Genomic DNA, 57671 nt, shown 5'->3' on the forward strand with positions numbered 1-57671 from the left:
ATCGGTGTAGCGCGGGTACTCGTGGCCGACCTCATCGAGGCCGGTCATGTCCGGGTCTCGGCGACATTGAAAGACGATTCCAGCGACGATGAACGTCGCGAGCTGATCGAAAGGGTTCTCAGTGGACTCCGGCGTATTTGATTCGACGGCGCAGGTCGACACCCGCACGAGCAAGCCGACTTCGGCGAAGATCGTTGTCGCCGGTGGCTTCGGTGTCGGTAAGACCACGTTGGTCGGTGCGGTGTCGGAGATCGTTCCGCTGCGCACCGAGGCGCTGGTCACCAACGCCAGTACCGGAATCGACAACCTGACCGGTATTCCGATGAAGTCGACCACCACGGTGGCGATGGACTTCGGCCGTATCAGCCTCGCCGACGACCTGGTCCTGTACCTGTTCGGTACCCCTGGCCAGTACCGGTTCTGGTTCATGTGGGACGACCTGATCCGCGGCGCCATCGGTGCCGTGGTGCTGGTCGACACCCGCAGGCTGGAAGACAGCTTCGCCGCTGTCGACTACTTCGAAGCGCGCGGCCTGCCGTTCCTGGTCGCGCTCAACGAGTTCGACGACGCGCCGAAGTACCCGCTCGAGGACATCCGTCAGGCGCTTGCCGTCCCCGCCGACGTGCCGATCATGTCGATCGACGCCCGCCGCAGGGAGCCTGCCAAGCAGGCCCTGGTCTCGCTCACCGAGTACGCGCTGCGCAAGGTGATGCAGGGCTACTGACCCGCGACGGGGCTGCCGCGATGAAGGCCGCAGCCCCGGCCGGGAACGTCGCCGGAGCACGCCCCTCCGGCGATGACCGCTGCCGTCAGGAAGCCGGACTTCGCTCTCGCGGCGGTGCGCTGTCCGAACGGACTGCCCGTTACGCTCGGTGGGTGCGGATATCGGCGGAGGATCTGATCGGGCAACTGCTCGACGCCGGGACGTTCCTGAGCTGGGACCTGCCCCCGGTCGAGCCCGCGGTCTCGCCGCACTACCGCCGGGAACTCGACGCGGCGGCGGAGCGAGCGGGTACCGATGAGTCGGTGCTGACCGGCGAAGGGCTGTTGCGCGGCCGCCGGATCGCCGTGATCGCCTGTGAATTCGCCTTTCTCGCCGGGTCGATCGGCGTTGCCGCCGCCGAGCGGATCGTCACCGCGGTCGAGCGCGCCACCGAACTCGGGCTGCCGCTGATCGCCTCGCCCACCTCCGGCGGCACCAGGATGCAGGAGGGCACAGTCGCTTTCGTGCAGATGGTGAAGATCGCAGGCGCGGTCGCGGTGCACAAGGCGGCGGGTCATCCGTATCTGGTGTACCTTCGCGACCCCACCATGGGAGGGGTGTTCGCGTCGTGGGGCTCGCTCGGTCACATCACCTTCGCGGCGCCAGGCGCACTGATCGGGTTCCTCGGCCCTCGGGTGTATGAGGCCCTGTACGGCAAGCCTTTTCCGTCCGGTGTGCAGACCGCCGAGAACCTGTACCGCAACGGTGTGATCGACGGTGTTGTCCCGGTGGAGGTGTTCCGCCGGATCGCGCATCGCGCGTTGAGTGTGGCCGGCGGGAAGGTGCTTCCGGTCTCGGCGGAGCCGGGTTGGGCTGCGCCGGTCCGTAATCCGGCGGGCGGTCGCGGCGCGGAACCGAGTGCGTGGGACTCGGTGCTGAGCACACGGCGGCCCGGCAGGCCCGGCATCCGCGACCTGTTGCGCCATGTCACCCAACGGGTTCCGCTCAGCGGCACCGGCCAGGGCGAATCCGATCGCACGGTGGTGCTCGCGCTGGCGCGCTTCGGTGGGCAGCCGTGTGTGGTCTTCGGGCATGATCGCTCCGGGCAGGAGGGCGAACACACCATGGGCCCCGCGGCGCTGCGCGAGGCGAGGCGGGCGATGGCACTGGCGCAGGAGCTGCGGCTGCCGCTGGTGCTGGTGATCGACACCGTCGGCGCGGCGCTGTCGAAGGAGGCCGAGGAACGCGGCCTCGCCCCGGAGATCGCCCGCTGCCTCGCCGACCTGGTCACCCTCGACACCCCGACCGTCTCGATCCTGCTCGGCCAGGGCACCGGCGGTGGCGCGCTCGCGCTGCTGCCCGCCGACCGGGTACTCGCCGCCAGGCACGGCTGGCTGGCGCCGCTGCCGCCGGAAGGCGCGAGCGCCATCGTCTTCCGCGATATCGACCATGCGCCGGAACTGGCTGCCGCGCAAGGCATCAAGGCCGGGGACCTGCTGGCTGACGGGGTGGTCGACCGGATCGTCGACGAGTTCCCCGACGCCGCCGACGAGCCGGTCGCGTTCGCCCGCCGGATGGTGCTCGCGGTCACCGAGGAGCTGGCCGTGCTGCGGGACCGGCCGCTGCCCGATTTGCGCGCCCGCAGACACACCCGCTACCGCCGGATCGGGCTCACCGGGGGCGCCGGCTGACCTGTGCCCCGCTTACCACCCGAATCCGCAGGTGGGGAAACACGCGAGGTGCCGTCGTTGACGCTGCGGCGAAGCACTTCTACCGTCGGAAGGGTGACCTTCCGTAGCGCAAGCAGCCAAGTTCCCACCATCGTGCTCAACAACGGGAACGTGATCCCGCAGCTCGGCTTCGGTGTCTTCCAGGTACCGGAGGACGATGTCACGCCCGTGGTGGCCGAGGCACTGAAGGTCGGCTACCGCAGCATCGACACGGCCGCGATCTACGGCAACGAGGAGGGCGTCGGCCGCGCCATCCGGGCCTCGGGCATCCCGCGCGACGAGATCTTTGTCACCACCAAGCTGTGGAATTCCGAGCAGGGCTACGACAGCACGCTGCGCGCCTTCGACGCCAGCATGCAGCGGCTCGGCCTGGACTATCTCGATCTGTATCTGATCCACTGGCCGGTGCCGACGGCCGGTCGTTTCGTCGACACCTTCCGGGCGTTTCAGGCGCTCGAGGCGCAGGGCCGGGTCGGCTCGATCGGCGTCTCCAACTTCCGGGTGATCGATCTGGAGACGGTGATCGCCGAGACCGGCCAGATCCCGGTGGTGAACCAGATCGAGCTGCATCCCACGCTGGCCCAGCACGACCTGCGCCAGTACGACGCCAACCACGCGATCGCGACCGAGGCGTGGAGCCCGCTCGGTCAGGGCACCCTGCTGGACAATCCCACCATCGTCACGCTGGCCAAGGAACTCGACCGCACGCCCGCGCAGGTGATCATCCGCTGGCACCTGCAGCTGGGCAATATCGTCATCCCCAAGTCGGTCACGCCGTCGCGGATCGCGGAGAACTTCGACGTGTTCTCCTTCGAGCTGGATTCGCAGGCCATGGCGGTGATCAACCGGCTGGATGCGGGCAAGCGGGTCGGCCCCGATCCGGCAACCTTCAGCGCCGGTCTGGGCTGATCCCCAGGTAGCTCGTCAGTTCGGCGGCCGCGGCGCGGCCCGCCCGGTTCGCGCCGATGGTGCTGGCCGAGGGCCCGTAGCCGATCAGATGGATCCGCGGGTCGACCGCCACCTGGGTGGCCAGCCTGCCGGTCATGGTGATGCCACCGCCCTGCCCGCGCAGCCGCAGTGGCGCCAGGTGGTCGAGTGAGCTGCGGAACCCGGTGGCCCACAGGATCACCTCGGCGGCCTGGAAGTGCCCGTCGGCCCAGCGCACGCCGGTGGGTTCGATCCGCTCGAACATGGGGTGCCTGGTCAGTGCCCCGCGGTCGCGGGCGGCGCGCAGCCGGGCGTCGAGCGGCAGCCCGGTCACCGAGACGACCGAACCGGGCGGCAATCCGCGCCGTACCCGGTCCTCGACCACGGCTACCGCGGCGCGCCCGTCCTCCTCCCGGAACGGCTCGGACCGGAATACCGGCTCACGCCTGGTGACCCATGTGGTGGAGGTCACCTGGGAGATCTCGTCGAGCAATTGCACCGCCGAGATGCCGCCGCCGACGATCACCACGTGTTTGCCCGCGAACTCCGCCGCGCTCCGGTAGTCGCGGGTGTGCAGCTGGCGCCCGGCGAAGGTGTCGGCACCGGGATACCGGGGAACGAACGGGTGCTCCCAGGTGCCGGTGCCGTTGATCAGGCCACGGGTGCGCAGCGTGCCCGCGCCCTCGGTTTCGACCTGCAGCACCTCGCCCCGCCCGGCGCAGGTCTGGCCGTCGGCGGTGCGGTCGCAGACCACTCGCACCGTCACCTGCCGGTGGACCCGCAGGTCGAAGCGCTTCTCGTAGAGCTCGTAGTAGTGCGGGACCGCCGTCGCCGCCGGTGCGGACTCCGAGCCGGGCGGCAGGGTCTCGGCGAACGACATCCCCGGCAGATCGTGCACCCGGTTGACCGTGGTCAGGGTGAGCGAGGGCCAGCGGAACTGCCAGGCACCGCCGGGGCCGGGCGCGTGGTCGACGATCAGGAAGTCGCGTTCGGGGACGAGTCCGCGGCGGCGCAGGTGGTAACCGGCCGAGAGCCCCGCCTGGCCCGCGCCGATCACCAGGATGTCGAAGTCGGTCGCCACAGCCGCCGATGGTATCGCCTTACCCGGTGTTGTCAGTTCGCTGTGGCAGAGTGATGACATCCATGGTGTCGGAGTTCTCCTGGGGAGGATGCATGCTCGGCGTGACCCGCGATGGTGATGTGATCACCATCGAAATGCGGCGCGAGGAACGGCGCAACGCGCTCAACGAGGAGCTGGTCGGCCAGTTGCGCGCGGCCATGCTCGACGCCGTCGACCAGGGCGCGCGGGTGGTGGTGCTCACCGGCCGTGGCCCGATCTTCAGTGCCGGAGCCGACCTGTCCGGGGTGTACTCGGAGTCGTTCCTCGACGGCCTGCTCGACATGCTGCACACCATCGAATCCCTGCCGGTGCCGGTGATCTCCGCGATCAACGGCGGCGCGCTCGGCGCCGGGGTGCAGCTGGCGCTCGCCTCGGATCTGCGGGTGCTCGAGGCCGATGCGTTCATCGCGGTCCCGGCCGCCAAGCTGGGTATCTCGGTCGACCGCTGGACGGTCTCACGACTGGTGTCGCTGATCGGTGGCGGTCCGGCCCGCACCATCCTGCTCGCCGCGGATCAGGTCTCGGCGTCCGACGCCTACACCTTCGGCTTCGCCAACAAGATCGGCACCCTGGCCGACGCGCAGGACTGGGCCAAGGCCATCGCCGCGCTCGCCCCGCTGTCGCTGCGGGCGATGAAACTCATGCTCAACGACGACGGCACTCGCGACCCGGCGAGCGCACAGCAGCGTGCCGCCCTCGAAGCGGCTTGGGCCAGCGACGACGCGAAGGAGGGCCGCCAGGCCCGGCAGGAGAAGCGCCCGGCGAAATTCCAGGGGCGCTGATGGGGATCGCACGCGTCGCGGGAACGGTGGCGAGCACGCTCGGCCTGGCCTGGGTGGCGCGTGCGGCGTGGGGCCTGCCCGCGGCGCTCGGTGCCGGACAGGCCGAGATCGCGCCGACCGCTCTCGGCAAGTCGTCGTATCGCGACGGCCGCTTCCACAACACCGAACCGAGCAACACGATGGCGCCCGGCGCCGCGCCGTCGCTGCTGTGGTCGGGACTGACCAAGCGCGGGGTCGGCAAGCCCGCCCGGCCGGTGCCGCTGGTCACCCCGGCGCCGCCGGAGCGGGCCGCCGAGCTGGCGGTCACCTGGTATGGGCACGCGAGCGCGCTGGTGGAGATCGACGGGTACCGGGTCCTGGCCGATCCGGTATGGAGCGAGCGGGTCTCGCCGTCGCCGGTGATCGGCCCGGCCAGACTGCATCCGGTGCCGGGCGACCCGTCGGCGCTGCCCGCGGTCGACGCGGTGATCATCTCCCACGATCACTACGACCACCTGGACAAGCCGACCGTCGAGCAGTTGGTCCGCGAACAGCGCGCGCCGTTCGTCGTGCCTACCGGCATCGGTGCCCACCTGCGGCGCTGGGGTGTGCCGGCGGACCGGATCGTCGAACTCGACTGGGGTGGTTCGGTCGAGCTCGGCACCGGCGATCTCACCATCACCTGCGCCGAGGCGCGGCATTTCTCCGGCCGCGGACTGGTCCGCAACACCACGCTGTGGGCTTCCTGGGCGCTGACCGGTCCGACCAGGCGGGTGTACTTCGGCGGCGATACCGGCTACACGAAGGCGTTCGCCCAGTCGGGCGCGGTGCTCGGTCCGTTCGATCTCACCCTGCTGCCGATCGGTGCCTACGACGAGCGCTGGACCGATATCCACATGAATCCCGAGGAGGCGGTGCGCGCGCACGCCGATCTGTGCCTCGGCGACCCCGGTCACGGTCTGCTCGTCCCGATCCACTGGGCCACCTTCGACCTGGCCTTCCACGGCTGGTCCGAACCGGTCCACCGGCTGGTGGCGGCCGCCGATGTGGCCGGTACCCGCGCAGTTGTCCCCAAGCCGGGTGAGCGGGTGGTTCCGAATGACCTCCCACCGCGGGTTTCGTGGTGGAAAGATGTGGAGTGATGCGACCCAGTTCGGGAAAGGACATCGGCAGATGAGTATCGTGGACACCTTGAAGGGCCTGCTCGGTAAGGGCAAGGAAACGGTCGAACAGAACGCCGACAAGATCAACGAAGCGGTCGACAAGGCCGGCACGTTCATCGACGAGAAAACCGGCGGCAAGTACAGCGACAAGATCGAGAAGGGCAAGGACGCCGCCAAGAAGGTCGTGCCGCCGCAGGCAGACACCGGCGACGCGGCGCCCAAGACCGATCCCGGCACCACGCCGGGTGGCACGGCTCCGACCGATCCGGGACCGCAGGCCTGATTCGGTGCGCGGGGGCCGGGAGCGATCGGTCCCCGCCGCCGAACCGCGTCGATGGTCTACCGGGAGTTCCGGGGCCGACCGGGTGAGCCGGAGATCGAGGTTGAGCTCAGCAACCTCGACAAGGTGCTGTACCCGGAAACCGGGACGACCAAGGGCGAGGTGATCGCCTACTATTCGGCGATCGCCGAGGCGATGCTGCCCCATATCGTGGGGCGCCCGGTCACCAGGAAACGGTGGCCCAACGGGGTGGACCACCCCGATTTCTTCGAGAAGAACCTGCCGGAGCACGCGCCGGCGTGGATCCAGCGCCGCGCGATCGAGCATGCCAGCCGCAGGGTGGTCTACCCGCTGATCGACTGCGAGGCGGGAATGGCCTGGCTCGGTCAGCAGGCGGCGCTGGAAGTCCATGTGCCGCAGTGGCGTTTCGACGGTGCCGAGCGTGGGCCTGCCACCAGGATCGTGTTCGATCTGGATCCCGGCCCCGGCGCCGGGCTGGCCGAATGCGCGCGGGTGGCGCTTGCGGTGCGTGCGCTGGTCGCCGAGATCGGGATGCGCGCCTACCCGGTAACCAGCGGTAGCAAGGGAATTCACGTCTACGTGCCGCTGGAACGGGCGGTGAGTTCGCCGGGCGCGTCGACCGTCGCCAAGCAGGTGGCCACGAATCTCGAAGCGCTGCACCCGGATCTGGTGACCGCCACCATGGCGAAGAGGGCCCGCACCGGCAAGGTGTTCCTGGACTGGAGCCAGAACAACGCGGCCAAGACCACGATCGCCCCGTACTCGATGCGCGGCCGGGCCGAGCCGAATGCCGTCGCACCCCGCAGCTGGGCCGAGATCGAGGACGCGGAGTCGTTGCGCCAGTTGCGCTTCGACGAGGTGCTCGCGCGCTGGCATGCCGACGGCGATCTGCTGGCCGATCTCGATCCGCCGCTGCCGAGCGGCCCCGACGCCCTGACCAGATATCGCAGTATGCGCGACCCGGCGCGCACCCCCGAACCGGTGCCCGCCGCGGCACCACGGCCCGGCTCCGGCGACCGGTACGTGGTGCAGGAACATCACGCCCGCAGGCTGCACTGGGATGTGCGGCTCGAGCGCGACGGGGTGCTGGCCTCCTGGGCGGTGCCCAAGGGTCCACCGACCGAGCCGAAACAGAATCGGCTCGCCGTCCGCACCGAGGATCATCCCGTCGAGTACCTGGAGTTCCGCGGCACCATTCCCAAGGGCGAATACGGCGCGGGCGAGATGACCATCTGGGATTCGGGGACCTACCTCACCGAGAAATGGCGTGACGACGAGGTGATCGTCGAGCTCGACGGCGAACGCCTGCACGGGCGCTACGCGTTCATCCGCACCAGCGGCGACCAGTGGCTGATGCACTACATGCGCGATCAAACCCGACGGGAACCGCTGGTGGACAACGGTTCCGGTGATCTGCCGCACGGCGTGTCACCCATGCTGGCGACGGCGGGTGAAGTGGACGCACTGCCCGCGGGGGAGTGGGCCTTCGAGACCAAATGGGACGGGTTCCGGGTGATCGTCGAGGTCGACGACGGCACCGTCGCCGTTCGCAGCAGGGCGGGCAATACGGTGACCGAGCGGTATCCCCGGTTGGCCGCGCTGGGCGCGGAGCTGGCCGGGCATCGGGTGGTCCTCGACGGCGAGGCCGTCGTGCTCGACGAGCGTGGTCTGTCGGATATCTCGGCGCTGCAGGCGGATCCGGCGCGCGCGGTCTTCGTCGCCTTCGATGTGCTGTTCCTGGACGGCACGTCCCTGCTGCGCAAGAAGTACCGCGACCGCAGGGCCGTCCTCGAGGCGCTGGGCAGACTTGCGCCGTCGCTGAATGTCGCCGCACTGCAAGAAGTTTCGGGTGCCGAGGCGATGCGGGTGAGCCGAGAGCAGGGGCAGGAGGGGGTCGTAGCCAAGCGGGTCGACTCGGTGTATCTGCCGGGAAAGCGGGCCAAGACCTGGCTCAAGCAGCGCAATTGGCGGTCACGTGCGGTGGTGATCGGCGGGTGGCGGCGCAGCGACAAGCGGGAGTTCAAATCGCTGCTCGTCGGTATTCCGCACGAGAGTGGGCTGGTCTATATCGGCCGGGTCGGTACCGGTTTCGATGCCGAGCAGGCCCGCAGGCTCGCTGCGGAGCTGCGCCCGCTGCACCGGGTGAGTTCGCCGTTCGTCAACGAGATGACCGCCGAGGAGTGCCACGACGCGCAGTGGGTCACCCCGAAGCTCGCGGGCACGGTGCGTTTCCAGGCCTGGACCGATACCGGGCGGCTGTGGCATCCGGTGTGGGACGGCCGCTCCGAGTGAGTTCCCCGCGAAAGCTGTGATGTTGCTAGGGTGATCGCGTTGGTCTGGAGTTCGAATCAGCAAGGAGTGCACGGTGGATTTCAAGAACCTGGCGGGCAAGGCGATGGATCTGGCTTCCCAGCATGCGGACAAGGTCGACGACGTGATCGAGAAGGCCGGTGACGTGGTGGACGACAAGACCGGTGGCAAGTTCGCCGGCCAGGTCGATTCGGCGCAGGAAGCGGCGAAGAAGGCCATTCGCGACCAGGCGTGAGTTGTCTCGGCGGGCCGGTTCGACCGGCCCGCCGAACTCGGCGCTGAGAGTTAGCCGGTGCCTCGGTTGCCGGTCATCAGGCCGGTGATCGTCGCGACATCGGTGACCAGCGCGTTGCCCTGGAACGCGAAGTCGTCGTAGGCCCGCGCGATGGCTTCCTTGTCGCGACCGCCGCAGGCATCGCTGATCACCACGGGCACGAAACCCAGGTCGGTGGAGTGGGTCACCGTCGGCGCGATCCCGATCTCGAGCGCCACCCCGGCGATGGCGTAGGCACCGATGTTCATATCGCGCAGCAGCGCGGCCAGCGGGGTGCCCTCGAACGCCGACATCGACATCTTGTCGAGGACGAGCTCATCGGGGCGGGGCACCAGCTCGGGCACCAGTTCGAAGGCGGGCGTGTCGCGCTGCAGGATGAACTGCACGTCGTCAACGGATTCGGCCTGTTGCCAGCTCATCAGCAGGCGCAGCGCGTATACCCCGGACAGCCGCCGCGGCGGGAAGAAGTGGCGCAGGAAGATCACCGGATAGCCGGCCGCGCGGGCCGCGTCGACGAGGCGCGCGACGCGGTCGACCACGTCCTGGCCGTCGGGAAGCTGACCGAGGACGCCGACCTGCATGTCGTAGACGATCAGCGCCATCCGATCCGGCGCACAGAGGTCATCGAGAGAATCGGGAATGTCGAGCCCGTTGCCATATCGCACCGACGCCAGTGTAGGCGCCGGTGCGATGGCGAACAGGCTACTGGCGCAGACTAGTTGGTCTGCTGAGCCCAGCGGGTAGAGCCGGGCGGTGCGGCCAGGGTGCTGATCAGATCGATGCCGGCGATGATCAGGGTGGGGCCACCGGCGACGATGGTGCCGATGATCCCGCCGACGCTGGCGCCGGTGATGAGACCGGGCAGCGCGCCGATCCCGCCGGCGGCCGCGCCGAGGACGAGGCCGATGCCCGCGCCGATCGCCATGCCGACGAAACTGCCGATGGCGGTCGCGAGGCCGAAGGTGGACGCGAAATTGGCCTGCGCCGCGTAGTTCTCGGCGGGCGATGCCACCGGGGTCAGGTTCGGCCGCGCCGTGCTGACGTCCTTGACGGCGGTCAGTTCGAACACCCGGTCGTCCTCGCGCAGCTTGTGCGGGAGCGGGTATTCCATGCTGCCGTCGCGCACCGACAGCGGCATCGAGACGAGTGTCGCGCCCGCCTGATCACGGACGTGCACGGTGCCGTTGTCGATGGCGAAGGTGCCGTTGGTCAGGGTGGTGACGACCGTGTTGCCGATGAGCTCGGTGTGGAAGCCGACGTCCGGCGTCACCGGTTCGGCATTCGCCACGCCGGCGCCGACCAGCGCTGCCGCGAGGGCAGGGATGACCGCGGCGGCGAGCTTGCGGATGATCATGTGAACGTTCCCATCTGGTTCATCAGGTGTGTGACGTGCCCAAACGAAAGTAGCCGTAGACGTAGGCTTCCCCCGAGAAGCGTTGCGGCGGCGTATAAAGCGATCCAGCTCGGACTTCGACTACGAACCATAGTCGGCTCGAGGGTCGAGCGACAGTGAAATTGCGCTTTAAACCTAAATTCATTCAGAGATATTCGCTATGGTCGGCTGTGTGCGGTCACAGCGCGACGCTCAGGGCGACCGCGCCGGCGCACACTGCCACCACCACGCCGATCGCCAGCGCATCGCGCGTGGTCGGCGCGCTGGGATGAGCGGTGAGCATGCCCGTGCCACCGCGCGCGGTGATCGCCTCGCCCAGCTCGCCCGCCCGCCGGGTCGCCACCGCCATACAGGCCGTGATGATGTCGATGATCGGGCTGTGGTCGACGCGGTGCAGCAGGTTGTCCTTCGGCCGCAGCTTGCGGGCCGCGCGCAGCACCCGGAGCTCGTCGAGCAGCAGTGGCAGGCCACGCAGCGTGAGCGCGACGACCACCGCCCACTCGTCCACCGGCAGTCGAAGTTTGCGCAGCGGTGCGCCGAGTTTGGCCAGCGCGGGCGCCACCTCACCCATCGGCGTCGTATAGGCGATCAGGAAACCCGCGGCGACCAGCACCATGCCGAACACGAAGACCTGCGCGTACCCGAGCACCGCCTTCGTCCCGATCGGGGCGTTGATCAGCCCGCCGAGCAGCACGATGCCCCAGAACCACCACGGCAGCCGCGGCAGCGTGCCGAGCGGCAACCGGGCCAGCAGCCAGATCACCACCAGGAACGCGATCATCACGCCGAGCACCGGCCAGGTCGGCAGGAACATCAGCAGCAGGCTGATCAGGAACGCGGCGATCATCTTGGTGCCCGCCCACAGCCGGTGCACCACGCTGTCGACCGGAACCTCACGCAGCAACACGGCGCTCATCGGACGGTCCCCTTCGGTGTGTGCGTGCGCAGGTTCGCGGTGGCGACACCGGGTGCGCCATCGCCGGCGCCGAGTGCGGGCGTACCCGGCGCGTAGGCGGTCGCCGCACGGGCCGCCCGCTGCCCGGCCGCCTCGACGACGACACCCGCGTCCAGGTGCACGGTGCGATCGCACACCGCGGCCACATCGGCGACATCGTGCGAGATGATGATCAGCGTCAGTCCCGAATCACGCAGCCGGGCAAGAAGTTCCACGATCTCAGCCCGTCCGTGCGGGTCCAGCCCGGCCAGCGGCTCGTCCAGCACCACCACCTGCGGGCGACTGGCCACCATGGCCGCGAGCACCACCCGCTTCGCCTGACCGCCGCTGAGTTCCTCGATCGAGCGGGCCGCGAGCCTGCGATCGAGGCCGACCGCGTCCAGCGCCTGGCCGACCGCACCGGAGCCGGTGACCCGGCCGCCCCAATCGGCGATCTCCGCGCCGACGGTCTGCTTCTGCAGCTGCAGCCGGGAGTGCTGGAAAGCCAGCGCCACCCGGCCGATCTGCTTGGCGACCGGACTGCCGCGCAGCTCGCAACGCCCCGCGCTCGGCGCGATGAGCCCGGCGATGATCCAGGCCAGTGTCGACTTGCCCGATCCGTTGCCGCCGACGATCAGCAGCGCCTCGCCCTGCCGCACCGATAGGTCGACGCCGTGCAGGGCAGGTGCCTCCCACGGCGTGCCGCGGTTGTAGGTGTGGCGCACCTCGGTCAGCTCGAGGATGGGGGCACCCATCGGACGGCGGCGCTGGTCCCTGGCCGGTTGCGGCCAGCTGGCCAGCTGGTCGACCGCGCGGCCTGCCGCCAGGTGGATCACCCGGTCGGCGGCCACGGCGTCGGCCTCGTGGTGAGTCACCAGCACCACCGCGGTGCCGTGCCTGCGTGGCAGTCCGGCCAGCAGCGCCACCAGGTCGCGGCGGCCGTCCGGATCGATCATCGAGGTGGCCTCGTCGGCGATGAGCAGCGCGGGCCTGCGGGCCAGCGCGGCGGCGACCGCGAGGCGTTGCTGCTGTCCGCCCGACAGCGTCGCCGTCTCGAATCCGCCCATGCCGTCGAGGCCGACCTCGGACAGCAGCGCGTCCACATCGACCTCGGCGGCGTCCGGCGCCGACATGCCCCAGACGACATCATCGGCCACCGAGACGCCGAGCGTCTGGCTCTCCGGCCGCTGCAGGACCAGGGCCGTGCCGCCCACCTCGCCGAGGCCCGCCGACCCCGGCCTGCGCACCGTGCCCGTGGTCGGCGGCAGCCCGGCGAGCACCCGCGTGAGCGTGGATTTGCCCGAACCGTTGTGGCCCACCACCGCGACGAACTCGCCGGGGCGGATCGTCAGATCGATATCGGAGAGCGCATCGGAGTCGGCGCCCGCGTAGCGGTAACCGACCCGGTCCAGGGTGACCGGAAGCGGCCCGACCGGACGATCGTCCGCGGGCGCGTCGAGCCGGTCGCTGCCGGGTAGCCAAGCCAGCCGGTCGAGCACCGAGCCGAGCACGAACCAGGACACGATGCCGCTGGCCAGCACGCCGAGAGCCACCGAGCCACCGAGATAGAGCCACCACCAGCGCAGCACCTCGGTGGTGACCTCGGCCGCGGCCCGGCCGAGCGGTTCCAGCGCCGCCTGCCGTTGCGCCAGGTTCTCGATGCCCTTGGCGGTATTGCGGATCGCCTCGAAGAACAGTTCCCGCGTGCGCCCGAAGACCAGCAGCATGCCCACCGAGAACAGTCCCCACGCCACGCCTGCCAGCACCGACAGCGCGAGTACCGCGGGCAGCCCGCCGCCGCGCCGCTTCACGACGCCGATGATCCCGGCGATGGTGGCCGCGCCGAACACCCCGAGTGCCGGCATGAGGCCTGCGGCGACGAAGGTCACCAGACCCGCCGCGATGGTCGCGGTGACCAGCGCGCGCAGCCGGTAGCGATGCGCGAGCAGACCCAGTGGGACCGCCGCGACCAGCTGCAGCGCCGCGGCCATCGGAACAAGAGCGCCGATCGTGATCAGGCCGACGGTCAGCCCGGCCATGACCGCGCCGGTGGCCAGCTCGATGGGACGCAGGGGTCCGCGGGGTAGCGCCGCGGGCTTCTCTCTCACGCCCCCCAGTCTGCCAGTGCTTGTTGGAGCGCTGACGCGCTCGAGTCGCGGCCCCCTTGGTCCCGTCGATCAGGCGCCGTTTCTTGCTCCTTCGTCGCTTGCGAAACGGCGCCTGATCGACGGGACGGGCCGCGACCGCCGACTTCGTCGGCGGACCCTCCTCGAGGTCGGGTCGTGCGGGGCTGGGTTGGGGGGGTGAGCTTGCGTGCTCGGGTGTGTGCTGGTGCGCGCGGGTAGCGGCTCCCTGGAGTCGGCTCGCTCGGGCGGGGTGGCTTGCTTCTTCGTCGTCGGGGCCACCGCGCCTGATCGACACCGGCGGGCCGCGACCGCTGGCTTCGTCGGCGTAACCCTCCTCGAGGTCGGGTCGTGCGGGGCTGGGTTCGGGGGTGAGCTTGCGAGCTCGGGGTGATCGTGGAGTTGCCTAGATCGGTGGTTCGGCGAGCCAGCCGCCCATCGGGACACTGCGGAAATGCGTTGTCAGGGTGTTGGTCTCGTCGATGACGTGCAGTGCGACGGCGGGGTCGGGCGCGTAGTCCATCACCTTGTGCGGTGGGGTGACCTCCCACTCGCCGCCGAGTACCGACGCGGTGCTCGGGCAGGTGATCATGGGTTTGCCCGCGAAAGTGGTGGCGATGGGGGAGTGGGCGTGCCCGGTGAGGACACCGATGATGCGGGGATCGCCCGCGACCACTTCGGCCAGGCGCCCCGGCTCGGCCAGCGCGATCACGTCGACTACCGGGCTGGCGACCGGCCGCGGCGGATGGTGCAGCGCCACCACGATGGGGCCGTCGCCCGCGGCCGCTACGGTCTCGTCGAGCCAGTCGCAGGTTTCGCCGGCGAGCAGGCCGCCCGGTTCGCCGGGCACGGTGGAATCGAGCATGATCACGGTGAGCCTGCCGACCCGGTGGACGCTGTTGATCGGGGCGTCGGAGGTGGGTTCACCCAGCAGTTCGGTGCGGAAGGCGGCGCGGTCGTCGTGGTTGCCCGGTAGCAGGTGGATCGGGATATCGGCCCGCAGCGCGAGGCGGGCCTCGGCGTACTGTTCCGGCTTGCCGGAGTCGGTGATGTCGCCGGTGACGAGGATGACGTCGGGTCTGCGCGGCAGGTCGGCCAGGTAGGCCATCACCCGCTCCACGCGTTCGGTATTGCGTGGGCTGAGGTCGAAGTGGGTGTCACTGAGCTGAGCCGCCAGGATCATCGGCAGTCGCTTTCTTCTCTGGGATCGCTCCATTGCGTCAGAGTGTGCCGGTATGTCTCGTCGACACTCATCCAGGCTAGATGACCTGCGCTTATTCGTCCGCATGAGCCGTACCACGGCCCGGAACCTGTTCAGTGGTCTGTGTCACCGCGCACGCTCGGACAGCTGTCGCAGCACCCGCAGGAAGGTGTCGCGGTCGGTGGCGGGCAGGTCGGCGAGCAGCCGGGCCTCCTGCTCCTGGATGTCGTGCTGGGTCGCCTCGCGCAGTCGCGCGCCCGCCGGGGTCAGCCAGACCAGGTTGACGCGCCGATCGGCCGGATCGGGTTCGCGCCGGATCAGCTCGCGCCGCTGCAGGTCGTCGAGGACCGGGATGATCCTGGTCTTGTCCGCGCGGATCGCCTTGGCGAGCGCGGCCTGGGTGTACACGGGTTCCACGTCGAGTCCGAGCAGCACCACATAAGCCCACATGCTGAGTCCGTGCCGGTCGAGTACCGGTCGCTCCAGGTCTACGAGGGTGCGGCCGAGCGGCAGCAGCATGGCCGCGAGATCCGGGCGTGGTGCTTTCGGCATGGTCGAAATGTACCGACCTTGTCAGATGGTAAGCATGCGCATACGATCTGCGTATGCCTACTGTTTTGGAAGATCAGCTGTTGCTAGCCAGGCACGCGCGGGCAGTGCGGCTGAGTGTGGTAGCCGTCGAGGCGGCTGCCGGCGCGCCGCTCACCATCGAAACACCCTGTGCGGGTTGGGATCTGCGCGCGCTGCTGGAGCACATGGCCACCCAGAACCGCGGATTCGCCGCGGCGGCCCGCGGCGCGGAGGATCCGGCGGTCTGGGCGGTCCGCCGCGCCGCCGACCCGATCGGCGACTACCTGCGCTCGGCCGACGACGTGGTCGAGGCCTTCGCCGCACCCGGCGCCCTCTCCCGCACCATCACGCTGCCGGAGATCCCGCCCGGCCGTTTCCCCGCGACCCTCGCGCTGTGCTTCCATCTCATCGACAGCGTCGTGCACGCCTGGGACGTCGCCCGATCCCTCGGCCGCACCGTCGATCTCGATCCCGATCTAGCACCGACCGCGCTGCGCATCGCCGAAGCCGTCCCGACCGGAGAATCGCGCCTCGCGCCCGCCGCCGCCTTCGCGCCCGTGCTCGCGGGGCCTGCCGAGGCGCCGACCCTCGACCGAATTCTGCGTGTGCTCGGCCGAGAGCCGACGTGGCGTCCGAGCTGACCGGCCCAGTGGCGGCGCACCGCGCCGATGGCCGACGATGGGATGATGACCCGCAGCGCCGACCTGTTCGAAGAATCCCGCGGCCGCCTCGAGGCCATCGCCTACCGGCTGCTCGGCTCGGCCGGTGACGCCGAGGACGCGGTACAGGACACCTACCTGCGCTGGCACGCCGCCGACCAGGACCTGATCGAGACCCCGGAGGCCTGGCTCACGAAGGTGCTCACCAACCTGTGCCTCAACCAGCTCGCCTCCGCAAGGGCGCGCCGGGAAACCTATGTGGGCCAGTGGCTTCCCGAGCCGGTGCGGGCCGGTGACCGGATGCTCGGCCCCGCCGACACCGTCGAACAGCGCGAGTCGGTCTCGCTGGCCGTGCTCACCCTGCTGGAGCGGCTCTCGCCGAACGAGCGCGTGGTGTATGTGTTGCGCGAGGCGTTCGGCTATCCGCATCGCGAGATCGCCGAGCTGCTCGACCTCACCGAGTCGAACTGCCAGCAGATCTATCGCAGGGCCAAGCAGCATGTCGCCGGTGGCGCGCGTACCACCGTCGACGCCACGGCCGCGCAGCGCATCGTGGCGGAGTTCCTGGCGGCGGTGCTCAGCGGCGACACCGAACCGCTGATCCGGCTGCTCGCCGCCGACGCGGTGAGCATCGCAGACGGCGGCGGCCGGGTCCCGGCCCGCAAGTCCCCGGTCGTCGGCGCGGTGGCCATCGCCCGCTACCTGTCGAACGTGTTCCGCCGGACCCCGGCCAAAGCGGCCCTGGTCGGCGGCGAGCCGGTGTTCTACGCCGACGTGGTCAACGGCGCGCCCGCGGTGCTCGCCGTGGTCGGCGACCGGATCTTCACGGTGCTGAGCGTGGTCGCGACGGCGGACGGCATCGCGGCGGTGCATCTCCAGGTCAACCCGGAGAAGTTGGCTCGGCTCACCCGGCAGTGGCAGGCAACGGGGCCGCACCGCCCGCTCGATCTCGTGTGGTGACCCAGCTCACGCCCGTCCGGTGTCAGGGATCGCGCGCCTATCCGGTTCAGGAGGGGAGTCCACCCCGATAGGAGCGAGCCATGAAGCACCGCATTGTCGTCCTCGGCGCCGGGTATGTCGGCGCGACCACCGCCGGTCGCCTGGCGAAACGGCTGCACCGCGACGACGTGGAGATCACCCTCGTCGGCGCCGACCCCGATTTCGTCGAGCGGGTGCGGATGCATCAGCTCGCGGCCGGCCAGGATCTGCCACAGCGGCCGCTGCGCGAGCTGTTCGCCGGGTCCGGCGTGCGGGTGCGGACCGCGCTGGTCACCGCGGTCGATGTCGACCGCAAGACGGTGGCGCTCGCCGACGCCGAACCCCTGCGCTACGACACGCTCGTGTACGCGCTCGGCAGCACGGCCGCCAGCGAGGTGCCCGGCGTCCTCGGGCACGCCTACACCCTGTCGGGCAAACCCGACGCCCTCCGGCTACGGACCCGGTTGGAAACCCTGGCCGCCGGATCCTCGGTGGGCATCGTCGGTGGCGGGCTGACCGCGATCGAGGCCGCCACCGAGATCGCCGAGTCCCGTCCCGACCTGACCGTGACGATCCTCGCGCGCGGCGGGGTAGGCGACTGGCTGCACGACAGGGCCCGGCAGCACCTGCGGGCGGTGTTCGACCGGCTCGGCATCACCGTGTGCGAGGACGCCGAGGTCACCAGGGTCACCGAACGAGGGGTGACCCTCGCCGACACTTCGGAATTCGCGACGGATGTGACCGTGTGGACCGCGGGTTTCGCCGTGCACCCGATCGCGGCGGCCACCCCGCTGACCGTGTCGGACACCGGCCGCGTCGTCGTCGACCGCACCATGCGGTCGGTCTCGCACCCCGACGTCTACGCCGCGGGCGACGCCGCGCTCGCTCCCGGCCCGGACGGGCGCCCACTGCGCATGTCCTGCGCCGCAGGCACGCCCATGGCCTGGCGCGCCGCCGACGCCATCGCCGCCCGCCTCACCGGCCGCGCCGCACCCGAGGCCGCCATCGGCTACGCCCTGCAGTGCGTCAGCCTCGGCCGCCGCGACGCCGTCATCCAGCGCGTGACCTTCGACGACCAGCCCACCTCGACGGTGCTCACCGGCCGACTCGGCGCACGCGTCAAGGAACTCATCTGCGCGGGCGCGGCCTGGGGCGTCGGCCACCCGACGGTGCTCCTACCGAGCCGCCGCCGACGGGTCGCCACCGGGCCGACCGGTGACGTGGCGAATCGTTCGACATACGCGGAGCCGAGCACCGGCGCACGCTGACGCTCGTCACCCCTGCCGAGCACGACACCGCAGTGGAGGGGTCCGGCGCCGGCCATCGGCGTTGTGCGTCGGGTGCCCGGCAATCGGCCAAGCTGAGCGTGCACGAATCGGTCGGATGGTCGCGTGCGAGACCGTTGTGCACGAAAGTGAACGCTCAGCGCGGATTCACTGTCGCCGGGAGCTGTCGCGGTTCCTCCCTCACGCAGCGGCACGCATGCAGGTGGCCTCGGAGTGCGTGTGGGCTCGGCCTCCGCGAAGTCGGCGGGTTGGTGCTGCTCAGCGGGAGAGTGCGGCCAGTCGCTCGGCCGCGGTGTCGAGCAGGTCGGCCGGGGCGGCACCCATCGGTGCCGAGAAGTCGGCGCAGGGGGTGGCGGTCAGGTCGAGGACCGGTGGGGCGAGCCAGTCGGCGTCCAGGCGCAGCCGCCAGGAGTGCAGGTGGGTGCGGGGGAAGGTGGCGCTGCGGTCGAACAGCGGGTCGCCGAGGATCGGGTGGCCGATCCAGGCCAGTTGTACCCGGATCTGGTGACGTCGGCCGGTGACCGGCGCGAGCGCGAGCAGTGTGTGCTCGCCGTATGTGGCGACGGTGGCGAACCGGGTCAGCGACGGATAGTTCTTGGTGGGCAGCAGGTCGGCCTCGTCGACGAACCAGCGGTCGCCGTCGCGCCGGATAGCCTCGCGCGGGGCCGCGATCCGCACCCGGTTCTTCCGGCCGACGCTCAGCGGCAGGTCGAGTTCACCGCGCTCGGGCAGCCCGGTGCCGGAGACCACCGCCAGATACCCTTTGCGCGCGGTCTGCTTGTTGAACTGCCTGGTCAGCGCGCCGTGTGCGGCCAGGTCGGTGGCCAGCAGGACCAGGCCGGAGGTCACCTTGTCGATCCGGTGCACCGGATACAGCTGGACGCCCGCCGCGGCGGCGAGCTCCACGAGGTCGGTGTCGTGCCGCTCGCCGGTCACAGAGATCCCCGCGGGCTTGTTCAACGCGAGCACCGCGTCGTCGGCGTAGACGGTGTACCGCTCGCGCACCTGCTGCCAGTCCATCTCCACGCAGACACCCTAGGGCGCCATGTCGAGCGCCGATCCGGCGCCTCCGCGGCCGGTCGGCCGCGTTGTCGTCCCGCCGACCAGCCAGGAAGTCGGCTGCGGGTGCCGTACGCGTCGATATCGATGACTTCAGCCCCGAATGCCTCGCCTGGACCTCGGCTCCCGGTCTGCCGCGCCTCAGTCGGCGGGCCGGAGGCGGTGCGGACGGAGCCGGTTGAACCCGCGCACCCGCACGCTGCGCAGATGCCGGATGGCGAATTCGGGGTTGCCGTCGAGCGCGTCCGCCGCGGCGTCGTCGATGAGGATATTGCCAGGCCGCGCCACACCGGTGAGCCGCGCGGCGATATTGACCACCGACCCGTAGAGATCGCCGAAGCGCTGCAGCACCTCGCCGTAGGCGAAGGCCACCCGCAGTTCCGGGGTGCCGCCGACCAGCATGGTCGATTCCTGGATGGCCAGCGAGATGCGGGCCGCGTCCGCCGCGGTCTCGGCCGCGAACATCACCTCGTCGCCCACGTTCTTGATCACCCAGCCGCCGTTGTCGGTGATGGCGGAGGTGGTGGTCGATTCGAAAGCTTCCAGCAGCGTGGACAGTTCGTCGGGATGCAGATGCCGGGTGAGCCTGGTGAAGCCGACCATGTCGGCGAAACCGACGGCCAGCGTCCGCATGGAATCCTCGCCCACCTCGTGCTCGTCCACCGAGCGGGAGACCGCGGCGGCCAGATGCCTGCGCCACACATAGGACTGCAGCTGCTCGATGCCCGCCATCGTGGACTCGGTAGCCGCCCTGATCCTTTCGGCCAGCGGGACGGCCGGATCGGCGGCCGCGGCGCGTGCCCTGATCTCGGCGAGCACCAGATCTGCCTGCCATTCGGCCAGCCGCGCCATGCCCTGACCGATGGTCCGTGCGGCGGCAGCCTGCTGCCGGATATCGGATGCCGCAACGACCTTCATGCTGCGGAAGTTGCTGACGGCGGTGATGTCGAGCTGGGTGTAGTCCCGCTCGTCGTTCTCGGTGGCGGGGAAGCCGAGCGCCGTCCACAGCCGCCGCGACTCCGCCTCCGGCACCCCCGACTGTTCGGCCACCTGCGTGCGCGTATACCGCCGTGGCCCGGCCAGCAGCGACTCCTCCACCGTGCGCTGCACCAGCTCGTTCATCTCGGTATCCGACATACCGCGACTCTACGGCGTGCGCCGGTACCGCCGGTTCGGGTTGTTCGCCCACACAAATCCGCGGCGACCTCGCTGTGCGTCACCCCCGCTCGGGGTGGTGCCGGTCACAGGCCGTCCGTTCGTACCCGCGCCGACCATGACCATTACCGCCAGGTTCGGAAGTACCGCGCAAAGTGCGTACTTCCCCGGCCGGACGGCACCGGTCGACACTCGAGGCGCCGCAGAACCAACAACGGCCTCGATCGGAGTTGACCATGACCAAGCAGGTAACCGTCCTCGGAACCGGATCGATGGGCACCGCCATCGCCAACGCCCTGCTCTCGGCCGGGTATCGGACGCACGTCTGGAACCGCAGCCATGAACGGACGGGGAGCTTGGTCGACGCGGGCGCGATCGCACACCGCGAGATCGCCGATGCCGTCACCGCGGCGCCGGTGCTCCTCGGCGTCCAGACCGACTTCGACGCCACCCGCGCGAGCCTGCGGCCCGCCGCCGACGCGCTGACCGGACGCGACGTCATCACGCTCAACAGCGGAACCGCCGCGCAGGCAAGGCAATTCGCGGATTGGGTGCGGGCACGCGGGGCGCGTTCGCTGGCCGGCGCGATCAAGAACGTCCCCGCCGCCGTCGGCGAGCCGGACACCCTGCTCTATTTCGCCGGTGATCGCGAGGTCTTCGACACGCACCGGGAAACCCTGCGGGTGTTCGGTGGCGAGCTGGACTTTCTCGGCCAGGAACCCGACCTCGCCGCCTTCTACGAGGCTGCCGTCGGCGCGACCCTGCTGCCCACCCTGCTCGGCTTCCTCGAGGGCGCCGCCATGCTCGGCTCGCGCGAGCTGCCCGCCGCCTCGATGGTTCCGTACGCGCGCAAGTGGCTGCGGATGATCGAATCGCTGCTGCCGGTGCTCGCCGAGGAGATCGACGCCGAGGACTACACCCGCCTCGGCTCCTCGGTCGAGCTGTTCCACACCATGATCGAGTCCGATCCGCAGACGGCGGCGGAGACCGGCGTCGACCTGTCCTGGCACGCCCCGATGCACGACCTGCTGCGCAGGGCCGTCGCCGATGGCCGCGGCGAGCAGAGCGTCACCGCGCTGTACGAACTACTGGCAGGCCGATGAATCGGTACCGGTCGGTCGCTCGTTCCACGTCCCCGGTGCGGCACAGCTGGGTATGGTCGGCGAAAGTGTCATGAGCCGGAGGTGGAGTCGGTGGGTATCAAGCAGCGGGACGCGGTGCGGATGAGCGACGAGGAGGTCGCCGAGTTCCTCGACCGCAGCCGGGTGCTCACCCTGGCCACTCTCGACGCGCGGGGAAAGCCGCATCTCACGGCCATGTGGTTCGGGCACATCGACGGCACCGTGTACTTCGAGACCAAGTCGAAGTCGCAGAAGGCGGTGAATCTGCGCCGCGACCCCACCCTCACCTGTATGGCCGAGGCCGGTGACACCTACGACCAGCTGCGCGGCGTCGCCATCGAGGGCACCGCCCACCTCATCGAGGACACCACCGACGAGGAGTACTGGAAGGCGGGCATCGACATCTACGAGCGCTACGTCGGCCCGTACACCCCCGAGATGCGGCAGTTCGTGGAGGCGATGATGAACAACCGGATCGTGGTGCGGGTCGAGCCGATCCGGGTGCGGTCCTGGGATCACCGCAAGCTGGGGTTGCCCGCCATGCCGCTCGGTGGCAGCACCGCGGAGTCGCCGCGACCGTGAGCCAGTAGCGCGCGCAACGGGGCGGCGGCGTCGAGCAGGGCGAGCGAGCGCGCCGTGAGCGCGGCGTCGCGTGCGGCCAGCGCCGACTCGACCCGGGCCGGAGCGCGCCGGAATTCCGGCATGATCGCCCGCACTTGCGCGATCCGATAGCCCGCCTGGCGTAGCTGATGCACGATGCGTGCGTCGCGAACCTGTTCCGGGGTGTAGTGGCGCGCCCCGCCCCGCCCGGTCGCGCGGTCGGGAACGACCAAACCCGCTGCGTCCCAATGCCGCAGCGTCGACGGCCGGACGCCGAGCGCGCCGGCGAGTTCGCTGATGCTCAGGGCGTCCTCGTCGCTGACATCGGTGATCGCCTCCGCGGCAATGGCTTCCGCTGCCGTGCGGGCGAGTTCGAGGTCGGCCCGCTCGGTGTGCAGTCCGGCATGCGCGGCATCGAGGACCGCGAGCACCTGTCCGGATTCGCCCGCGTGTACCAGCCGCAGCAGCTCCTTGGCGGCCACCGGACCGATCCCGGCCGCGAGCGCCCGGTATGCCAGCGCCGACGTCACGTGGACCTCCCGATAGGTTCGGTGTCCACCCGCGGTGCGTCGCGCAGGCGGCAGCACCCCGTCCCGTTCGAGATTGCGCACCTGCTGCACCGAGTACCCGGCCCGCCGCGCGACCTCGACCGTCCGGCCGACCGGTGAGTTGAGGTTTTCCATCGGAAACTCCTCGTGGTGGTGACAGAAGTCCACACAAGCACTTCAATGAGACGCTCGAACCATGACGATAGACGACATCACCGAATACCTGCTCTCCCTCGGCGGCGTCCTGCCGGTATTCCCGGAACCCGGTGGTGCATGGCCGGAGATCAGCTGGGGCGACTCCTACTTCTATTACGCCCCCGACGGGGTCGTCCCGACCACGTCCCAGCCTTTCGCCACCATCGTGACCAAGCGGTACCCCGACGAGCCGGCCAACGATCTGGACCGACCCGGTGCCTTCCGGGTCAACGTGGCGGCGGGCCGCGACGCCTTCATCGCCTGGACCGGCCACACCCCCGGTCGAGCCCCCGCAACGCCCGCTCCCGACGACACGATCCACGCCCACCCCGTCTACGGCTCGGCCGCCTGGCTTGCCGTCACCAACCCCGCCGACCGGACCGCCGCCGCGCTCCGTGAGCTCCTCCGTACCGCCCACACCAGGGCCGCGGCCCGCTTCGAGCGTCGACCTGGCTGAGTTCGGCACGGTCGGCGAAGATGGCCGGGTGGGTGACTATTTCGAGCGGATCGTCGACGTCGAGGTCGGCGCGGACGAGGCGGCTGCGTCGGCGGCGCTGATGGTGGACTGGATGGTGTCGCGGGGGTGGCTGACGCGGGAGTCGTCCGGCGCCGCGATGTACAGCAGGCAGGTCGCCGAAGGGTATGTGCCCGGCGCTGATTGGGGACAGATCGCGCACGACTGGGGTGCGGACTGGGTGCCGGGCCCGGTGGCGGTCGTCGCCGGGCGTGCTGCCCATCATCCGGGGCAGGGCGAGACGGAGCCGTCGGCGGCGAAGTGTCCGGGTTGCGGCGATACCGCCGTCGTCATCGACTATCCGAACCGCTGGGAAGCCGATCCCGCGGTATGGCAACCGTTTTCGATCGCCATCGATACTTGGCGGCAGACCGGAGACGCTACCGTGACGTGCCGGACCTGCGCCGCGCCGAGCCAGGTCACGGCGTGGTCGTTCGCCGACGGGTTCGCGCTCGGCGCACTGGCTTTCGACTTCTGGGGCTGGCCGCCGCTCACCGAATCGTTCGTCGCGGAGTTCGCCACCCGGCTCGGCCACCGGATCGTCCACCACAGCGGCAAGTTCTGACCGGCGGACACGCGGAGAACGGAGCTGTTCGCGACTGGTTCGCCGGTGTGATCATGGACCCCATGAACCCGGATGAGGTCGTGATCGGCGGTCCTGAGATCTCGACCGCCGAGGTATCGCAGGGCGAGGCGTTCGACCTGTGGGCGTCGATCATGAGCGAATCGGTGCTGCCCTGCTCGATGGAACCACGCGGCGACGGCCCGTTCTACGGCTCGCTGACACCGAAGGTCATGTCCGAGCCGCTCTCGATCGCGCTCGCCGCCAACTCGGCCGAGATCGCGCGCAGGACCAAGCGTCATATCGCCAGTGCTTCCGCGCCGTATGCGCTGGCCGGGCTGACCATCTCGGGAGTCTCCGAGTTGGCGTGCGACGGTGAGTTCCTGCGCACTCCCGCCGGCTCGATGTTCCTCGTCGACGGCGAGCATCCGCAGGAGGCACGGACCTCGGTCTACCGCGGTCTGCTCATCCGGGTGCCCAAAGACGTGCTGCTGCGCTCGTCCGGGCTCGGTCCCGCGGAATTCCCCGCGACCATGGTCATCGATCCGGTCGCCCACGGCGCGCTGGTCATCGATTTCTTCCGGCGCTTCGCCGCCCTGCCGCCCGCGACGCGCGGCGTTGGACAGCTGCTCGATGCCGGGGTCGAGCTGCTTGGCGCCGCGCTGGCCATCGGCAGCGGCGAGTCCCCGGCCCGGCCATCGGCCCAGGTGCTCGACCGGGAACAGGTGGCGCGGTTCCTCCGGAGCAATCTGGCCGATCCAGACCTCAGCGCGCAGCGGATCGCCGAGGCGTGCGGCATGTCGCGCAGGAAGCTGTTCCGCGCGGTCGGGCCGGAGGAAGGTGGGCCGATGGCCCTGCTGCGTGGCCTTCGGGTCGAGCGGGCACGGACGCTGCTCACCGACGCGCCCGACCGGACGATCGCCTCCATCGCGAGAGCCTGCGGATTCGCCAGCGACAGGCACTTCTATCGAGTCTTCCGCGGTGAGACCGGAATGACCCCGGCCGACTTCCGCGAGTGCGCGCTGTCCATGCGGCGATTCGCCGATCCGGCGGCAGGCTGACGCAACCTTGCGAACGAAGTGGCACGTTCTGTCGCCAAGTGGTTGCTGGTGTCGGTTCCCGTGTCGGAGCAATCTCACCTGCGCCGTCGGAGGCCCTCGGCGCTGTACCGTGTCATGAGCAGCTCGAGTGCAGTCCACGAGGGGTGACCGAAAGGGAAGGTCATGACCGTTGAGCATCGTTTGCTACGCACTGGCCCGCGTCTGCGCGGCACACTGGGCCCGGTCGAATTGACCACCGGCGGCCTCTTGCTCGTCTCCGCGGGCCTGGCCCTGCTCGGCCCGCTCGTCGCCGCCCTGCTGATCCGCCGCAGCGGTTCCGCTGGCACCGACACCGCGACGACAGCCTCGCTGATCCTGCTGTCCATCGCGGTCGTGCTCGCCATCTCCACGGCGATCGGCCTGTTCGTCACCGCTTTGCGAAGACGGTGACGAACAGGCAGTGGACCGCTAGCCCCGGTAGACCTCGACGTAGGCGTTGGTCGCCACGGCGAGGATGCCGGGACCCATGCCGGTGCAACCGGCCGTGATCTGCTGTCCTTCGGGGGTGAAGGGGTAGCTCAGCGAGTAGTACGGGCCGACGGCGTACATCGGGAACGGTCCGCTGGCGTAGAGCCCGACGCAATCGACGTGCAGCACATAGTTGCTGCCGCCGTCGGGCTGGCAGGTCGCCGACGCCCCGAACAGATCGCGCTGCACCACGCAATCCTGGGGCGCCGCCTGCGCGGAGCCGGAACCGATGATCATGACTGCGGCAAGACCAGAAATACCAGCGGCTGCGACGCGGGCCGCAGCGAGAACTGTTCGTTTCATCGGAAACTCCTCCGGTGTCGTGGTGATCTTCGGCCGAACTCCGAGAAACGTTACGTCGGCTAGCGATCTGGGGTCGCCCCCGGCGCGGAACCGCTCGCGCCGCCGTGCGGGGCCTTGGCAGGTGTGGCATGCCGGGCGGACACTGGAGGAATGGTGGACAGAGAGCAACGCACGCCCTTCTACGGGGTGGTGCTGATTCTCGCGGCACTCGGTGCGTCGATGGCGGTCAGTTTCTACGGCCCGACCTGGATTCGCGTCACCGTCTACATTCTCACGGTGATGGTCGTGCTCGTCGGCGGCGTCATGACGTTCCGGGACTACTCGCACTGACGGTGCGGACGCGAGCCCACGTCACCGGTCCTGGCGGCGGCGTGGTGGACAGTTATGCCGGTCCGGGGCACCCCGCGGTGCCGACGCGGCTTGATTCCGAAACTGACAGTTTCGTATGACGTCACCGTGGCGAAGCACGCGGGCGGGCGCCCCCGCGAGCGGCGGGTGGACACCGTGATCGCGGCGGCCGTGCGCGCGGTGATCGGCGAAGCCGGGTACGCGGGCCTGACCGTGGACGCGGTCGCGGCCATGGCCGGGGTGAGCAAGGCGGCGATTTACCGCCGCTACACCACCAAGCAGGAGATGACCTTCGCGGTCCTGCTACCCGACCTGGACGAACGAACTCCCGGCGACACCGGCAGCCTGACCGGCGACCTGCGCGCACTCACCGAGCAGATCGCCGCCCAGATCGTCGGCCCCGGCCCAGACAACCTCACCGGCCTACTCGCCGATATCCGTGCTGATCCTGCCCTGCGCGCCCGCTTCGCCACCACCTACCTGACCGTGGAACGCGGCATCATCGGCACCGTGCTCGACCGGGCGATCGCCCGCGGCGAACTGGCGAGCCGTCCCGACCCTGCCCTTGTCCACGCACTGCTGCTCGGTCCGCTGATCGCCTGGCTGGTGGTGCTCGACGAATTTCCCGCGCGCGCAACCGAACTCGCGCATCTCGTCGGCGAGATCGCAGGCGGGGCGCTCACCGCGCGGCTGCTGCCGGTCGAGACGTGGTCATAGCGAGCTGATTCGGCTCCCCGGCGGGCACGATCAGTACCGGACGGCGGGCGTGCTCGGCCAAGGTCGCCGAAACCGATTCGCCGAGAAAGCGTTCCAGCAGCGCGGCCGGTCCCCGTGGTCCGCTTCGCCTGTCGTTGTCCGGCCCGCGAGTTCCGGCGCGCGGGCAACGCCCTCCGATCTCGCCGGACCGGGCGCAAACCGTATCCATCTCGTCGTCGCCGGTGTCGAGTTCCGCAGTGCGATGGTCGACGGCCCCGGCGGGAGCCAGGCGCTGATCGCCGACCCGGCGGGAAACCTGATCGAGGTCTTCCAGCCCGCCGGGTGAGCGTGACCGTCCCGCGGCGGAACCGGCTACAGTTCCAGCATGGCGGCAGCGACCTGGTCGGCTGCCCCGTCGCGGAGGGCGGTGCCCATCTCGTCGAGGACGAGCAGCCGTGCCCCTGGGAGTGCGGCTGCCAGCGCCTCGCCGTTGCCGACCGGGAAAAACGGGTCGGTCCGACCGTGCACGACGAGTGTGGGGATATCGAGCTCGCCGAGACGTTCCCGCCAGCGCGGCGCGCAATCGATCCGGGCGAACACCATCCCGAGCTGATTCGCTTGGTGCACAGCGGGATCGCTCGACGGCGTGCGGTCCCAGATACGCGCCGCTCTGGCTCGCTCCGCCTCGCGATCGTTGCCGAGCAGTTCGGCTCCGATGGCGGCGAAGGCGATGACAGCATCCCGGTCGGTCCAGTCCGGCATCGGCTGGGCGAACAGAGCCTCCATGAGCGCGTGGTCGTGGTCGGGGAGGTCCTCGTCGACGGGGCCCGGGGCCACCGGCCGGGTACCGACGAGGGTCAGGGCGCAGAACCTGTCCGGGTGGTCGAGCGCGGCGACCTGTGCGACCATCCCGCCGACACCGATTCCACCGAGATGGGCGTTCTGCGCGCCGAGCGCCGCGACCAGCGCCGCCGCGTCGGCAGCGAGGTCGCGCAGGTCGTAGGCGGGATTCTCCGGGTCGAGCGTCGTCGACGCGCCGGAGTCACGCAGGTCGTACCTGACGACGTGTCGTCCGCCCAGCGCCAGCTGTGCACACAGAGCATCCGGCCAGGACAGCATTGTCGTCCCGCCGACCATCAGGACCAGCGGATCGCCCGCATCGCCGAAGCTCTCGACACCGAGTTCCACTCCGTTCGCGGACATGCCTGATCGAAGCCGTCCCGTCATTCCCTGTCTCCTGTCCGCCGGTGCATCCCCAGATACCGACGGCAGATCCGCCCCGAAGTCATCGGTGCCGACGGAATTCGGCCCTTCACCCCGCGTTCGGGCCGTCTTCGATGCCTGGGCTGTCAGGCGGTGTGCGAGAGTTCAGGACGCGACCCGTGCGGCATCGCTACCGAACAGCGGAGACGACCATGGCACCCACCGACCGGTTCAAACCACGGCGAAAGCCATCGCAGCAGCGATCGGTGCAGACCAGGCGGTGGATCCTGGCCGCGGCCGCACACGTTTTCGCCGAGCACGGCTACGGCGCGGGCACGACCAATCGCATTGCCGAACGAGCCGGAGTTTCGATCGGATCGCTGTATCAGTACTTCCCGAACAAGGATTCGATCCTGAGCGCGCTGATGGACGAACACCTGGAGCGCGGCACCTCGGTGCTCACCGAACGCCTCGCGCCAGGATTGCCCGGCGAGCTCGACGATGTCCTGCGGCTGTTCGTCGCCGCGACGATCGATACCCATCGCGCCGATCCGAAGTTGCATCAGGTGCTGTTCGAGGAGGCCCCGCGGTCGCCCACACTCCTGGCCCGGCTCCACGAAACCGAACAGTTCGTCGTCGAAATGGTCACGTACCTGCTGACCGACCATCCGCAAGTATCGGTCCCCGACACTCGGCTGGCGGCGCGGATCGTGGTGGCCACGGTGGAATCCCTGGTCCACCGCCTGATCGCCACCGCCGACCCCGTCGACCCCGACGAACTCGAGCGTGAAATCGTCGAACTGCTCGGCGGCTACCTCCGGTCGGCGGGCAGGCCGACACCCGAAATCTCCTAGGGCTGCGGTGGGATCGGATAACCCGGCCGGCCCCGCAGGGAGGTCGCTACCCCCGGCCATCAAAGCTCACACGGGAGGGGTCGTCCATAGGGCGCTGATCGGGACGCCGGACATGCCGTCTCCGAAGGAGAGTTGCTGGTCGCCGCAGTAGACGACGAAACCGGCGTGGAATCTACTCGCCGCAACCGTCGGGCTGCACGCTCCGCCGTCCGCTGGCAAGGTCACCGTTGAATCGGTCGCGACGGCATGGCTTGCCGGGCATCCCTCATGGGAGCGAGGTACGCGGTCGCGGTACGAGTCGATCGTGAAGCGGCATATCTTGCCCAAGTGGGGAAGTGTGCGGCTCGCTGATCTGGTGGACATGCACGATGAGCTACAGGCATGGGTGACCGGTCGGGTGGACGCCGGTGCGGCCGGTGGCACGGTGCGAAAGAACCTCGGTGTGCTGTCCATGATCTGTGATCACGTGGTGAAGACACGCAAGATCGCGGTGAACCCGTGTCGCACGGTGGATCGGCCGAAGCAGCGACTTGCGAAGCGGCGCTATCTGTCTGGCGTGGAAGTCGAGCGCCTGGCCGAGTGCGCCGGTTCCAACTGGCTGACGGTGATGGTGCTGTCCTACTGCGGATTGCGGTTCGCTGAGCTGGCCGGAATGCAGGTCTCGGCGGTGTCGATCGGTCGTAACCGTATCCAGGTCGAGCGGACCATTACGGAGGTCGACGGCCAACTCGTGATCAAGGCGCCGAAGGATCACCAACGGCGAAGCGTCGCGTTCCCGACGTTCCTGGTCGAACCGCTGAAGCAACGCGTGGCCGGGCGGGGCTCGGACGCGGAGGTCTTCACCTCGTCCCAGGGCGCGATCCTGCGGGTTCGGAACATGCGCCGGGATTGGTTCGATGCTGCCGCGAAGGCTGCCGGGCTGGAAGGGCTCACACCGCATGAGCTCCGGCACACGGCGGCCTCGCTCGCGGTGTCGCAAGGTGCCTCGGTGCTGGCGCTCCAACGGATGCTGGACACGATAAGCCGAGCACGGCGCTGGACTTCTACGCCGACCTGTTCGATGACGACGTGGCGAGCAAGTTGGACTCGGCCCGGACCGGTTTCGCTGCGGACTGGCTGCGGACCGGCCGGGGTGACGGGCTCGACGGTGAGGCCAAGAAAGCGGCCTGACCTGCAAAAGTTCTTGTGCCCTCGGCAGGATTCGAACCTGCGACACCCGCTTTAGGAGAGCGGTGCTCTATCCCCTGAGCTACGAAGGCGGGGGGCCGACTGGATCAGCCGTGGTGAGTATAGCGGGTGTCGGGGTGGGGTCGGGGTGGCGGCGGATTCGATGGTTCAGAATCCGTCGAATCCGCCCCCGTCCAACCCGCCACCGGAGTCGAATCCGCCGTCGTCCCAGCCGCCGGAGTCCTGACCGCCGTCCCATGGGCCAGGATCGATGGAGGCTTCCCCGGTGCCGTCCTCGAAGGCCTGGGCGTCGTAGCCGACCCCTGGCATTCCGGTGAACAGGGTGCTGAACAGGAGGGCGGCTCCGGCTCCCCAGGCGCCGGCGATGAGGGCGGGTTTCCACCAGGGCTCGGAGTACCAGCCCGCGGGGACGGGCCTGCCCGCGACGCGGCCGCCGGGGAAGTAGTTGGGGGTACCGGTGGAGGGGGCGGGGGAGGCGGTGATGGGGCGGCCGTTGTGGTTGACGGTGCGGCGCCGGTCGACCTGGCCCGCGATGTCCTGGCCGTCGAGGGCGGGGACCGGCGGGCCGGGGTCCATGTTCATGGCGGTGCGGGCGGCACGGATGTAGTAGAGGCCTTCCAGTGCCGTTTGCTTGGCGAGGACGGCCTGGGTGGCGGAGGTGGCGCGGTCGAGCTGGCCGCCCGCGGCGTTGTAGCGCTCGGCGGCGTCGGCCAGTGCCTGGCGGGCGGCCTCGTTGCGTGGCGTGAGCTGGTATACCTGGCCGCCGAGACGTTCGGTGGTCACCCTGGCGTCGGCTTGGGCGTCCTCCAGCTCGCGCGCGGTCCGTTTGTTCTGCTCCGCGCGCAGGTACAGCAGTGCGACGACACACACCACCACGATCAGGATCAGCCACCACAGCATCGCGCACCTCTTTCGGTCGAGGTCTCGAGTGCTGTCCAGTTTACTGATAGGTTGCCTGCTCGCGCTCAGGTGCGATGATCAGCGCGTTGCCCGATAGCTCAGGTCGGCGTGCGGCGTGCGCGATGCGGGCCGACGCCTGGTCGACCCGCTCACCCGGCGAGATGGCGCGCGATCACCAACCGCTGAATCTGATTGGTGCCCTCGAAGATCTGCATGATCTTGGCCTCGCGCATATAGCGCTCCACCGGGAAATCCTGGGTGTAGCCGTAGCCGCCGAACACCTGGACGGCGTCGGTGGTGACCTTCATGGCCGCGTCGGTGGCAGTGAGCTTGGCGACGCTGGCCTGGCGTGAATACGGCAGGCCGGCGTCGCGGCGGCGGGCCGCGTCGAGGTAGGTGGCGCGGGCGGTGTCGACGGCGGCGGCCATGTCGGCGAGCACGAATCCGAGGCCCTGGTGGTCGATGATCTTGCGGCCGAAGGCCTCGCGCTCCTTGGCGTAGGCGACAGCCTCGTCGAGCGCGCGCTGGGCAAGGCCGGTGGCCACGGCGGCGATGCCGAGGCGGCCCGCGTCCAGGGCGCTGAAGGCGATCGAAAGGCCCTGGCCCTCTTCGCCGATCCGGCGTTCGACGGGCAGGAAGACGTCGTCGTAGGCCGCGGTGGTGGTGGGGATGCCGCGCAGACCCATCTTCTCCTCGGGCTTGCCGAAACTGAGACCCGTCGTTTCGGCGGGGACGAGGAAGCAGGAGATGCCGCGCGAGCCTTCGCCGGTGCGGGCGAACAGGGTGTAGAAGTCGGCGCGGCCGCCGTTGGTGATCCACGCCTTGGTGCCGGTGATCCGGTAGCCGTCGTCGACGGGGGTCGCGCGGCAGCGCAGCGCGGCCGCGTCGGAACCGGCGTGCGCCTCGGAAAGGCTGTAGGCGCCGATGGTTTCGCCCGACAGCATGCCCGCCAACCACTGCTGTCGCTGCGCTTCGGTGCCGAAGGTGAACAGTGGATGGCAGGACAGGCCGTGCACGCTCACCGCCACCGCGACCGCGGCCCACCGGCTGGCCAGCTCCTCGAGAACTTGCAGATACACCTCGTACGGCTGGGCGCCGCCGCCGAATTCCTCCGGGTACGGCAGGCTCAGCAGCCCGGCCGCGCCGAGTGCGGGGAACACGCCGTCGGGGAAAACGCCGGTCTTCTCGCTCTCGGTGACCCTCGGTTCGAGCACCTTGTCGGCGATGTCGCGGGTGAGCTCGATCAGGTCACGCGCTTCGTCGGTGGGCAGCATCCGGTCAACAGGCATGCCAGACACATTACGTCCAGCACTGAATTGCATGCAAGGAAGCACGGAATTTTCTAGGTCTATACTGGGCCGATGCCCGAACTTCCGCCGAACAAGCATCAGGAGAAGAGTCTGCGAACGCGGACGCTGCTGCTCGATGCCGCGATCGAGAGCCTGGCCGAGGTCGGCTACGCGGGCGCCTCGATCGCCGACATCACCGCCAGGGCCGGGGTCACCCGCGGCGCGCAGCTGCACCAGTTCCACACCCGCGCCGAACTCTTCGCCCAGACCATCGGGCACCTCACCGAGCGGCAGCGGGAAGCCATGCAGCGCAAGGCGAAAGGGCTCGCCGGTGCCAGCGCGGCCGGGGCGGTGCTCGTAGAGCTGGTCACCGCGACCTTCGCGGGTCAGCTCGGACGGGCCTCGGTGGAGCTGTATGTCGGCATCGCCAACGATCCGCCGCTGCGGCGCGAAATGCTGCGCGTGCAGCATGAGCTGACCGTGGAACTGCTCGATCGCTGCGCCGGGCTCATCGACCCCGGCATCCGCCGCGACCGGCTGGAAAGCGCCTTCTGGCTCACCATCAACCTGGTCCGCGGCGCCACTCTGGACGAGATGGTCGGGCGCGACCGGGTGCGCCGCAAGCAGGTGCTCGCCGATTGGACCGCGCTTGCCGAGATCGCGCTGGGGCGATAGCCGGGTCAACGCCGCGCAGCTCGCACACTCTTCGGCGCAGTGGTCCGGATCGCGACCGTTCGCGCGACTTGTGTGCGCTGGGCGCGGCATCAGCGCACGTGCCGGGACCTACCATCGGCGCATGGACGCAGACCATCAGGCCCGCCCGCTGGCCGACGACCAGGTCGCCCTGGTGGTCGAGGTCTTCCGGATGCTGGCCGACGCGACCAGGGTGCGGGTGCTGTGGGCGCTGGCCGATCGGGAACTGTCGGTGAACGAACTCGCCACCATGGTCGGCAAGGCGGGGCCGTCGGTCTCGCAGCACCTGGCGAAGCTGCGGATGGCCAGGCTGGTGCGCACCCGGCGCGACGGCACCACCATCTATTACAGCCTCGACAACGATCATGTGCGCAGGCTCGTCGTCGACGCCGTGCACAATGCCGAGCACGCCGGCCCCGGCGTGCCGGCGCATCACCGTGGGCCGAATGCCGAACCACCACACGCTTGACACGGAACACGCCGTTCACCCGGAAAAGTTGCTCTGGGAAACAATTGCCGCCAGGTCTCTTTTCGGTAGCATCCGATGTGACGCGGCTCATGCCGCGGCGGGACCGAAGGAGTTTTCGATGCTGAGCACCATGCAGGACGACCAGCTGTCGCTGGCCAAACTGCTCAACTATGCCGCCACTTTCCAGGGTGATTCGACCGTGTCCACCTGGACCGGCGACGGGGTGCGCACCATGACCTACCGCGAGCTCGGCGCCGACTCCGCACGGCTGGCCAACGCGTTGCGCGGGCTCGGTGTCGAGGTGGGTGACCGGGTCGGCACCTTCATGTGGAACAACAACGAGCACATGACCGCCTACATCGCGGTGCCCGCGATGGGCGCGGTGCTGCACGCGCTCAACATCCGGCTTTTCCCCGAGCAGCTGGTGTTCGTCGCCAACCACGCCGAGGACAAGGTCGTGCTGGTCGACGGCACGCTGGTGCCGCTGTTCGCGCAGCACCTGCCGAACCTGAAGACGGTCAAGCATGTGATCGTGGTCAACGGCGACGCGTCGGCGCTCACCGCGCCCGACGGCGTCACCGTGCATTCCTACCGCGAACTGCTCGACGCCCAGTCCGCCGAATTCGACTTCCCCGTCATCGACGAGCGCTCGGCCGCCGCGATGTGCTACACCTCCGGCACCACCGGCGACCCCAAGGGCGTCGTCTACTCGCACCGGTCCAACTGGCTGCACGCCATGCAGGTGAACTCGCCCAACGGCATGGGTTTCCACGGCGGCGACTACGTGCTCGCGATCGTGCCGCTGTTCCACGCCAACGCGTGGGGCCTGCCGTACGCGGCGCTCATGTCGGGCGCCAACATCCTGATGCCGGACCGTTTCCTGCAGCCGGGTCCGCTGCTGGAGATGATGGCCGCCGAGAAGCCCTCCTTCGCCGCCGCCGTGCCGACCATCTGGGGTGGCGTGCTGGCCGGGCTCGCCGCGCAGCCGCAGGACATCTCGCACCTGCGCACCGCCGTCGTCGGTGGATCCGCGGTGCCGCCGTCGATGATGCGGGCATTCGAGGAGAAGCACGGCGTGCGCATCCTGCACGCCTGGGGCATGACCGAGACCTCGCCGCTGGGCAGCGTCGCGCACGCGCCCGCCGGTGTCGAGGGCGAGGAGGCGTGGGCCTACCGCTACACACAGGGCCGCTTCCCGGCCAATGTCGAGGCCAGGCTGGTGGGTGACGACGGCAAGGTCGTGCCCAACGACGGTGAGTCGCTCGGCGAGCTCGAGGTGCGTGGTGCCTGGATCACCGGCTCCTACTACTCGCCCACCGGCGCCGAGATCGACCCGGACAAGTTCGACGACGGCTGGCTGCGCACCGGTGACGTCGGCAAGATCAGCCCCAACGGCTACCTCACCCTGGTCGACCGCTCCAAGGACGTGATCAAGTCCGGTGGCGAGTGGATCTCCTCGGTGGATCTGGAGAATGCCGTGATGGGCCACCCGGCCGTCGCCGAGGCCGCGGTGATCGGCGTGCCGGACGAGAAGTGGGACGAGCGCCCGCTGGTCGCCATCGTGCTGGCCGAGGGCGCCGCAGCCGAGGCCGCCGAGCTGAAGGGCTTCCTGGCCGACAAGTTCGCCAAGTGGCAGCTGCCAGAGCGCTGGACCTTCATCGCCGAGGTGCCCAAGACCAGCGTCGGCAAGTTCGACAAGAAGCGGCTGCGCGCGCAGTACGCGGAGGGCGAGCTCGAGGTCGTCACCGCGGAGTGAGCACGACAACGGCGGGCGTGGAAGGGTTTCCACGCCCGCCGTTGGTGTCCGCGATCGAGCCCCTCGACCGCTCCGCATCGCCTACATCGCGGCCCGCCCGATTCTGGACTGATGCCGGCGATGGAGCGAAGCGACTGAGCGGAGGAGGGAAGAATCGGACGGGCCGCGACCGCGGCGCCAGCCGCCGAGATCTCAGCAGTTGCGCAGCTCGGGGCTCTGGTTGAGCAGCTGGGCGCGCGGGCTGATGTAGCGGGTGTAGGTCTCGCCGCCGACCGCGGCGAGCGGGAAGGCCGCGACCCGGTGGCAGTTCTGGAAGGCCAGCTTCACGCCGAAGTGCCGTTCCAGGCCGCCGCGAATGGCATCGGATGCCAGGGCGCGCAGCAGCTGGCCACGGGCCACCTCGTCCGGCGGCGGTACCACGTTGTCGGCGAATTCGGCGTCACCGTCGCGCAGTTCACCGGCGACGCGACTGACGACTTCCCAGGCGTACGGCAGTGACGTGCGGACGCATTCGACGAATTCCGCGTCGTCGATATCGCCCTGTTCGGCGCGTTCGAGCAGTGCTGCTGGCACATCGAGGGACATGGCGCTCTCCTCCTGCTTGGGGGTGGTCGGCGGGATGCGATGCCCCTTCGAGTCTAAACGAAATCCGTTGTCAACAACCCTGGATTCACTCCGAAAGTGCTTTTCGGAGTGCGTTTTTCGCCTCGGCAGCCAGCTCGCCGACCAGTTCGCTAACCGATTGCTCGCGGGTCAGCGAATGCGCTTGCCCCGCCCACAGATTCACCTCGTCGGGGTTGCCCGCGGCCCGTGCCTGGGCGCGCAACGGCGCGGTGGCGTAATGAATTTCGGGGTAGGCGGCTGGGGCGTTCGCGGTGTGCCGCGCGAGAAAACCGTTGCGGATTCCGCGCGCCCGTCGTCCGGTGAAGGCGCGGGTGAGCATCGTCGGCTCCGTCGAGCCGATCGCGCCACGGTGTACGGCGTTGGTGCCTGCTTCCGGGCAGCGCAGCAGCGCGGTACCGAGTTGCCCCGCCGCGGCGCCCGCGGCGAGGACGGCGGCGAGGCCGGCGCCGGTCGCGATGCCACCCGCGGCCACGATCGGCCGGGCGGTGACCGCGCTGAGCAACTGGATGAGGGTCAGCAGCCCGGGCGGGTCGACGGTGTCCTCGGCCGGATCGTCGAGGAAGCTCGCGCGGTGCCCGCCCGCCTCGGCGCCCTGGGCGACCAGCGCGTCGGCGCCCGCGTCGAGGGCGATCAGCGCCTCGGCGGGGGAGGTGACCGTCACCCACACCTCGGTGCCGACCGCGTGCAGCCGGTCGACTTCGACGGCGGTCGGGCAGCCGAAGGTCGTCGACACCACCGCGACCGGGTCGGCCACCAGCAGGTCGAGCTTGTCGGTCCAGGCGTCGGTGTCGTGCTTGGGCGTGCCGAGCGGGTACTCGACGCCGAGTTCGGCGAGGTAGCCCGCGTAGCTCGCGGGATCGGTCACCGGTCCCGGCGCGAACAGATTCATCCCGAACGGGGCCGTGGTCGCCGCTCTGGTGGCCGCGATCTGGTCGGCCATCGCCGAGGGGCTCAGGTAGCCGGCGGCGAGCTGGCCGAAGCCGCCCGCCGCCGAGACGGCGGCCACCAGTTCGGGAGTGGACGGGCCGCCCGCCATGGGCGCGGCGACGATGGGGACACGCAAGCTCTCGAGCACCATGCCCCCGAGTCTGGCCCGTCGCCGGACCGTCAGCGTCCGTTGGCGGCGCCGATCACGGCCTCGGCAATGTGATCGTTACGCTCGGACACGGCTGCTACCTGGGACTTCGACACAGAAGGTTGCGGAATGGTCACGGCAGGGTAGAGTTCCCGTCACAACGGATGCCGAACCGTTATCCACGGGCCGGCAGCGGGAACCGCGAAGGCGATTCCCGGGCCGGTCGGAACACCGGTTTCGTTCTCCTTGTTGCCGGACGCTAGGACGAAACGTTGTCGCAGCACCGTATGGGCCCCGAATCCATCTCCGTCCAGACCCTGCTGGGTGACGGAGGCACTGGGCGTCCGAGCCGGCACCGCGCCGAACCGTCCAGGACCGATCGCGTCCGGGTCGCCGCCAGCGCCGCGGTCGCCACCGGCGCGCTGGTTGGCATCGCCGCCCAGGTCGCCCCCTCCATCGCCTACGCGGCCCCGCTGCTGCCGACGCAGAAGGACGACGTCGAGGAATCCGTCGTCCCCGATTCCGCTCGCGAGGCCGCCGAGGTCAGCCTGATCGCCGCGCAGCACGCCGCCGCCCCGGTCGCCGAGGAGCCCGCGCAGGTCGACGCGGTGGCCGCGCCGATCGCCGCGCCCGTCGCCGCGCCGTTCGGCATCGGCAACCTGCCGCCGGAGATCTCCGCCCCGCTCGCGCAGGTCGAGGACTTCATCCAGGGCATCCAGCACCAGGTCGCGCCGCCGCAGGCCGCGCGCCCGGTCGCGGGCCCGATCAGCTCCGGTTTCGGTGCCCGCTGGGGTGCCATGCACTACGGCGTCGACTTCGCCGACGCGCTCGGTGCCCCCATCCACTCCGTGTCCAGCGGCACCGTCATCGAGGCGGGCCCGGCCTCCGGCTTCGGCCTGTGGGTGCGGGTGCTGCAGGACGACGGCACCACCGCCGTCTACGGCCACGTCAACGAGATGCTGGTCAGCCAGGGGCAGCGGGTGAACGCGGGCGATGTCATCGCGACCGTCGGTAACCGCGGCCAGTCCACCGGGCCGCATCTGCACCTCGAGATCTGGGATCAGGGCGGCACCAAGATCGACCCGCTGCCCTACCTCGCGTCCAAGGGTGTGCCGATGGAGTGGGGCCCCTCCGCGCACTGAGCGTTCGAGGGCGGATATACGCTGGAAAGCGGAGTGGCGGAGGTTCGGTATGAACCCCGTCACTTTGCCGTGTGATCAGGCAACGCGGTATACCCGTGGTTCGATACTTCTCGGTGCCCACGCAATGGTGGGCACCGGAATCGGGGTGGGGTACCGGCGCGACATTCGGTCGGACTGTCGATGCTCGATATGATGGCTCGATCTGCTCGATGAGAGGTGAATGACCCGAATGGAAACTGCCCGCCGTTCTGCCCGCGGTACCCGCCGTCGCCGGTCGAGCAGTCCCACCTTCGGGCAGTTGCTGACCGGTGCGGTCGAGTCGTCGGCTAACCGGGTCGCCGTCCGGTTCAACCCCACCGGCGAGCCCGCCGACCAGCGCGAACTCACCTATTCCGAGTTCGATCAGGAGTCAGCGCGGCTGGCGAGGGAACTCATCGCGCGCGGGATCGGCCCCGGCGACGTGGTGGCCATCGGCATCGCCCGTAGCCTCGAGTCGGTGCTCGCGGTGTGGGCCATCGCCAAGACCGGCGCCGCCTATGTGCCGGTCGACCCGAACTATCCGGCCGACCGCATCGCCCACATCCTGGCCGACTCCGGTGCGGTGCTCGGACTCACCACCACCGCGCACCGGCACGTCCTCGGTGACTCGCTGCCCTGGCTGGAACTCGACGATCCGGCCACCGCCGCCGCCATCGCCACCAGGCCCGCGCACCCCGTCTCCTACGCCGACCGGGTCCGCACCCTCGACGAGCGGCACCCCGCCTACCTGATCTACACCTCCGGTTCCACCGGCAAGCCCAAGGGCGTCGTGGTGACCCACACCGGGCTGGCCCCGCTGGTCGCCGCCGAGCGCGAGCACTACCGCGTCACCGCCGAGGCGCGCGTGCTGCACGTGTGCTCGCCGAACTTCGACGTCTCGGTGCTCGAACTGCTGCTGGCGTTCTCGGCCGGCGCCACCCTGGTGATCGCGCCGCCGCAGGTGTTCGGCGGCTTCGAACTCGCGGATCTGCTGCGCCGCGAACGGGTTTCGCACATGCTGATCACGCCGGGCGCGCTGGAGTCGGTGGACCCCGCCGAGCTGGACGAGCTGCGGGTCGTCGTGGTCGCCGGTGACAAGTTCGGGCCGGAACTGGTCGGCCGCTGGGCGGTCGGTGAGCGGGAGTTCTACAACGGCTACGGCCCGACCGAGGCCACCATCCTCGCCACCAGTACGCCCCCGATGGACCCCGCCGCCCCGGTGACGATCGGTTCCGCGATCGCCGGTGTCGGTGCGTTCGTCCTTGACTCGCGGCTGCGCCCGGTGCCTGCCGGGGTGATCGGCGAGCTGTATCTGTCCGGCCCGGCCCTGGCACAGGGCTACCTGAACCGGCCGGGTCTGACCGCGGAACGATTCGTCGCCAGCCCGTTCGGTGCGCAGGGCGGGGACGCCAACGCACGGCTGTACCGCACGGGCGACCTGGTGCGGCGGGCCGAATCGGCGGACGGTGTCATCGAATACATGGGCCGCTCGGACTTCCAGGTGAAGATCCGCGGCTTCCGGATCGAGCTCGGCGAGATCGACAACGCCCTCACCGCGCACCCCGACATCGATTTCGCGGCCACCCTCGGCAAGACCCTGCCCTCCGGCGTCACCGCGCTGGTGTCGTATGTGCTGCCGCGGGCAGGCGCCACGATCGATGTCGCCGCCCTCGACGCGTTCCTCGCGGAAACGTTGCCCGGCTACATGATTCCGGCCTCGATCATGGTGCTCGAGCAGATCCCGCTGACTCCGGTGGGCAAGCTGGACCGCAAGGCGCTGCCCGAACCGGTCTTCGCCGCGCGTGAGTTCCGCGCACCGTCGACCCCGGTGCAGGAGATCGTCGCCGAGGTCTTCGCGGCGCTGCTCACCGCCGGCGGTGCCGAGGAGATCCGGGTCGGCGCCGACGACGACTTCTTCGAGCTCGGCGGCAACTCCCTGCTCGCCGCGCAGGCCGCCACCAGGATCGGTGCCGCGCTCGACACCAGGGTGCCGGTGCAGGTGCTGTTCGAGGCGAGTACCGTCGCCGCGCTGGCCGAGCGGGTTGAACGCCACATCGGAACCGGCTCGGGACAGCAACTGGTGCCCCAGCAGCGGCCCGAGATCATTCCGCTGTCGTTCGCGCAGCAGCGGATGTGGTTCCTCAACCGCTTCGATCCGGCGAGCGCGGTCAACAACATGCCAATGGCCGTGCGGCTCACCGGCGCGCTCGATCCCGACGCCCTGCGCGCCGCGGTGCGCGACCTGGTCGCCAGGCACGAAGTGCTGCGCACGATGTACCCGCAGGTCGACGGGGCGGGCCAGCAGCTGATCCTGCCGCTGTCGGATCCGCGCGCGGTGCCCGCGCTCGACGTCGAGACCGTCACCGAGGCCGAGGTGCCCGCGCTGGTCGCCGAGACCGCGGGCGTCGGGTTCGATGTCGCGCTCGCGCCGCCGATCCGGCTGCGCCTGCTGCGGCTGCGCGACGACGAGCACGTGCTGGTGTGCGTGGTCCACCACATCGCGGGCGACGGCGTATCGATGGGACCGCTGACCCGTGACCTGATGGGCGCCTACGTGCAGCGCAGCGCGGGCGCCGAACCGCGGCTGCCCGAATTGGCTGTGCAGTACGCGGATTTCACGCTCTGGCAGCGCGAGGTGCTCGGCACCGAGGACGACCCGGAGTCGGTACTGACCCAGCAGATCGACTTCTGGCGCACCCAGCTGGCCGGCTTGCCCGACCAGCTCGAGCTGCCGACCGACCGCTCGCGCCCGACCGTCGCCACCTACCGTGGCGCCACCCTCGACTTCCGTATCCCCGCCGACGTGCACGCAGGCTTGGACGAACTGGCGCACGCCCACAACTCGACGTTGTTCATGGTGGTGCACGCCGCGCTGTCGGCCCTGCTCGCCCGGCTGTCGGGCACCGGCGACATCGCCATCGGTACCCCGGTGGCCGGGCGCGGTGACGCGGCCCTCGACGATCTGATCGGCATGTTCGTCAACACCCTGGTGCTGCGCACCCAGGTCGACCCGGCGGCCGGTTTCGACGCGCTGCTCGCCCACACCAGGGCCACCGACGTCGCCGCTTTCGGCCATGCCGACGTGCCGTTCGAGCGCCTGGTCGAGCTGCTGGACCCGGCTCGCTCCACCACCAGGCACCCGCTGTTCCAGGTGATGCTGGCCTTCCAGAACATGTCGCGCACCGCGCTCGAGCTGCCTGGCATGACGGTCAGTGGGGTCGAGCTGAGCATTCCGTTCGCGAAGTTCGACCTGCAGTTCGAGATGGTGGAGGACACCGATCGCCACGGTGCGCCGCACGGCATCGGGGTCGGGCTCACCTATTCGGCCGATCTGTTCGACGCGGCCACCGTCGAGTCCATCGCCGAACGATTCCTGCGGCTGCTCACCGGAATCGTCGCCGACCCGACCGCGCCGATCGGCGGGCACGACCTGATGGATCAGGCCGAGCTGGACCGAATCCTGGTGCGGTGGAACGACACCGGGCACGAGCTCGCGCCTTCGCTGTTGCTCGACGGCTACCGGCGCGCGGTCGCGGCGCACCCCGATGCGGTCGCGCTGTCGTACGAGGGCGCGCAGCTCACCTATCGTGAGTTCGACGAGCGGGTCAACCGGCTGGCGCGCAAGCTGATCGCCGATGGTGTCGGGCCGGAATCGTATGTCGGTCTGGCCGTACGCCGTTCGCTGGATCTGGTGGTCGGTATGTACGCGATCGTCACCGCCGGTGGCGCGTATGTGCCGCTCGATCCGGATCACCCGGCCGAGCGGATCGCCTACATTCTCGATACCGCGCGCCCGGTGTGTGTACTCACCACCACCTCGGATGCGATCGAGGTGCCCGCGGGCATGCCTGCGGTCTTGCTCGATACCGTTGCGCTGCAAGACTTCTCCACCACGCCGGTGGCCGCCGCGGAGCTGGCTCGTCCGCTGCTGCCCGCGCACCCGGCCTATGTGCTGTTCACCTCGGGTTCCACCGGCCGCCCGAAGGGTGTCGCGGTGCCGCACGGGGCGATCGACAATCAGATCAGCTGGATGCTCGCCGAGTACCCGCTCGGTCCCGGCGATGTGTACCTGCAGAAGACCGCGACCACCTTCGACGTGTCGCTGTGGGGCTACTTCATGCCGCTGCGCACAGGGGCGAAGCTGGTCGTCGCCACCCACGACGGGCATCGCGACCCGGCCTACATCGCCGAAACGATCGCGGCGCAACGCGTGACGGTGACCGACTTCGTGCCGTCGATGCTCACGGTGTTCGCCGCCAACACCGCGCCGGGTGCCGTGCCGACGCTGCGCGAGGTGTTCGCGGTCGGCGAGGCACTGCCGCCGGAGACCGTCGCCGCGATGGACGCGGTCTCCGACGCGCGGGTGCACAACCTGTACGGGCCGACCGAGGCCGCCGTCTCGGTGACCTACTGGCCTGCGAGCGAACCGGGCCGCGGCTCGGTGCCGATCGGTGTGCCGGAGTGGAATACCCAGGTCTACGTGCTGGATTCGCGGTTGCGCCCGGTTCCCGCCGGGGTCGTCGGTGAGCTGTACCTCGCCGGTGACCAGCTCGCCCGAGGGTATGTGGCCCGCCCCGACATCACCGCGGATCGCTTCGTCGCCAACCCGTTCACGCCGGGCAAGCGCATGTACCGCACCGGTGACCTGGCGGTCTGGCGGACCAGGCCGGACGGCAGCGGAACGCTGGAATACCTGGGCCGCACCGACTTCCAGGTGAAGTTCCGTGGACAGCGGATCGAGCTCGGTGAGATCGAGACCGCGCTGCTCGCGCAGCCGTCGGTGAGTCAGGCCGTCGCGATCGTCGCCGATTCGCCTGCCGGGGAACAGCTGGTGGCGTACGTGGTGCCCAAGCCCGGTGCCGCGATCGAGCAGGCGTCGCTGCTGGCCGCGATCGGTACGGCCCTGCCCGCGTACATGATTCCGGCCTTGCTCGTCGAGCTGGCGGAGTTCCCGCTCAACCCGAGCGGCAAGCTGGACCGCAAGGCGCTGCCTGCGCCCACCTTCACCGCGAGCGAATTTCGCGCGCCCGCGACGCCCACCGAGGAGATCGTGGCAGGCGTCTACGCCGAGCTGCTCGGGATGGCCAGGGTCGGCGCCGACGACGACTACTTCGCGCTCGGCGGCAACTCACTGCTGGCCACCCGCGCGATCGCCAGGATCAACGAGGCGCTCGACGCCGAGGTCACCATTCGCGACCTGTTCGAGGCGCCGACCGTGACCGCGCTGGCCGCACGGGTCGCCGCCGGTGGCGCGTCGGCACGGCCCGCGCTGGTGGCCGCCGAACGGCCGCAGCGGATTCCGCTCTCGCTGGCCCAGCAGCGCATGTGGGTACTCAACCAGCTCGACCCGGCCTCGGCGTCCTACAACCTGCCCTTCGCGATCCGCCTCACCGGCGAGCTCGACGTGGCCGCGCTCGGCGCGGCCGTCACCGATGTGCTCGGCAGGCACGAATCGCTGCGCACCCGCTTCCCGGTGTTCCATGGCGCCGCCCCCGCGGCGGTGGACGGCACGGCCGCCCAGGAGATCCTGCCGGTCGACCAGGTGCTGCCGAACGGACTCGAGGTGGAGACGACCGGCGATGTGCTCGGCCGTACCGCCGAACTGGTCGGCACCGGATTCGACGTCACCACCGCGGCGCCGGTGCGGATCAGGCTGCTCACCGATGGCTCGACGGCCGACTGGCTGCTGGTGTTCGTCGTGCACCACATCTGCGCCGACGGTGCCTCGCTCGCCCCGCTCGCCCGCGATCTGATGACGGCCTACGTCGCCCGTGCCGCCGGGCAGCGACCGGTCTGGACGCCGCTGCCGGTGCAGTACGCCGACTTCGCGCTGTGGCAGCGCGAAGTGGTCGGCGCCGATGACGAGCCAGGCTCGGTGGCCGCCGCTCAGCTCGACTACTGGCGTGATCAGCTGGCCGGGGTGCCGCCGCTGCTCGAACTGCCGCAGGACCGCCCGCGTCCCGCGGTGCCGACCCTGCGCGGGGCCACCACCGAGCTGCGGTTGCCCGCCGAGGTGCACGCCCAGCTGGAACACATCGCGCGCGAACACAAGTCGTCGCTGTTCATGGTCGTGCACGCGGCACTGGCGGTGCTGCTGGCCCGGCTGTCCGGCACCACCGACATCGCGATCGGCACCGCCGTCGCAGGCCGCGGTGAGCGGGCACTCGACGAACTTGTCGGCATGTTCGTCAACACGCTAACCCTGCGCACGGTGCTCGACCCGGCCGGTTCCTTCGACGAGGCGGTCGATCTGGCCCGCGAGACCGATCTCGGTGCCTTCGGGCACGCCGACCTGCCGTTCGAGCGGGTCGCCGAGGCGGTCGCGCCGGGCAAGGGCAGCGCGCACAATCCGCTGTTCCAGGTGGCACTGACCTTCAGCAACAACGAGGTGGCCGCGCTGGAGCTGCCCGGGCTCACCGTGCAGGCGCTGGAGACCGCGGTGGCGGCGAAGTTCGACCTGCAGGTCGATGTCGAGCCACGCTTCACCGCCGAGGGGCAGCCCGGCGAGTTGGTCGCCCTGTTCAACTACGCCACCGACCTGTTCGACGAGTCGACGGTGCGTACGCTCGGCGATCGGTTCGCCCGCATCCTGACCGCGGTCGCCGCCGACCCGCAGGTCCGCGTCGGCGATATCGACATCCTCGACGAGCAGGAGCGCGCCCGGCTGCTCGCCGGTGCCGCGCAGGCGCCCGCCCCGACCTCGCCGGCCGGCGGCACCACGCTGGCCCAGGCCTTCACCGCCGCCGCCGAGGACGACCCGGACGGTCCCGCCCTGGTCTGGGGCGAGGAGGCACTCAGCTACGAGCAGCTCGACGCGCGATCCTCGCGCCTGGCGCGGCTGCTGATCGGGCGCGGGTTCGGGCCGGGATCCGGTGTCGCCGTCGACCTTCCGCGCGGGACCGACTGGGCCGTCGCGGTCTGGGCGGTGCTCAAGTCCGGTGCCGCCGTGGTGGCGTTCCCCGGCGAGCTGCCCGCCGAGCCGACCGCCAAGATCGGCATCACCGCCGGGGCGCCGGGCACCGGCGAGCTGGCATGGCTGGTGCTCGACGATCCGGCCGTGCGCACCGAACTGTCCACCCAGTCGGCGCGCCCGGTGACCTACGCCGACCGCACCAGGGCACTGCGCGGCGGCGACCCGGCCTTCGTCGGCCCCGACGGCGTGCGCAGCTACGACGACCTCGCCACCGCGGGCGCGCGGGTGCGCACCGACACCGACCTGACCTTCGAGTCGCGGACCTACGCGGGCGGCGCGCCGGACGGTTTCGCGGCGCTGGTCGAGCCGGTCGCCGCCGGTGTCGCGGGCGCATCGATGGTGCTCGTGCCCACGGCGGCCGAGCTGTCCGAGGCGCTCGCCGAGGAATGGGTGACGCACCTGTTCGGCGACCGGGCCGGGCTGGCAACGATCGACACTGCGGGGCTCGCGGATCTGCGGGCGGTGATCGCCGACGACGCCGCGCCGGATACGGTTGGCGACGCCGAGGTGGTCCTGGTGCTCGGAGACGCGCGTACCCAGGGCGCCTGAGCCGTGTCTTCGGCTGCGGCACAAGGAGTTTCGGTGATGGGTGAGGTGGATTCGCGATGACGAAGCCGGTACGGACCCGGCCGGTGCGCACGCGCCGGGCCAGGGTGACCGCGCTGCCGCAGCTGCTCGCCACCGCGGTGGAGATCAACCCCGACGGTGTCGCCGTGGTGCTGGCCGACGCCGAGCGCACCCTCGGTAGCCTGACCTACGCCGAACTCGACGAACGGTCGAACCGGATCGCCCGGCTGCTGATCGCCCGCGGCATCGGTGCGGGCGACCTGGTGGCGCTGGGGATTTCGCGTTCCATCGAGTCGGTGCTCGCGGTGTGGGCGGTGGCCAAGACGGGCGCGGGTTTCGTTCCGGTCGACCCGAACTATCCGGCGGACCGGGTGGCGCACATGGTCGCCGACTCCGGCGCCGTCTTCGGCCTCACCGTGACCGCGGTGGCCGACCGGCTGCCCGCCGAGGTGGCGTGGCTGGCCGTCGACGATCCCGCGATCGCGCCACGGCTCGACGAGTTCGCCGGTGATCCGGTGACCAACGCCGACCGGCTGCGGTCGATCCGCGCCGAGGACCTCGCCTACCTCATCTACACCTCCGGCTCCACCGGCCTGCCCAAGGGCGTCGCCGTCACCCAGGCCGGACTCGCCGGTTTCACCGCCGAGCAGCGCGCCAAGTACTGCGTCGAACCGGCCTCGCGCACCCTGCATTTCGCGTCGCCCTCGTTCGACGCGTCGATGCTGGAGCTGCTGCTCGCGGCCGGGTCGGGCGCGACCATGGTGGTCGTCGATCCCAGCGTGTACGGCGGGGACGGTCTCGCCGCGCTGCTGCGCAGGGAACGGGTGACCCACGCGTTCATCACTCCGGCCGCGCTGGCCTCCATCGACCCGACCGGACTCGACGACTTCCGGGTCGTCACCGTCGGCGGCGAGGCGTGGCCGCCGGATCTGGTGCGGCGCTGGTCGATTCCGCTTGCCGATGGCACGCACCGGCAGTTCCGCAATGTGTACGGCCCCACCGAGACCACGATCCTGGCCAATATCAGCGCACCGCTGAAGCCGGGCGATCCGGTGACGATCGGCGCCCCGATGAGCGGGGTGGCCGAGTACGTTCTCGACGACCGGCTCGGCCCCGTCCCGCCTGGGGTCACCGGCGAGCTCTACATCACCGGCGCCCAGCTGGCGCGCGGGTATCACGCCCGCCCTGGCCTCACCGCATCGCGATTCGTGGCGAACCCGTTCGACCCGGCCGGTTCCCGGCTCTACCGGACCGGCGACCTCGTCCGCTGGACCACGGTGCCCGATGGCGCCGCCGCCGCGGACGCCACGTGGTCAGGCTCCGCGATCGGCGCGCTGGAATACATGGGCCGCAACGACTTCCAGGTGAAGATCCGCGGCTTCCGGATCGAGCTCGGCGAGATCGACGCGGTCCTGGCCGCGCACGAGAGTGTCGACTTCGCGGTCACGCTCGGACACGAACTCGATACCGGCGCCACGATTCTGGTGTCCTACGTGCACGCCGCGCCCGGTGCCGCGGTCGATACCGCGGCGCTCATCGCGTTCGCCGAACGCCGCCTGCCCGCGCACATGGTGCCGACGACGCTGATGGAACTCGACACCATCCCGCTCACCCCGGTCGGCAAGCTCGACCGTCGCGCCCTGCCCGAGCCGGTCCTCGAGCACGCCGAGTACCGGGCGCCCGCGACGCCGGTGCAGCAGATCGTGGCGGGCACCTTCGCCCAGGTGCTCGACCTCGGTGCCGACACCCGGCTCGGACTCGACGACGACTTCTTCGCACTCGGCGGCAATTCGTTGCTTGCCACCCAGGTCGCGGCCCGGCTCGGCGCCGCGCTGGACACCGACTTCCCGGTGCGCCTGCTGTTCGAGGCGCCGACCGTGGCGGCGCTGGCCGAGCGCCTGGCCGACGCCGCCGGTGCCGGTGCGCGGCCCGCGCTGGTCGCCCGGCAACGCCCGGACCGGATTCCGCTGTCGCTGGCGCAGCGGCGCATGTGGTTCCTCAACCAGTTCGACCCGGAATCGGTCGCCTACAACATCCCGATGGCGGTGCGCCTGGGCGGCACCATCGATGTGGACGCGCTGCGGGCCGCCGTCGCCGATCTGGTGGCCAGGCACGAGACCCTGCGCACCGTTTATCCCGAGACCGACGGCGACCCGATTCAGCAGGTGCTGCCCGAATCGGCGGCCACCCCACAACTCGAGGTGCGCGACATCGCGGCGGACGAGCTCGCCGCGGCCATGCACGCGCTCGGCTCGACCGGATTCGATGTGCGCGCCGAGGTCCCGCTGCGGGTGGCGCTGCTGCGGCTCGATGCCGACGAGTCGGTGCTGGCGGTGGTGGTTCACCACATCGCCGGTGACGGTTCCTCGCTGACCCCGCTGACCAGGGATCTCATGCTCGCCTACGCCGCACGCTCGGCGGGCAAGGCGCCGCAGTGGCAGCCGCTGGCCGTCCAGTACGCTGACTACGCGCTGTGGCAGCGGGATCTGCTCGGTAGCGAGGACGATCCGGAGTCGCTGGCCACGGCCCAGCTCGCGTACTGGCGTGACGCCCTCGCCGGGCTGCCCGACCAGCTCGATCTGCCCGCCGACCGCCCGCGCCCCGCCGTGCAGTCGTTCGCGGGCGGCCGGGTGCCGATCGAGATCGACGCTGAAACCCACCGCGCGCTGGTGGCGCTGGCCCGCGCGCAGGGCGCGACCCTGTTCATGGTGGTGCACACCGCGCTGGCGGTGACGCTAGCGCGGATGGCCGGCACCGACGACCTCGCCATCGGTACTCCCATCGCGGGTCGCGGTGAAGCCGCGCTCGACGACCTGATCGGCATGTTCGTCAACACCCTGGTCTTCCGCACCACGCTGCGGCCGGGCGAGCCGTTCACCGAGCTGCTCGCGCGGCAGCGCGATACCGATCTCCAGGTCTTCGCCCATGCCGATCTGCCGTTCGAGCGGCTGGTCGAGGCGATCAATCCGGCTCGCTCGACCGCGCGGCATCCGCTGTTCCAGGTGGGCCTTTCGTTCCAGAACCTCACCCGCACCGGTCTCGAACTCGGCGAGCTGGCCGTCGACGCGGTCGACGTGGATCTGGCCGTCTCCCAGTTCGACCTGCACGCCATCGTCACCGATACCTACGATGCCGACGGCGTCGCCACGGGCATCACCGGCGTCCTCACCTACGCCACCGACCTGTTCGACCCCGCCACCGCGGGTGACTACGCCGACCGCTTCGCTCGGGTACTCGCCGCCGTGGCCGCCGCACCGCAGCGACCGGCCGACGAACTCGACCTGCTCGCCGCGCCGGAGCGCGACCGAATCCTGCACGGCTGGAACGCCACCGGCCATCCGGTCGCCCCTGCCACCCTCGCGTCGCTGTTCGCCGATACCGCGCTCGCGCACCCGGACGGTATCGCGCTGATCGCGCCCGACGGCGCTCCGCACACCTATCGCGAGTTCGCCGCGCGCGTGCACCGGCTCGCCAGGTATCTCATCGACCAGGGTGTCGGTGTGGAAGACCGGGTCGCCCTCGCCATTCCGCGCTCGGTGGAGCTGGTAGTCGCCATGTACGCGGTGGCCCAGGCCGGCGCGGCCTACGTACCGGTCGACCCGGCCCAGCCGATCGAGCGCATCCGGCACGTGCTCGACACAGCCGCGCCGGTGGTTGTATTGACCTCTGGTGCAGTGGAATTCGCACCGGTGCCAACCGACACCTCGGCGACGCCGGATGGCATCGCCGCAGGCCATGCGCCGATTTCTCCTGATGCCTGCACCGCGGCGTCGTCGGATGCCGAGGGTGCCGTCGCCCGTCGGTCCGCCGCCGACCCGGTCGGCGCATCCCCGCTGGGAGCGGGCCGGTCGTCGATCGCGCGCGCGGAGGGCACGACCCGAGTCGTCGCCGTCGACACTCTCGACCTGTCCGCCTTCGCGGACGGCCCGATCGCGGCGCGCGAACGTCGCGGGGTGCTGCGGCCGGAGAACACCGCGTATGTGATCTTCACGTCCGGGTCGACGGGCACGCCGAAGGGCGTTGCCGTGTCACACGCCGCGATCGTCAACCAGTTGCACTGGAAGACTGCCGAATTCGGACTGGATCGCCGGGATTCGGTGCTGCTGAAGACCGCGGCGACCTTCGACCTGTCGGTGTGGGAATTCTGGTCGGCCGCGGTGTGCGGCGGCACGCTGGTGATCGCCGACGCCGAGGGACATCGCGATCCCGCCTACCTGCTCGGGGTACTGCGCGAGCGCGCGGTGAGCACACTGCACGTGGTCCCGTCGATGCTCGATGCCCTGCTCACCGAGGCCGACGGCCCGCTGCCGACCACCGTGCGGCGGGTCCTCGCGATCGGCGAGGCGTTGCCGGCGGCGACGGCGCAGCGATTCCTCGCCCGCAACCAGGCCGCACTGCACAACCTCTACGGACCGACCGAGGCGGCGGTATCGATCACCGACCATCGCGTCACAGTGGCCGATCGCGGCACCGTGCCGATCGGGACGCCGGCGTGGAACAGCCGCGTCTACGTCCTCGACGCGCGCTTGCGCCCGGTGCCGGTCGGGGTCTCCGGCGAGCTGTATCTGGCCGGTGCCCAGCTGGCCCGCGGCTACTTCGCCCGGCCCGATCTCACCGCCGACCGCTTCGTCGCCGACCCGTTCGCCGCTGCGCCCGACAGCGGCGAACGGATGTACCGCACCGGCGATCTGGTCGCCTGGACCGCCGACGGTGAGCTGGAATACCGGGGCCGCACCGACTTCCAGGTGAAGATCCGCGGCTTCCGTATCGAACTCGGCGAGATCGAAGCGGCGCTGCTCGCCGTGCCGAATGTCGCGCAGGCCGCCGTGCTCGCCGACGCCGATCCGCGGCTCGGCGACCGGCTGGTCGCGTACGTGGTGCAGGGGCCAGGCGCCGAGCTCGCCGCGAATACCGTGAAAGCCGCGGTGGCGCAGGTGCTTCCGTCGTACATGGTGCCCGCCGCGGTGGTGGCGCTTGACCGGCTGCCGTTGAACGCGAACGGCAAACTCGATCGCGCCGCCCTGCCGGCACCCGCCGTCGAACCGCGGACCTACCGGGAGCCCGAAGGCGAGACCGAGCGCGCGGTGGCCGAGGCGTTCACCGAGGTGCTCGGCGTGGCCACGCCCGGCCGCGACGACGACTTCTTCTCCCTCGGCGGCAACTCGCTGCTGGCCACCAGGGTCGTGCACCGGCTGCGTGCGCGGACCGGCACCGAACTCACCGTGGCCGCGTTCTTCGCCGACCCGACGGTGGCGGGGCTCGGCGCCCGGCTCGCTGCCGGCCCGGCCGCGCTCGGCGGTGACATCGACGCGGCGCTGGCCACCACGCTGCCGCTGCGTCGCGACGGCGATCGGGAACCGCTGTTCTGCCTGCATCCGGTGTCGGGTCTGGCCTGGGCCTACGCGGGTCTCGCCCCGCACCTGCCCGCGGACCGGCCGATCATCGGCATCCAGTCACCGGCCCTGCGCGACCCCGACTTCCGGCCCGCCACTGTCGAGGACCTGATCGACCACTACGTCGCCGAGATCAGAACCACCCAGCCCGTTGGTCCGTACCATCTGCTGGGCTGGTCGCTCGGCGGGGTGCTGGCGCAGGCCGTGGCGACCAGGTTGCAGGCGGCCGGTGACACGGTGGCCATGCTGACCATGCTCGATGCCCTGCCCGGCGCCGATCTGGCCGACTTCGGCGCCGAACTGCGCGAATCCTTCCGTGAGCTCGGCATCCCCGACGAACAACTGCCGCCGGCCGACCGGCTCGCCGCCCTCGGCGACGACGCACTCACCGCCCTGCACGCGGCGCTGGCCGGCTCGACCCCGATCTCGTCGGCCCGCTTCGTCGGCATGTATCGCGGTGCCCTGCACACCGTCGGTCTGCTCACTCAGCTCGTCCCGGCCCGCTTCACCGGCGACCTCACCTACTTCACCGCCATGCGGACCACCGGGAACACGGCGGGCGGCGCCTCCCGCTGGCGCCCACACATCAGCGGCATCATCACCGACCACCCGGTCGACGCCACTCATCAGCACATGCTCGGTGCAGTGGCGCTCGCCACTGTCGGCCCGGCGACGGCCGGGGTGCTACCGGCATCCGGCTAGCATCCGGCGTCGCGCTCGCGCGTACGGCCTCGTTGCGCTGCGGAAAGCCCGGCGAAGACGGACGATGGCGGGTATGGTCCGCCGTTGTCCGGCAACAGCGCAGGTCATCGGCAAATCCGGCCGCTGCGGCCGAATGCCCTCGTAACAGGTGGCTTGCAGATTACGATTCCGTTGCTACAGGGTAGGTATGCCGTGCGCATGCCTCGGCGAGGCGTCGTCGGCAGCATCTGGTGGGACTAGGCTGTCCGGCGACCCCGTCGCCGGACGCGAGAGGTGTATTGGTCTGTGGAAACCCCCCGCCGCACGGGCCGTGCCGGTCGTCGACGGACTACCGGCACGCCACTGTTCGGTCAGTTGCTCACGGCAGCGGTCGAATCCGCGGCCGAGTCGATCGCTGTCGGATACAACCCGACCGGAATGCCTGGCTCCGAACGCGAGCTCACCTATCGGGAACTCGACGAGGAATCCTCGCGACTTGCGCGGGAACTGATCGATCGCGGTATCGGCGCTGGTGACGTTGTCGCGATCGCGATCGCCAGGTCCATCGAGTCCGTGCTCGCCGTTTGGGCGGTCGCCAAAACCGGTGCGGCCTATGTGCCGGTCGACCCGGCCTACCCGCGGGAACGGATCGCGCACATCGTCGCCGACTCCGGCGCGGTGCTCGGGCTCACCGTGGCGACCCATCGGCCCGCGCTCGGGACCGGCCTGTACTGGATCGAACTCGACGATCCGGTGGTCGCCGGGCGCATCGCGGTCCGGCCCGCGCACGCGGTGAGCTATGCCGACCGGGTCCGCCCGATCGACGAGCAGCATCCCGCGTATGTCATCTACACCTCCGGTTCCACCGGTAAACCCAAGGGCGTCGTGGTGACGCACGCGGGACTGGCGACGCTGGCCGCCGCCGAGCGCGAACACCTCGGTGTCACAGCGAATTCACGGGTGCTGCACGTTTGCTCCCCGAACTTCGACGTCTCCGTGCTCGAGCTGCTGCTGGCGTTCACGGCGGGCGCCACTCTGGTGATCTCACCGCCCCGGATCTTCGGCGGCTACGAGCTCTCCGATCTGCTGCGCCGGGAACGCGTCACCCATCTGCTGATCACCCCTGGCGCGCTGGAGTCGGTCGACCCGGCCGGGCTGCCCGACCTGCGGGTCGTGCTGGTGGCCGGTGACCGGTTCGGGCCGGAACTGGTGGGGCGCTGGGCCACCGAGGGCCGGTCCTTCCACAACGGCTACGGCCCGACCGAGGCCACCATCCTCGCCACCAGCACCGGGCCGTTGCGTCCGCACGCCCCGATCACCATCGGGCACGCCGAGCCGGGGATCGGGTTGTATGTACTCGACGCCCGATTGCGGCCGGTGCCTGCCGGGGTGGTCGGCGAGCTCTACCTGTCCGGACCCGCGCTCGCCCAGGGCTATCTGGGCAGGCCGGGGCTCACCGCGGAGCGCTTCGTCGCCTCGCCGTTCGGGCCGGACCGGCTCTACCGCACCGGTGACCTGGTCCGCAGGCTCGTCGCGTCCGATCCGTCCGCTGCCGCCGCCAGGACCGCGGACCCTGGCGCGGGCGGCGCCCTGGAATATCTCGGCCGTACCGACTTCCAGGTGAAGGTGCGCGGCTTCCGGATCGAGCTCGGCGAGATCGACAACGCCCTCACCGCCCATCCCGATCTCGATTACGCGGTGACGGTCGGCAAGACCATGCCGTCGGGGGCGACCGCGCTGGTGTCGTATGTGCTGCCGCGGGTCGGCCGTACGGTGGACACCGGCGAGCTGGCCGAATTCCTGTCCGGCTCGCTGCCCGCGTACATGATTCCCGCCGTGATGATGGTGCTCGACGAACTGCCGCTCACCTCGGTGGGCAAGCTCGACCGGGCCGCGCTGCCGACGCCGGTGTTCACCGCGCGCGGCTTCCGTGCTCCGGCGACCCCGGCCGAACAGGTGGTGGCCGACGTGTTCGCCGCGTTGTTGCTGCGTGACGGCGCCGGGCGGGTCGGCGCCGACGACGACTTCTTCGAACTCGGCGGTGACTCGCTGCTCGCCGCCCAGGCCGTGGCGAGGATCGGTGCCGCGCTGGACGCGCGGGTGCCGGTGCAGGCCGTGTTCGAGGCACCCACCGTCGCCGCGCTCGCCAACAAGGCCGAGCAGCAGCGGGTTTCGGCGCGCGCGCTGCCGCTGACCAGGCAGCCGCGCCCCGAACTTGTCCCGCTGTCGTATGCCCAACAGCGGATGTGGTTCCTCAACCGCTTCGATCCCGGCTCCGCGGTCGACAACATCCCGGTGGCGGTGCGGCTGTCCGGGCGGCTGGACCTGCCCGCGCTGCACGCCGCCGTCACCGACCTGATCACCAGGCACGAGGTGCTGCGCACGGTCTACCCGGTGTTCGACGGCGACGCGCACGGCGACCAGCATCGGCTCGTGCTCGACGGAGAAGGCCACCAGGTGGTGCTCGCCCCAGGCGATCCGGCCGCGGCACCGGACTTCGAGTTGCTCGAAGTCGCCGAGAGCGAGGTATCCGCCGCGGTCGCGACAGCCGCGCTGACCGGCTTCGACGTCACCGCGGCACCGCCGGTGCGGGTCCGCGTGCTCGCCATCGCCGAATCGCGCAGACCGGACGACCCGGCCGAGCCGGACGGCCCATCGTCGGCGACCGAACACGTACTGGTGTGCGTGGTGCACCACATCGCGGGCGACGGCTTCTCCTTCGCACCGCTCACCAGGGACCTGCTCGCCGCCTACGCCGAACGCCGCGGCGGCGGCGCGCCGCAGTGGCCGCCGCTGCCGGTGCAGTACGCCGACTACGCGCTCTGGCAGCGCGCCCTGCTCGGCGCCGAGGACGATCCACAGTCGCTGCTCGCCGCCCAGGTCGCCTTCTGGCGGCGCACCCTGTCGGGCCTGCCCGAACAGCTGGAACTGCCCGCCGACCGGCCGCGTCCCGCGGTGGCGAGCCGCGCGGGCGACACCATGCGCATCCAGGTGCCCGCCTCGGTCCACGCCGGCCTGACCGCGCTGGCCCGCAGGCACAACGCGACGCTGTTCATGGTCGTGCACGCCGCCCTCGCGGTGCTGCTGGCCCGGCTGTCCGGCACCCGCGACATCGCCGTCGGCACCCCGGTCGCCGGGCGCGGCGAACAGGCGCTCGACGACCTGATCGGCATGTTCGTCAACACCCTCGTGCTGCGCACCGAGATCGACCCGGCCCGCAGCTTCACCGACCTGCTCACCGAGGTCCGCGCCGCCGACCTCGCCGCGTTCGGTCACGCCGACGTGCCGTTCGAACGGCTCGTCGACCTGCTGCAGCCGGTGCGCTCGACCGCGCGGCACCCGCTGTTCCAGGTGATGCTCACCTTCCAGAACATGGCGGGCACCGACCTGGCGCTGCCGGGGCTCGCGGTCTCGGCCGCCGACTTCAGCGTGCCGCTGGCGAAGTTCGACCTGCAGGTGGAGCTGGCCGAACGCATCGGCGCCGACGGCGCACCGCAGGGAATGGCCGCCACCTTCGTCTACGCGACCGACCTGTTCGAGCACGCGACCGTCGCCGACTTCGCCGACCGCTGGACCAGGGTGCTCGCCGCCGTGGTCGCCGACCCGTCGGTCCCGGTGGGCGATGTCGACGTGTTCGCCCCCGGCGAGCGCGAACTGGTCCTGCGCGAAGGGGAATCGCCCGGCATCGCGGTACCCGAGGTCACCGTGGCCGATCTGATCTCCGCGCAGGCGGCGCAGCGGCCGGAGGCGATCGCGGTGCGGGCGGGGGAGCGCTCGCTCACCTTCGGCGAACTGCTCGGCCGCGCTTCGGCACTGGCGCGCGCGTTGATCGCGCACGGCGCGGGACCGGAAACTCTGGTGGCCGTCGCCGTTCCGCGCACCGAGGAGCTTCCGCTCGCGCTGCTCGCCGTGCTGCTTTCCGGCGCGGGGTACCTGCCGATCGACTCCGGCTATCCGGCGCAGCGACTGGAGTATGTGCTCGCCGACGCGAAACCCACGGTGCTGCTGGCGACATCGGCCGAACGCGACCTGGTACCGGCGCCCGAGCTTCCGGTCGTGCTCGTCGACGAGCAGCCCGGCTACCCGAACACACCGCTGCGTCCCGCCGAACGGCGCGCGCCGGTGCGGCCCGATCACCTGGCCTATGTCATCTACACCTCCGGGTCGACCGGGCTGCCGAAGGGCGTCGGCGTCAGCCACCGGAACGTGCTGGAACTGTTCGCCAACACCCAGCTGCTGTTCGAGTTCGACCCCGACGACGTGTGGTCGGTGTTCCACTCCTTCGCCTTCGACTTCTCGGTCTGGGAGCTGTGGTGCGCGCTGGCCGGTGGCGCGTCGGTGGTGGTGGTCGACCACATCACCTCGCGGTCACCGCTGCAGTTCAGGGAGCTGCTCGCGCGCGAGCAGGTGACGGTGCTGAGCCAGACACCGACGGCCTTCGCTCAGCTCGACGAGGCCGACCGCGCCGCCCAAGCCGCCGGAGCCGCGCCACTGGCGTTGCGCTACATCGTCTTCGGCGGTGAGGCGCTCGACCCGAGACAGCTCACCCGCTGGTGCGCGCGCTACGGAAACGATGCCACCGCACCGCGATTGGTGAACATGTACGGCATCACCGAGACCACCGTGCACGTCTCGCACCTGACCATGGACGCGGGCGCCGCCGAGCTGCCGACCAGTCTGATCGGCCGTGCGCTGCCAGGTCTGTCGGTGGCGGTGCTCGACGACCGGCTGCAGCCGGTGCCGTTCGGCGTCGCCGGTGAGCTCTACGTCGCGGGCAACCAGGTTTCGCGTGGCTATCTCGGCAAGCCGGGCCTCACCGCGACCCGCTTCGTCGCCGACCCGTTCGGTCCGCCCGGATCCCGGCGCTACCGTTCCGGCGATCTCGGCCGCTGGATCGGTTTCCGTGGCACTCCCGTACTCGAGTACGGCGGCCGCGGCGATCAGCAGGTGCAGCTGCGCGGCTTCCGCATCGAGCCGGGCGAGATCGAGGCCGCGCTGCTCGGTGTGCCAGGTGTCGGCCAGGCCGCGATCGTGGTCCGCGCCGACGAACACGCGGGCGACCGGCTGATCGGCTATGTCGTCGGCGCGGGTGACGCGGCACTCGACCCGGTCGTGGTGCGCGAGACGGTGGCCGAATTCCTCACCAGCTACATGGTTCCCGATGCGATCGTGGTGCTCGACACCCTGCCGCTGACCGCCAACGGCAAGCTGGATCGTGCCGCGCTGCCCGCGCCGGAGTTCGCCGCCGACACCCCGTTCCGGGCCCCGACCACGCCCATCGAACTCGGCATCGCCGAGGTGTTCGCGACGCTGCTCGGGCTGCCAGAGGTCGGTCTCGACGACGACTTCTTCGCCCGCGGCGGCAATTCGCTGCTCGCGACCCGCGCGATCGCCAGGATCGATCAGGCGCTCGGCGCGGATCTGGTGGTCCGCGACCTGTTCGAGGCGCCGACGGTGGCCACCCTGGCGGCCAGAGTCCGGCCCGGCGCGGTGGCGGCGCCACGTCCGCCACTGACACCGGCGCAAGACCGCGGCGTCGTTCCGCTGTCCCCGGCGCAGCAGCGGATGTGGTTGCTCAACCGGATCGACCCCGATTCCCCGGCCTACAACATCCCGCTGGTGTTGCGGCTGCGCGGCGCGCTCGACGCCTCGGCGCTGCGCTACGCGGTGGCCGATCTGCTGGAGCGGCACGAGGCGTTGCGTACCCGGTTCCCGGCCGACGGCCCCGATGCCATGCCGTACCA

45 protein-coding genes, 1 tRNA gene and 1 pseudogene (2 of these 47 cut by a window edge) are annotated in these 57671 nt (G+C 70.3%); 30 read left to right on the forward strand and 17 right to left on the reverse strand.

What is annotated here, in order from left to right; genetic code table 11:
- The 4 genes from ACFOW8_RS06700 to ACFOW8_RS06715 all read left to right on the forward strand — a co-directional run.
- A protein-coding gene (locus ACFOW8_RS06700; RefSeq protein WP_019044950.1) for a DUF742 domain-containing protein crosses the window boundary here: on the forward strand, window positions 1-141 show its end. Its footprint begins 234 nt before the window's first position; only the last 141 of its 375 coding nucleotides appear in the window; its start codon lies off the left edge, out of view; the stop codon is at window positions 139-141.
- A complete protein-coding gene (locus tag ACFOW8_RS06705) occupies window positions 122-724 on the forward strand; it encodes a GTP-binding protein (protein ID WP_019044951.1) in 603 nt (200 codons plus the stop codon). The genes ACFOW8_RS06700 and ACFOW8_RS06705 overlap by 20 nt, the downstream gene beginning before the upstream one ends.
- Window positions 725-876: 152 nt before the next feature.
- On the forward strand, window positions 877-2394 hold the full coding sequence (locus ACFOW8_RS06710; protein WP_378546982.1) for a carboxyl transferase domain-containing protein: 1518 nt from the start codon (window positions 877-879) through the stop codon (window positions 2392-2394).
- Window positions 2395-2487: 93 nt separating this feature from the next.
- Window positions 2488-3342 carry an aldo/keto reductase gene (locus ACFOW8_RS06715; RefSeq protein WP_378546985.1) on the forward strand — a complete coding sequence of 285 codons (855 nt, stop codon included), beginning with the start codon at window positions 2488-2490 and terminating at the stop codon, window positions 3340-3342.
- Here ACFOW8_RS06715 and ACFOW8_RS06720 read toward each other — a convergent pair.
- A complete protein-coding gene (locus ACFOW8_RS06720; protein ID WP_378546988.1) occupies window positions 3323-4441 on the reverse strand; it encodes an NAD(P)-binding domain-containing protein in 1119 nt (372 codons plus the stop codon). The genes ACFOW8_RS06715 and ACFOW8_RS06720 overlap by 20 nt on opposite strands.
- 92 nt (window positions 4442-4533) lie before the next feature.
- Here ACFOW8_RS06720 and ACFOW8_RS06725 point away from each other — a divergent pair, with 92 nt between their 5' ends.
- From ACFOW8_RS06725 to ACFOW8_RS06745, 5 genes are all read left to right on the forward strand, one after another.
- Window positions 4534-5262 (forward strand): enoyl-CoA hydratase, encoded by a 729-nt coding sequence (locus ACFOW8_RS06725; RefSeq protein WP_378546991.1) that lies wholly within the window; start codon window positions 4534-4536, stop codon window positions 5260-5262.
- Entirely contained in the window at window positions 5262-6383 is a 1122-nt protein-coding gene (locus ACFOW8_RS06730; protein ID WP_378546994.1) for an MBL fold metallo-hydrolase, read from the forward strand. The genes ACFOW8_RS06725 and ACFOW8_RS06730 overlap by 1 nt, the downstream gene beginning before the upstream one ends.
- Before the next feature lie 31 nt (window positions 6384-6414).
- On the forward strand, window positions 6415-6687 hold the full coding sequence (locus ACFOW8_RS06735) for an antitoxin (RefSeq protein ID WP_378546997.1): 273 nt from the start codon (window positions 6415-6417) through the stop codon (window positions 6685-6687).
- A 51-nt stretch (window positions 6688-6738) separates the two neighbouring features.
- Window positions 6739-8997, forward strand: a complete 2259-nt coding sequence (locus ACFOW8_RS06740) for an ATP-dependent DNA ligase (RefSeq protein ID WP_378547000.1) — start codon at window positions 6739-6741, stop codon at window positions 8995-8997.
- A gap of 73 nt (window positions 8998-9070) precedes the next feature.
- Window positions 9071-9250: an antitoxin gene (locus ACFOW8_RS06745; protein WP_378547003.1), complete on the forward strand. Its 180-nt coding sequence runs from the start codon at window positions 9071-9073 to the stop codon at window positions 9248-9250.
- A 50-nt stretch (window positions 9251-9300) separates the two neighbouring features.
- Here ACFOW8_RS06745 and ACFOW8_RS06750 read toward each other — a convergent pair whose 3' ends face one another.
- The 6 genes from ACFOW8_RS06750 to ACFOW8_RS06775 all read right to left on the reverse strand — a co-directional run bounded on the left by ACFOW8_RS06750 (window position 9301) and on the right by ACFOW8_RS06775 (window position 15492).
- Entirely contained in the window at window positions 9301-9954 is a 654-nt protein-coding gene (locus ACFOW8_RS06750) for a cysteine hydrolase family protein (RefSeq protein WP_378547006.1), read from the reverse strand.
- Window positions 9955-10004: 50 nt separating this feature from the next.
- A complete protein-coding gene (locus ACFOW8_RS06755) occupies window positions 10005-10643 on the reverse strand; it encodes an ammonium transporter (protein ID WP_378547009.1) in 639 nt (212 codons plus the stop codon).
- Between the two features lie 217 nt (window positions 10644-10860).
- A complete protein-coding gene (locus ACFOW8_RS06760; RefSeq protein WP_378547012.1) occupies window positions 10861-11598 on the reverse strand; it encodes an energy-coupling factor transporter transmembrane component T family protein in 738 nt (245 codons plus the stop codon).
- Complete coding sequence (locus tag ACFOW8_RS06765) at window positions 11595-13724, reverse strand: ABC transporter ATP-binding protein (protein ID WP_378547015.1); 2130 nt, start codon at window positions 13722-13724, stop codon at window positions 11595-11597. The genes ACFOW8_RS06760 and ACFOW8_RS06765 overlap by 4 nt, the downstream gene beginning before the upstream one ends.
- Window positions 13725-14145: 421 nt before the next feature.
- The gene (locus tag ACFOW8_RS06770; protein ID WP_378547017.1) at window positions 14146-14955 is read right to left on the reverse strand and encodes a metallophosphoesterase; all 810 of its coding nucleotides are present in this window, start codon (window positions 14953-14955) and stop codon (window positions 14146-14148) included.
- A 111-nt stretch (window positions 14956-15066) separates the two neighbouring features.
- Window positions 15067-15492, reverse strand: coding sequence for a MarR family winged helix-turn-helix transcriptional regulator (locus ACFOW8_RS06775; RefSeq protein WP_378547020.1), 426 nt, complete (start codon window positions 15490-15492; stop codon window positions 15067-15069).
- A gap of 53 nt (window positions 15493-15545) precedes the next feature.
- Here ACFOW8_RS06775 and ACFOW8_RS06780 point away from each other — a divergent pair, with 53 nt between their 5' ends.
- The 3 genes from ACFOW8_RS06780 to ACFOW8_RS06790 all read left to right on the forward strand — a co-directional run bounded on the left by ACFOW8_RS06780 (window position 15546) and on the right by ACFOW8_RS06790 (window position 18415).
- Window positions 15546-16151 (forward strand): TIGR03086 family metal-binding protein, encoded by a 606-nt coding sequence (locus ACFOW8_RS06780; RefSeq protein ID WP_378547023.1) that lies wholly within the window; start codon window positions 15546-15548, stop codon window positions 16149-16151.
- Between the two features lie 42 nt (window positions 16152-16193).
- Window positions 16194-17129: an RNA polymerase sigma factor SigJ gene (gene sigJ / locus ACFOW8_RS06785; protein ID WP_378548544.1), complete on the forward strand. Its 936-nt coding sequence runs from the start codon at window positions 16194-16196 to the stop codon at window positions 17127-17129.
- A gap of 80 nt (window positions 17130-17209) precedes the next feature.
- On the forward strand, window positions 17210-18415 hold the full coding sequence (locus ACFOW8_RS06790) for an NAD(P)/FAD-dependent oxidoreductase (protein WP_378547026.1): 1206 nt from the start codon (window positions 17210-17212) through the stop codon (window positions 18413-18415).
- Window positions 18416-18691: 276 nt separating this feature from the next.
- Here the strand turns inward: ACFOW8_RS06790 and ACFOW8_RS06795 are convergent, their stop codons facing one another.
- Together ACFOW8_RS06795 and ACFOW8_RS06800 are read right to left on the reverse strand one after the other, a co-directional pair.
- A complete protein-coding gene (locus ACFOW8_RS06795) occupies window positions 18692-19453 on the reverse strand; it encodes an RluA family pseudouridine synthase (RefSeq protein ID WP_378548547.1) in 762 nt (253 codons plus the stop codon).
- Window positions 19454-19633: 180 nt separating this feature from the next.
- Window positions 19634-20629, reverse strand: coding sequence for an adenylate/guanylate cyclase domain-containing protein (locus tag ACFOW8_RS06800; protein WP_378547029.1), 996 nt, complete (start codon window positions 20627-20629; stop codon window positions 19634-19636).
- 254 nt (window positions 20630-20883) lie between these two features.
- Between ACFOW8_RS06800 and ACFOW8_RS06805 the strand changes: the two genes are divergently transcribed.
- On the forward strand, window positions 20884-21750 hold the full coding sequence (locus ACFOW8_RS06805; protein ID WP_378547032.1) for an NAD(P)-dependent oxidoreductase: 867 nt from the start codon (window positions 20884-20886) through the stop codon (window positions 21748-21750).
- 90 nt (window positions 21751-21840) lie between these two features.
- Window positions 21841-22350 carry a pyridoxamine 5'-phosphate oxidase family protein gene (locus ACFOW8_RS06810; RefSeq protein ID WP_378547035.1) on the forward strand — a complete coding sequence of 170 codons (510 nt, stop codon included), beginning with the start codon at window positions 21841-21843 and terminating at the stop codon, window positions 22348-22350.
- On the opposite strand, the gene ACFOW8_RS06815 is transcribed toward ACFOW8_RS06810, so the two are convergent.
- Window positions 22284-23051: a MerR family transcriptional regulator gene (locus tag ACFOW8_RS06815; RefSeq protein ID WP_378547038.1), complete on the reverse strand. Its 768-nt coding sequence runs from the start codon at window positions 23049-23051 to the stop codon at window positions 22284-22286. The genes ACFOW8_RS06810 and ACFOW8_RS06815 overlap by 67 nt on opposite strands.
- A gap of 61 nt (window positions 23052-23112) precedes the next feature.
- Between ACFOW8_RS06815 and ACFOW8_RS06820 the strand changes: the two genes are divergently transcribed.
- The 4 genes from ACFOW8_RS06820 to ACFOW8_RS06835 all read left to right on the forward strand — a co-directional run bounded on the left by ACFOW8_RS06820 (window position 23113) and on the right by ACFOW8_RS06835 (window position 25677).
- Window positions 23113-23568: a DUF6194 family protein gene (locus ACFOW8_RS06820; protein WP_378547041.1), complete on the forward strand. Its 456-nt coding sequence runs from the start codon at window positions 23113-23115 to the stop codon at window positions 23566-23568.
- A 28-nt stretch (window positions 23569-23596) separates the two neighbouring features.
- Window positions 23597-24190 (forward strand): hypothetical protein, encoded by a 594-nt coding sequence (locus ACFOW8_RS06825; RefSeq protein WP_378547044.1) that lies wholly within the window; start codon window positions 23597-23599, stop codon window positions 24188-24190.
- Between the two features lie 62 nt (window positions 24191-24252).
- On the forward strand, window positions 24253-25248 hold the full coding sequence (locus ACFOW8_RS06830) for an AraC family transcriptional regulator (protein ID WP_378547047.1): 996 nt from the start codon (window positions 24253-24255) through the stop codon (window positions 25246-25248).
- Window positions 25249-25410: 162 nt separating this feature from the next.
- On the forward strand, window positions 25411-25677 hold the full coding sequence (locus tag ACFOW8_RS06835; protein WP_378547049.1) for a hypothetical protein: 267 nt from the start codon (window positions 25411-25413) through the stop codon (window positions 25675-25677).
- Between the two features lie 18 nt (window positions 25678-25695).
- Here the strand turns inward: ACFOW8_RS06835 and ACFOW8_RS06840 are convergent, their stop codons facing one another.
- Window positions 25696-26058 (reverse strand): hypothetical protein, encoded by a 363-nt coding sequence (locus ACFOW8_RS06840; protein WP_378547052.1) that lies wholly within the window; start codon window positions 26056-26058, stop codon window positions 25696-25698.
- Between the two features lie 150 nt (window positions 26059-26208).
- Here ACFOW8_RS06840 and ACFOW8_RS06845 point away from each other — a divergent pair, with 150 nt between their 5' ends.
- The 3 genes from ACFOW8_RS06845 (at window position 26209) to ACFOW8_RS06855 (ending at window position 27448) form a co-directional block, all read left to right on the forward strand.
- Window positions 26209-26388: a hypothetical protein gene (locus tag ACFOW8_RS06845; protein WP_378547055.1), complete on the forward strand. Its 180-nt coding sequence runs from the start codon at window positions 26209-26211 to the stop codon at window positions 26386-26388.
- Window positions 26389-26514: 126 nt separating this feature from the next.
- Window positions 26515-27123 (forward strand): TetR/AcrR family transcriptional regulator, encoded by a 609-nt coding sequence (locus tag ACFOW8_RS06850; protein WP_378547058.1) that lies wholly within the window; start codon window positions 26515-26517, stop codon window positions 27121-27123.
- Between the two features lie 49 nt (window positions 27124-27172).
- Entirely contained in the window at window positions 27173-27448 is a 276-nt protein-coding gene (locus ACFOW8_RS06855) for a VOC family protein (RefSeq protein ID WP_378547061.1), read from the forward strand.
- 26 nt (window positions 27449-27474) lie between these two features.
- Here ACFOW8_RS06855 and ACFOW8_RS06860 read toward each other — a convergent pair whose 3' ends face one another.
- Window positions 27475-28305 (reverse strand): alpha/beta fold hydrolase, encoded by an 831-nt coding sequence (locus ACFOW8_RS06860; RefSeq protein ID WP_378547064.1) that lies wholly within the window; start codon window positions 28303-28305, stop codon window positions 27475-27477.
- Between the two features lie 212 nt (window positions 28306-28517).
- On the opposite strand from ACFOW8_RS06860, the gene ACFOW8_RS06865 reads away from it, so the two are divergent.
- Together ACFOW8_RS06865 and ACFOW8_RS06870 are read left to right on the forward strand one after the other, a co-directional pair.
- On the forward strand, window positions 28518-29159 hold the full coding sequence (locus ACFOW8_RS06865; protein WP_378547067.1) for a TetR/AcrR family transcriptional regulator: 642 nt from the start codon (window positions 28518-28520) through the stop codon (window positions 29157-29159).
- Between the two features lie 451 nt (window positions 29160-29610).
- A pseudogene (locus ACFOW8_RS06870) lies at window positions 29611-30162 on the forward strand (tyrosine-type recombinase/integrase); the annotation flags it as partial.
- Window positions 30163-30345: 183 nt separating this feature from the next.
- Here the strand turns inward: ACFOW8_RS06870 and ACFOW8_RS06875 are convergent.
- From ACFOW8_RS06875 to ACFOW8_RS06885, 3 genes are all read right to left on the reverse strand, one after another.
- A tRNA-Arg gene (locus ACFOW8_RS06875) sits at window positions 30346-30418 on the reverse strand.
- 76 nt (window positions 30419-30494) lie between these two features.
- Window positions 30495-31247, reverse strand: coding sequence for a DUF1542 domain-containing protein (locus ACFOW8_RS06880; protein WP_378547070.1), 753 nt, complete (start codon window positions 31245-31247; stop codon window positions 30495-30497).
- 149 nt (window positions 31248-31396) lie between these two features.
- Window positions 31397-32536: an acyl-CoA dehydrogenase family protein gene (locus ACFOW8_RS06885; protein ID WP_378547073.1), complete on the reverse strand. Its 1140-nt coding sequence runs from the start codon at window positions 32534-32536 to the stop codon at window positions 31397-31399.
- Between the two features lie 72 nt (window positions 32537-32608).
- On the opposite strand from ACFOW8_RS06885, the gene ACFOW8_RS06890 reads away from it, so the two are divergent.
- From ACFOW8_RS06890 to ACFOW8_RS06900, 3 genes are all read left to right on the forward strand, one after another.
- Complete coding sequence (locus ACFOW8_RS06890; RefSeq protein ID WP_378547076.1) at window positions 32609-33211, forward strand: TetR family transcriptional regulator; 603 nt, start codon at window positions 32609-32611, stop codon at window positions 33209-33211.
- 121 nt (window positions 33212-33332) lie between these two features.
- Complete coding sequence (locus tag ACFOW8_RS06895) at window positions 33333-33698, forward strand: ArsR/SmtB family transcription factor (protein WP_378547079.1); 366 nt, start codon at window positions 33333-33335, stop codon at window positions 33696-33698.
- 118 nt (window positions 33699-33816) lie between these two features.
- Window positions 33817-35454, forward strand: a complete 1638-nt coding sequence (locus ACFOW8_RS06900) for a long-chain fatty acid--CoA ligase (protein WP_378547082.1) — start codon at window positions 33817-33819, stop codon at window positions 35452-35454.
- 192 nt (window positions 35455-35646) lie between these two features.
- Here ACFOW8_RS06900 and ACFOW8_RS06905 read toward each other — a convergent pair whose 3' ends face one another.
- Window positions 35647-36039 carry an SCO5389 family protein gene (locus ACFOW8_RS06905; protein ID WP_378547085.1) on the reverse strand — a complete coding sequence of 131 codons (393 nt, stop codon included), beginning with the start codon at window positions 36037-36039 and terminating at the stop codon, window positions 35647-35649.
- An 85-nt stretch (window positions 36040-36124) separates the two neighbouring features.
- Entirely contained in the window at window positions 36125-37156 is a 1032-nt protein-coding gene (locus tag ACFOW8_RS06910; RefSeq protein ID WP_378547088.1) for a nitronate monooxygenase, read from the reverse strand.
- Window positions 37157-37425: 269 nt separating this feature from the next.
- Here ACFOW8_RS06910 and ACFOW8_RS06915 point away from each other — a divergent pair, with 269 nt between their 5' ends.
- From ACFOW8_RS06915 to ACFOW8_RS06930, 4 genes are all read left to right on the forward strand, one after another.
- Window positions 37426-38295 (forward strand): M23 family metallopeptidase, encoded by an 870-nt coding sequence (locus ACFOW8_RS06915; protein ID WP_378547091.1) that lies wholly within the window; start codon window positions 37426-37428, stop codon window positions 38293-38295.
- A 229-nt stretch (window positions 38296-38524) separates the two neighbouring features.
- Window positions 38525-45835: an amino acid adenylation domain-containing protein gene (locus ACFOW8_RS06920; protein ID WP_378548550.1), complete on the forward strand. Its 7311-nt coding sequence runs from the start codon at window positions 38525-38527 to the stop codon at window positions 45833-45835.
- Between the two features lie 83 nt (window positions 45836-45918).
- Window positions 45919-51948, forward strand: coding sequence for an amino acid adenylation domain-containing protein (locus ACFOW8_RS06925; RefSeq protein ID WP_449289762.1), 6030 nt, complete (start codon window positions 45919-45921; stop codon window positions 51946-51948).
- Between the two features lie 354 nt (window positions 51949-52302).
- Window positions 52303-57671: the 5' portion of an amino acid adenylation domain-containing protein gene (locus ACFOW8_RS06930; protein WP_449289755.1), read on the forward strand. It continues 1984 nt past the right edge of the window; only the first 5369 of its 7353 coding nucleotides appear in the window; the start codon lies at window positions 52303-52305; the stop codon falls past the right edge of the window.

Origin of the sequence: Nocardia rhizosphaerae, from assembly GCF_042650365.1 — a bacterium.
In the GTDB taxonomy this organism is placed as follows: domain Bacteria; phylum Actinomycetota; class Actinomycetes; order Mycobacteriales; family Mycobacteriaceae; genus Nocardia; species Nocardia rhizosphaerae.

Excerpts from the sequence above, each read along its gene's own strand:
- ACFOW8_RS06725 (WP_378546991.1), top strand. The coding sequence starts at position 4,534 with ATGCTCGGCGTGACCCGCGATGGTGATGTGATCACCATCGAAATGCGG.
- ACFOW8_RS06730 (WP_378546994.1), top strand. The coding sequence starts at position 5,262 with ATGGGGATCGCACGCGTCGCGGGAACGGTGGCGAGCACGCTCGGCCTG.
- ACFOW8_RS06735 (WP_378546997.1), top strand. The coding sequence starts at position 6,415 with ATGAGTATCGTGGACACCTTGAAGGGCCTGCTCGGTAAGGGCAAGGAA.
- ACFOW8_RS06740 (WP_378547000.1), top strand. The coding sequence starts at position 6,739 with ATGGTCTACCGGGAGTTCCGGGGCCGACCGGGTGAGCCGGAGATCGAG.
- ACFOW8_RS06755 (WP_378547009.1), bottom strand. The coding sequence starts at position 10,643 with ATGATCATCCGCAAGCTCGCCGCCGCGGTCATCCCTGCCCTCGCGGCA.
- ACFOW8_RS06760 (WP_378547012.1), bottom strand. The coding sequence starts at position 11,598 with ATGAGCGCCGTGTTGCTGCGTGAGGTTCCGGTCGACAGCGTGGTGCAC.
- ACFOW8_RS06770 (WP_378547017.1), bottom strand. The coding sequence starts at position 14,955 with ATGGAGCGATCCCAGAGAAGAAAGCGACTGCCGATGATCCTGGCGGCT.
- ACFOW8_RS06775 (WP_378547020.1), bottom strand. The coding sequence starts at position 15,492 with ATGCCGAAAGCACCACGCCCGGATCTCGCGGCCATGCTGCTGCCGCTC.
- ACFOW8_RS06780 (WP_378547023.1), top strand. The coding sequence starts at position 15,546 with ATGCCTACTGTTTTGGAAGATCAGCTGTTGCTAGCCAGGCACGCGCGG.
- sigJ (WP_378548544.1), top strand. The coding sequence starts at position 16,194 with ATGATGACCCGCAGCGCCGACCTGTTCGAAGAATCCCGCGGCCGCCTC.
- ACFOW8_RS06790 (WP_378547026.1), top strand. The coding sequence starts at position 17,210 with ATGAAGCACCGCATTGTCGTCCTCGGCGCCGGGTATGTCGGCGCGACC.
- ACFOW8_RS06795 (WP_378548547.1), bottom strand. The coding sequence starts at position 19,453 with ATGGACTGGCAGCAGGTGCGCGAGCGGTACACCGTCTACGCCGACGAC.
- ACFOW8_RS06800 (WP_378547029.1), bottom strand. The coding sequence starts at position 20,629 with ATGTCGGATACCGAGATGAACGAGCTGGTGCAGCGCACGGTGGAGGAG.
- ACFOW8_RS06805 (WP_378547032.1), top strand. The coding sequence starts at position 20,884 with ATGACCAAGCAGGTAACCGTCCTCGGAACCGGATCGATGGGCACCGCC.
- ACFOW8_RS06815 (WP_378547038.1), bottom strand. The coding sequence starts at position 23,051 with ATGGAAAACCTCAACTCACCGGTCGGCCGGACGGTCGAGGTCGCGCGG.
- ACFOW8_RS06820 (WP_378547041.1), top strand. The coding sequence starts at position 23,113 with ATGACGATAGACGACATCACCGAATACCTGCTCTCCCTCGGCGGCGTC.
- ACFOW8_RS06830 (WP_378547047.1), top strand. The coding sequence starts at position 24,253 with ATGAACCCGGATGAGGTCGTGATCGGCGGTCCTGAGATCTCGACCGCC.
- ACFOW8_RS06835 (WP_378547049.1), top strand. The coding sequence starts at position 25,411 with ATGACCGTTGAGCATCGTTTGCTACGCACTGGCCCGCGTCTGCGCGGC.
- ACFOW8_RS06840 (WP_378547052.1), bottom strand. The coding sequence starts at position 26,058 with ATGAAACGAACAGTTCTCGCTGCGGCCCGCGTCGCAGCCGCTGGTATT.
- ACFOW8_RS06845 (WP_378547055.1), top strand. The coding sequence starts at position 26,209 with ATGGTGGACAGAGAGCAACGCACGCCCTTCTACGGGGTGGTGCTGATT.
- ACFOW8_RS06860 (WP_378547064.1), bottom strand. The coding sequence starts at position 28,305 with ATGTCCGCGAACGGAGTGGAACTCGGTGTCGAGAGCTTCGGCGATGCG.
- ACFOW8_RS06865 (WP_378547067.1), top strand. The coding sequence starts at position 28,518 with ATGGCACCCACCGACCGGTTCAAACCACGGCGAAAGCCATCGCAGCAG.
- ACFOW8_RS06880 (WP_378547070.1), bottom strand. The coding sequence starts at position 31,247 with ATGCTGTGGTGGCTGATCCTGATCGTGGTGGTGTGTGTCGTCGCACTG.
- ACFOW8_RS06885 (WP_378547073.1), bottom strand. The coding sequence starts at position 32,536 with ATGCCTGTTGACCGGATGCTGCCCACCGACGAAGCGCGTGACCTGATC.
- ACFOW8_RS06890 (WP_378547076.1), top strand. The coding sequence starts at position 32,609 with ATGCCCGAACTTCCGCCGAACAAGCATCAGGAGAAGAGTCTGCGAACG.
- ACFOW8_RS06895 (WP_378547079.1), top strand. The coding sequence starts at position 33,333 with ATGGACGCAGACCATCAGGCCCGCCCGCTGGCCGACGACCAGGTCGCC.
- ACFOW8_RS06900 (WP_378547082.1), top strand. The coding sequence starts at position 33,817 with ATGCTGAGCACCATGCAGGACGACCAGCTGTCGCTGGCCAAACTGCTC.
- ACFOW8_RS06905 (WP_378547085.1), bottom strand. The coding sequence starts at position 36,039 with ATGTCCCTCGATGTGCCAGCAGCACTGCTCGAACGCGCCGAACAGGGC.
- ACFOW8_RS06910 (WP_378547088.1), bottom strand. The coding sequence starts at position 37,156 with ATGGTGCTCGAGAGCTTGCGTGTCCCCATCGTCGCCGCGCCCATGGCG.
- ACFOW8_RS06920 (WP_378548550.1), top strand. The coding sequence starts at position 38,525 with ATGGAAACTGCCCGCCGTTCTGCCCGCGGTACCCGCCGTCGCCGGTCG.